Annotated in this window: 54 protein-coding genes and 1 pseudogene; 32 read left to right on the plus strand and 23 right to left on the minus strand. The window is 39.3% G+C overall.

Features of this window, described 5'->3' with window-relative positions; all coding sequences use genetic code 11:
• Positions 1-44 precede the first annotated feature (44 nt).
• Entirely contained in the window at positions 45-182 is a 138-nt protein-coding gene (locus tag H6G59_RS20270; RefSeq protein WP_190717835.1) for a hypothetical protein, read from the minus strand.
• Positions 183-314: 132 nt separating this feature from the next.
• Between H6G59_RS20270 and H6G59_RS20275 the strand changes: the two genes are divergently transcribed.
• From H6G59_RS20275 to H6G59_RS20295, 5 genes are all read left to right on the plus strand, one after another.
• Positions 315-1,298 (plus strand): WD40 repeat domain-containing protein, encoded by a 984-nt coding sequence (locus H6G59_RS20275; RefSeq protein ID WP_190717658.1) that lies wholly within the window; start codon positions 315-317, stop codon positions 1,296-1,298.
• Between the two features lie 142 nt (positions 1,299-1,440).
• Positions 1,441-2,103, plus strand: a complete 663-nt coding sequence (locus H6G59_RS20280) for an ester cyclase (protein ID WP_190717660.1) — start codon at positions 1,441-1,443, stop codon at positions 2,101-2,103.
• Positions 2,104-2,192: 89 nt separating this feature from the next.
• On the plus strand, positions 2,193-3,638 hold the full coding sequence (locus H6G59_RS20285; RefSeq protein ID WP_190717662.1) for a RecQ family ATP-dependent DNA helicase: 1,446 nt from the start codon (positions 2,193-2,195) through the stop codon (positions 3,636-3,638).
• A 66-nt stretch (positions 3,639-3,704) separates the two neighbouring features.
• A complete protein-coding gene (locus H6G59_RS20290) occupies positions 3,705-3,989 on the plus strand; it encodes a type II toxin-antitoxin system TacA family antitoxin (protein ID WP_190717664.1) in 285 nt (94 codons plus the stop codon).
• The gene (locus tag H6G59_RS20295; protein WP_190717666.1) at positions 3,979-4,500 is read left to right on the plus strand and encodes a GNAT family N-acetyltransferase; all 522 of its coding nucleotides are present in this window, start codon (positions 3,979-3,981) and stop codon (positions 4,498-4,500) included. The genes H6G59_RS20290 and H6G59_RS20295 overlap by 11 nt, the downstream gene beginning before the upstream one ends.
• Before the next feature lie 19 nt (positions 4,501-4,519).
• Here H6G59_RS20295 and H6G59_RS20300 read toward each other — a convergent pair whose 3' ends face one another.
• Positions 4,520-5,260 carry a hypothetical protein gene (locus H6G59_RS20300; protein WP_190717668.1) on the minus strand — a complete coding sequence of 247 codons (741 nt, stop codon included), beginning with the start codon at positions 5,258-5,260 and terminating at the stop codon, positions 4,520-4,522.
• Positions 5,261-5,331: 71 nt separating this feature from the next.
• Entirely contained in the window at positions 5,332-6,324 is a 993-nt protein-coding gene (gene pheS / locus H6G59_RS20305) for a phenylalanine--tRNA ligase subunit alpha (RefSeq protein ID WP_190717669.1), read from the minus strand.
• A gap of 319 nt (positions 6,325-6,643) precedes the next feature.
• On the opposite strand from pheS, the gene surE reads away from it, so the two are divergent.
• The 8 genes from surE to H6G59_RS20345 all read left to right on the plus strand — a co-directional run bounded on the left by surE (position 6,644) and on the right by H6G59_RS20345 (position 17,009).
• Positions 6,644-7,441, plus strand: a complete 798-nt coding sequence (surE, locus tag H6G59_RS20310; protein ID WP_190717672.1) for a 5'/3'-nucleotidase SurE — start codon at positions 6,644-6,646, stop codon at positions 7,439-7,441.
• Positions 7,442-7,733: 292 nt separating this feature from the next.
• Positions 7,734-8,627, plus strand: coding sequence for an MBL fold metallo-hydrolase (locus H6G59_RS20315; RefSeq protein ID WP_190717674.1), 894 nt, complete (start codon positions 7,734-7,736; stop codon positions 8,625-8,627).
• 457 nt (positions 8,628-9,084) lie between these two features.
• Positions 9,085-10,152, plus strand: a complete 1,068-nt coding sequence (locus H6G59_RS20320; protein ID WP_190717676.1) for a bifunctional riboflavin kinase/FAD synthetase — start codon at positions 9,085-9,087, stop codon at positions 10,150-10,152.
• Positions 10,153-10,328: 176 nt separating this feature from the next.
• Positions 10,329-11,237, plus strand: a complete 909-nt coding sequence (locus H6G59_RS20325; protein ID WP_190717678.1) for an AAA family ATPase — start codon at positions 10,329-10,331, stop codon at positions 11,235-11,237.
• Positions 11,238-11,383: 146 nt separating this feature from the next.
• Positions 11,384-12,064, plus strand: a complete 681-nt coding sequence (locus H6G59_RS20330; RefSeq protein ID WP_242038934.1) for an ATP-binding protein — start codon at positions 11,384-11,386, stop codon at positions 12,062-12,064.
• A 126-nt stretch (positions 12,065-12,190) separates the two neighbouring features.
• Complete coding sequence (locus tag H6G59_RS20335) at positions 12,191-12,730, plus strand: cytochrome C (protein ID WP_190717680.1); 540 nt, start codon at positions 12,191-12,193, stop codon at positions 12,728-12,730.
• A 396-nt stretch (positions 12,731-13,126) separates the two neighbouring features.
• The gene (secA, locus tag H6G59_RS20340; RefSeq protein ID WP_190717682.1) at positions 13,127-15,916 is read left to right on the plus strand and encodes a preprotein translocase subunit SecA; all 2,790 of its coding nucleotides are present in this window, start codon (positions 13,127-13,129) and stop codon (positions 15,914-15,916) included.
• 220 nt (positions 15,917-16,136) lie between these two features.
• Complete coding sequence (locus H6G59_RS20345; protein WP_190717684.1) at positions 16,137-17,009, plus strand: hypothetical protein; 873 nt, start codon at positions 16,137-16,139, stop codon at positions 17,007-17,009.
• An 18-nt stretch (positions 17,010-17,027) separates the two neighbouring features.
• Here H6G59_RS20345 and H6G59_RS20350 read toward each other — a convergent pair whose 3' ends face one another.
• Both H6G59_RS20350 and H6G59_RS20355 read right to left on the minus strand, forming a co-directional pair.
• Positions 17,028-17,972, minus strand: coding sequence for an alpha/beta hydrolase (locus tag H6G59_RS20350; protein ID WP_190717686.1), 945 nt, complete (start codon positions 17,970-17,972; stop codon positions 17,028-17,030).
• A gap of 30 nt (positions 17,973-18,002) precedes the next feature.
• The gene (locus H6G59_RS20355; RefSeq protein WP_190717687.1) at positions 18,003-18,218 is read right to left on the minus strand and encodes an AbrB/MazE/SpoVT family DNA-binding domain-containing protein; all 216 of its coding nucleotides are present in this window, start codon (positions 18,216-18,218) and stop codon (positions 18,003-18,005) included.
• Positions 18,219-18,306: 88 nt separating this feature from the next.
• On the opposite strand from H6G59_RS20355, the gene H6G59_RS20360 reads away from it, so the two are divergent.
• From H6G59_RS20360 to H6G59_RS20385, 6 genes and pseudogenes are all read left to right on the plus strand, one after another.
• On the plus strand, positions 18,307-18,504 hold the full coding sequence (locus tag H6G59_RS20360) for a hypothetical protein (RefSeq protein WP_190717689.1): 198 nt from the start codon (positions 18,307-18,309) through the stop codon (positions 18,502-18,504).
• A gap of 83 nt (positions 18,505-18,587) precedes the next feature.
• Positions 18,588-18,815, plus strand: coding sequence for a hypothetical protein (locus H6G59_RS20365; protein ID WP_190717691.1), 228 nt, complete (start codon positions 18,588-18,590; stop codon positions 18,813-18,815).
• Positions 18,805-19,197, plus strand: a complete 393-nt coding sequence (locus H6G59_RS20370) for a type II toxin-antitoxin system VapC family toxin (protein ID WP_190717692.1) — start codon at positions 18,805-18,807, stop codon at positions 19,195-19,197. Before H6G59_RS20365 ends, H6G59_RS20370 begins: the two co-directional genes overlap by 11 nt.
• Before the next feature lie 28 nt (positions 19,198-19,225).
• A complete protein-coding gene (locus H6G59_RS20375) occupies positions 19,226-19,543 on the plus strand; it encodes a helix-turn-helix domain-containing protein (protein ID WP_190717695.1) in 318 nt (105 codons plus the stop codon).
• Position 19,544: 1 nt separating this feature from the next.
• Positions 19,545-19,871: pseudogene (locus tag H6G59_RS20380) on the plus strand (low molecular weight protein tyrosine phosphatase family protein).
• A 203-nt stretch (positions 19,872-20,074) separates the two neighbouring features.
• A complete protein-coding gene (locus H6G59_RS20385; RefSeq protein WP_190717697.1) occupies positions 20,075-21,274 on the plus strand; it encodes a response regulator in 1,200 nt (399 codons plus the stop codon).
• 9 nt (positions 21,275-21,283) lie between these two features.
• Here H6G59_RS20385 and H6G59_RS20390 read toward each other — a convergent pair whose 3' ends face one another.
• Together H6G59_RS20390 and H6G59_RS20395 are read right to left on the minus strand one after the other, a co-directional pair.
• Positions 21,284-22,447: a hybrid sensor histidine kinase/response regulator gene (locus H6G59_RS20390; RefSeq protein ID WP_190717699.1), complete on the minus strand. Its 1,164-nt coding sequence runs from the start codon at positions 22,445-22,447 to the stop codon at positions 21,284-21,286.
• 25 nt (positions 22,448-22,472) lie between these two features.
• Complete coding sequence (locus tag H6G59_RS20395) at positions 22,473-23,978, minus strand: response regulator (RefSeq protein ID WP_190717702.1); 1,506 nt, start codon at positions 23,976-23,978, stop codon at positions 22,473-22,475.
• A gap of 347 nt (positions 23,979-24,325) precedes the next feature.
• Between H6G59_RS20395 and H6G59_RS20400 the strand changes: the two genes are divergently transcribed.
• From H6G59_RS20400 to H6G59_RS20420, 5 genes are all read left to right on the plus strand, one after another.
• A complete protein-coding gene (locus H6G59_RS20400; protein ID WP_190717704.1) occupies positions 24,326-24,706 on the plus strand; it encodes a response regulator in 381 nt (126 codons plus the stop codon).
• Positions 24,707-24,797: 91 nt separating this feature from the next.
• Positions 24,798-25,865 carry a putative bifunctional diguanylate cyclase/phosphodiesterase gene (locus tag H6G59_RS20405; protein ID WP_190717706.1) on the plus strand — a complete coding sequence of 356 codons (1,068 nt, stop codon included), beginning with the start codon at positions 24,798-24,800 and terminating at the stop codon, positions 25,863-25,865.
• A gap of 131 nt (positions 25,866-25,996) precedes the next feature.
• The gene (locus tag H6G59_RS20410) at positions 25,997-30,325 is read left to right on the plus strand and encodes a response regulator (protein ID WP_190717708.1); all 4,329 of its coding nucleotides are present in this window, start codon (positions 25,997-25,999) and stop codon (positions 30,323-30,325) included.
• Between the two features lie 44 nt (positions 30,326-30,369).
• Entirely contained in the window at positions 30,370-31,110 is a 741-nt protein-coding gene (locus H6G59_RS20415; protein WP_127054085.1) for an RNA methyltransferase, read from the plus strand.
• 387 nt (positions 31,111-31,497) lie between these two features.
• A complete protein-coding gene (locus H6G59_RS20420; protein WP_199332094.1) occupies positions 31,498-33,093 on the plus strand; it encodes a serine hydrolase in 1,596 nt (531 codons plus the stop codon).
• 93 nt (positions 33,094-33,186) lie between these two features.
• Here H6G59_RS20420 and dprA read toward each other — a convergent pair whose 3' ends face one another.
• Both dprA and H6G59_RS20430 read right to left on the minus strand, forming a co-directional pair.
• The gene (gene dprA, locus H6G59_RS20425; protein WP_190717710.1) at positions 33,187-34,299 is read right to left on the minus strand and encodes a DNA-processing protein DprA; all 1,113 of its coding nucleotides are present in this window, start codon (positions 34,297-34,299) and stop codon (positions 33,187-33,189) included.
• A gap of 93 nt (positions 34,300-34,392) precedes the next feature.
• Positions 34,393-35,049, minus strand: coding sequence for a DUF2301 domain-containing membrane protein (locus H6G59_RS20430; RefSeq protein ID WP_190717712.1), 657 nt, complete (start codon positions 35,047-35,049; stop codon positions 34,393-34,395).
• A 181-nt stretch (positions 35,050-35,230) separates the two neighbouring features.
• On the opposite strand from H6G59_RS20430, the gene H6G59_RS20435 reads away from it, so the two are divergent.
• Complete coding sequence (locus tag H6G59_RS20435; protein ID WP_190717714.1) at positions 35,231-36,604, plus strand: serine/threonine-protein kinase; 1,374 nt, start codon at positions 35,231-35,233, stop codon at positions 36,602-36,604.
• Positions 36,605-36,802: 198 nt separating this feature from the next.
• Here the strand turns inward: H6G59_RS20435 and H6G59_RS20440 are convergent, their stop codons facing one another.
• The 5 genes from H6G59_RS20440 to H6G59_RS20460 all read right to left on the minus strand — a co-directional run bounded on the left by H6G59_RS20440 (position 36,803) and on the right by H6G59_RS20460 (position 42,548).
• A complete protein-coding gene (locus tag H6G59_RS20440) occupies positions 36,803-37,462 on the minus strand; it encodes a Uma2 family endonuclease (protein WP_190717716.1) in 660 nt (219 codons plus the stop codon).
• Between the two features lie 584 nt (positions 37,463-38,046).
• On the minus strand, positions 38,047-39,657 hold the full coding sequence (locus H6G59_RS20445) for a tetratricopeptide repeat-containing S1 family peptidase (RefSeq protein WP_190717718.1): 1,611 nt from the start codon (positions 39,655-39,657) through the stop codon (positions 38,047-38,049).
• 670 nt (positions 39,658-40,327) lie between these two features.
• Positions 40,328-41,074: a S1 family peptidase gene (locus H6G59_RS20450; RefSeq protein ID WP_190717721.1), complete on the minus strand. Its 747-nt coding sequence runs from the start codon at positions 41,072-41,074 to the stop codon at positions 40,328-40,330.
• Positions 41,075-41,174: 100 nt separating this feature from the next.
• Positions 41,175-41,699, minus strand: a complete 525-nt coding sequence (locus H6G59_RS20455) for a COP23 domain-containing protein (protein WP_158624040.1) — start codon at positions 41,697-41,699, stop codon at positions 41,175-41,177.
• A gap of 51 nt (positions 41,700-41,750) precedes the next feature.
• Positions 41,751-42,548 (minus strand): SAM hydrolase/SAM-dependent halogenase family protein, encoded by a 798-nt coding sequence (locus H6G59_RS20460; RefSeq protein ID WP_190717723.1) that lies wholly within the window; start codon positions 42,546-42,548, stop codon positions 41,751-41,753.
• A 125-nt stretch (positions 42,549-42,673) separates the two neighbouring features.
• Between H6G59_RS20460 and pirA the strand changes: the two genes are divergently transcribed.
• From pirA to H6G59_RS20480, 4 genes are all read left to right on the plus strand, one after another.
• Positions 42,674-42,829 (plus strand): arginine synthesis PII-interacting regulator PirA, encoded by a 156-nt coding sequence (gene pirA / locus H6G59_RS20465; protein ID WP_177176225.1) that lies wholly within the window; start codon positions 42,674-42,676, stop codon positions 42,827-42,829.
• Positions 42,830-43,192: 363 nt separating this feature from the next.
• Positions 43,193-44,233, plus strand: coding sequence for a DUF389 domain-containing protein (locus H6G59_RS20470; RefSeq protein ID WP_190717725.1), 1,041 nt, complete (start codon positions 43,193-43,195; stop codon positions 44,231-44,233).
• A gap of 149 nt (positions 44,234-44,382) precedes the next feature.
• Positions 44,383-45,396, plus strand: coding sequence for a mechanosensitive ion channel family protein (locus H6G59_RS20475; RefSeq protein WP_190717727.1), 1,014 nt, complete (start codon positions 44,383-44,385; stop codon positions 45,394-45,396).
• Between the two features lie 201 nt (positions 45,397-45,597).
• Positions 45,598-47,169, plus strand: coding sequence for a Na+/H+ antiporter (locus tag H6G59_RS20480; RefSeq protein ID WP_190717729.1), 1,572 nt, complete (start codon positions 45,598-45,600; stop codon positions 47,167-47,169).
• Between the two features lie 382 nt (positions 47,170-47,551).
• Here the strand turns inward: H6G59_RS20480 and gatC are convergent, their stop codons facing one another.
• The 6 genes from gatC to purL all read right to left on the minus strand — a co-directional run bounded on the left by gatC (position 47,552) and on the right by purL (position 55,068).
• On the minus strand, positions 47,552-47,842 hold the full coding sequence (gene gatC / locus H6G59_RS20485) for an Asp-tRNA(Asn)/Glu-tRNA(Gln) amidotransferase subunit GatC (protein ID WP_190717731.1): 291 nt from the start codon (positions 47,840-47,842) through the stop codon (positions 47,552-47,554).
• 79 nt (positions 47,843-47,921) lie between these two features.
• Entirely contained in the window at positions 47,922-48,443 is a 522-nt protein-coding gene (locus tag H6G59_RS20490; RefSeq protein ID WP_190717733.1) for a photosystem I assembly protein Ycf3, read from the minus strand.
• Positions 48,444-48,698: 255 nt separating this feature from the next.
• On the minus strand, positions 48,699-50,189 hold the full coding sequence (locus H6G59_RS20495) for a UDP-N-acetylmuramoyl-L-alanyl-D-glutamate--2,6-diaminopimelate ligase (RefSeq protein WP_190717735.1): 1,491 nt from the start codon (positions 50,187-50,189) through the stop codon (positions 48,699-48,701).
• Positions 50,190-50,221: 32 nt separating this feature from the next.
• Entirely contained in the window at positions 50,222-50,509 is a 288-nt protein-coding gene (locus tag H6G59_RS20500; RefSeq protein ID WP_190717737.1) for a glutaredoxin family protein, read from the minus strand.
• Positions 50,510-50,890: 381 nt separating this feature from the next.
• Entirely contained in the window at positions 50,891-52,351 is a 1,461-nt protein-coding gene (purF, locus tag H6G59_RS20505; protein ID WP_190717739.1) for an amidophosphoribosyltransferase, read from the minus strand.
• 305 nt (positions 52,352-52,656) lie between these two features.
• A complete protein-coding gene (purL, locus tag H6G59_RS20510; protein WP_190717741.1) occupies positions 52,657-55,068 on the minus strand; it encodes a phosphoribosylformylglycinamidine synthase subunit PurL in 2,412 nt (803 codons plus the stop codon).
• Positions 55,069-55,216: 148 nt separating this feature from the next.
• On the opposite strand from purL, the gene H6G59_RS20515 reads away from it, so the two are divergent.
• On the plus strand, positions 55,217-55,453 hold the full coding sequence (locus H6G59_RS20515; RefSeq protein WP_190717743.1) for a hypothetical protein: 237 nt from the start codon (positions 55,217-55,219) through the stop codon (positions 55,451-55,453).
• An 8-nt stretch (positions 55,454-55,461) separates the two neighbouring features.
• Here H6G59_RS20515 and H6G59_RS20520 read toward each other — a convergent pair whose 3' ends face one another.
• Genes H6G59_RS20520 through H6G59_RS20530 form a run of 3 tightly spaced genes read right to left on the minus strand, consistent with a single transcriptional unit; the run spans position 55,462 to position 56,899 of the window.
• Positions 55,462-55,674, minus strand: a complete 213-nt coding sequence (locus H6G59_RS20520) for a type II toxin-antitoxin system HicB family antitoxin (protein ID WP_168493294.1) — start codon at positions 55,672-55,674, stop codon at positions 55,462-55,464.
• Positions 55,674-55,913 carry a type II toxin-antitoxin system HicA family toxin gene (locus H6G59_RS20525; protein WP_339327987.1) on the minus strand — a complete coding sequence of 80 codons (240 nt, stop codon included), beginning with the start codon at positions 55,911-55,913 and terminating at the stop codon, positions 55,674-55,676. The genes H6G59_RS20520 and H6G59_RS20525 overlap by 1 nt, the downstream gene beginning before the upstream one ends.
• Before the next feature lie 17 nt (positions 55,914-55,930).
• Entirely contained in the window at positions 55,931-56,899 is a 969-nt protein-coding gene (locus tag H6G59_RS20530) for a lipase family protein (RefSeq protein ID WP_190717745.1), read from the minus strand.
• Between the two features lie 96 nt (positions 56,900-56,995).
• Here H6G59_RS20530 and H6G59_RS20535 point away from each other — a divergent pair, with 96 nt between their 5' ends.
• Complete coding sequence (locus H6G59_RS20535; protein WP_190717747.1) at positions 56,996-57,208, plus strand: hypothetical protein; 213 nt, start codon at positions 56,996-56,998, stop codon at positions 57,206-57,208.
• The gene (locus H6G59_RS20540) at positions 57,205-57,609 is read left to right on the plus strand and encodes a putative toxin-antitoxin system toxin component, PIN family (protein WP_190717749.1); all 405 of its coding nucleotides are present in this window, start codon (positions 57,205-57,207) and stop codon (positions 57,607-57,609) included. The genes H6G59_RS20535 and H6G59_RS20540 overlap by 4 nt, the downstream gene beginning before the upstream one ends.
• The last annotated feature ends 62 nt before the right edge of the window (positions 57,610-57,671 follow it).

Here is a 57,671-nt window from a genome sequence, read left to right on the forward strand (position 1 = left end):
TAACAATTATATGATTCGAGTTCTCAGTTCCTGTTTCATTGACTCTACATTAGATTCCTCTCATCCCTTATGTCAAGCCTAATTGAGATGCTCTTACCCTGTTCTAATTCATCCACCAATAGTAAAGCTTCAGGAGTTTTACCCTGTTCTAGAAGTTGTCTCAGTTCTAGTAGTTCTTCCATGTTAGTTGTGTAAATTTTGATTAACAATTAATATTTATTATATTTTCAATTCATTACTAAACGTACCTATGGTGGATTTTTTAAATGCAGAGAGCATAGCATGAATTTATCTGTTGGTGTTTAGAGTTAACGATGAAACGCATCCATGAGATTTGTGGTAAGAGTGCCTTGAAACCTAACTATTTCTCGATCAGTACGGACAACAGAACTTTAATTACCAATGCACATAGTTTGGTTTCTGGCGAAGATCAGTACGAAAATGTGAATTTCTGGGATCTAGCTACAGGTGAGTTGATTAGAGTTTTTGATTTTCGACACGACCATATTAGTTTTGGCTGTAATGAAAGATGGCTTTTAGGAATTGTTTACAATGCGAATGCCATCATTACACTGAATCTAACAACGGAAGAATATAATCTTTTTGTTGATGCTGCACCAAGCTGTCTGTCTGTAAAAGAAAACAATATTTCTCCTCTTGCTATCAGTCCGTATGAACCGATTTTTGTCTGTGGAGATTTTGTCTACAACTCCCCGCAGACAGGGAACATCAAGGTTTATAACTTACTAGCAGAACCTATTAGTCAAGAAATAGGTTCTATTAGGCTCCCAGTTCAAAAATTTAGGTGGAACCCTCAAGAGTATCCTGCCTGCAACTCATCTGTCTTAATTAGTCCAGATAGTAAGGTTATGCTCAGTCAGACAGTGCTTACACATTACGGTTTTCATCATTTATGGGATTTACAGACAGGTGAACTGATTCGGACATTTGATGTCTTAAGTTGTGGATTAGCAGAGTGCCTTGCAGTTAACAAAATGGGACAGATACTTGCTTGTGGTTGGAGATTAGGACAAATTCAGATTTGGGATATACTTACTGGCAATACTATTTGTTCTATAGATGGTCACTTACCTGTGACAATGACCATGAATGGACGGCTTTTAACATACTGTAATATTGAGAGCAAAATTGTTGTTTGGGATATTGAAAGTAATCAGGAACTCTGGACGTTGAACAACAGTTCGACAAAAATTGAGCGAATTACCATAAGTCCAGATGGAAAGTGGGCTGCAAGTTACAATCAAGATCAAACAATCGAGATTTGGTGTTCGGTTTAGAAATCTCCAAGTACCAGCGCAGCAATAAGTATAAATATTACCTCATTTACCTAAAATCTGCTGTATTTTCATTCTAGTATTAATTCTTCTAATACCAAAAAAGTTTATACTGCTAAAAGCTGTTTTTGGTCAATAAACGTCAATGAGTACCGATAAAACCACGGAATTACCGCTTTGGGTACAAGATAGAGAAGTAGTCCTGACTCATGATCAAGGGGTAGAATGGCGAGAAGGACAAAAGCCAGACTATTCTTATACTAATGAATTTCTACACAAAGAAAGTAAATTTAACCATCCCGAAGGTTCTTTAGAAGCGATAGCCCAAAATTTAGTTCGCACCTTTGAAATGGAAGCTTCTCATAAATTGAATCCTCAACAATGGCTTTCTATCGTTGCGGACAAATTTAGAATGAGTAGCAACGGCGGACAACAATACACCGCTAAAGAAGTAGTTGAACAAGGAACATACAACTTATTTATAGTTGACAACGAGCATTATTGTCCAGCGGCTGAAACCTTTGAATCTTCATTTGAACTGTTTCACAAAGCCTTTCCCAACGGCTTTTTATGGGAATTAACAGAAGTCCTATCTGGACCACCTAACGTTACCTTTAAATGGCGACATTGGGGAACATTTACAGGTACATATAAAGATTATGCACCCACAGGGGAAACAATAGAAATAACGGGTATGAGTATAGCCCGTGTAACTGAAGATTTAAAGATTGAATCTTTAGAGCATTATTTTGATAATAATGCATTCTTGCAAAAATTAACTGCTGGTGGTTGTCCCTTCCATTCTTAATATATTGTAGGGGTTTAGCAATGCTAAACCCTCACAAATTGACGGATATATAGATTTTATTTACCATAATTTAAATGGTAAATTTTAATATGAATATTTCTAGCAACACCTCATTAATAGAAGTTCGCACTGCATTAAAACAAATTTGGGGTTATGATGATTTTCGTCCCCCCCAAGGGGAAATTGTCAGAACTTTATTATCCCAAAAAGACGCATTAATTATTATGCCCACAGGTGGGGGAAAATCAATTTGTTTTCAACTTCCCGCATTATTGAAAACCGGATTAACTTTAGTAGTTTCTCCCTTAGTAGCACTAATGGAAAACCAAGTAGAAGAACTGCGACAGAGAAATCAAAAAGCCGCACTTTTACATAGTGAATTACCTACTTCTCAGCGTCGTGCAACTTTACAAGCTTTAGAAAAACAACAATTAAGATTATTATATTTATCACCAGAAACTTTACTCAGTCCCCCGGTTTGGGAAAGATTATCTCATCCCCAATTACAAATTAATGGAATTATCCTGGATGAAGCTCATTGTTTAGTACAATGGGGTGATACATTTCGTCCAGCTTATCGGCGTTTAGGTGCAGTTCGTCCAGCGTTATTAAAATCAAAACCACCAGGAACTAAAATTAGTTTAGCAGCTTTTACCGCAACGGCTGATCCTTCAGCACAAAAGATTATTTCTACAGTTTTACAATTACACCAACCTGATAGTTTTAAACTTAATCCTTACCGTCCAAATTTACATCTTAGTATTCGTATTGCTTGGACACCAAAAGGAAGAAAACAACAATTATTAAAGTTTATTCAAAATCGACCAAATCAAACAGGTTTAATTTATGTCCGCACTCGGAAAGATAGCGAAAATTTAGCAGAGTGGTTAACAGAAATGGGATATAAAACTGCTAGTTATCATGCAGGATTAGGTGCAACAGAAAGACGCGCAGTAGAAACAAGTTGGTTAGGTGGAAAAATACCGTTTGTTGTTTGTACCTGCGCTTTTGGAATGGGGATTAATAAAAGTAATGTGCGCTGGGTAATTCATTTTCATGCACCACATTTGCTATCTGAATATGTGCAAGAAATGGGACGTGCTGGAAGAGATGGAAAACCAGCGGAAGCCTTAACTTTAATCAGTGAACCAACGGGTTTTCTAGATGCTGAAGATAAACAAAGACAGCAATTTTTTCAAGAACAAATGTTGAAGCAACAACAAAAAGCCCAACAGTTAGCGAAAAAATTACCAAAACAGGGAGAAGTAAATGCTGTAACGCGACAATTTCCTGATGCTGCAACGGCGCTTTCTTTACTTCATAGTAGTGGACAATTGCAATGGCTTGATCCTTTTAATTATGTGATTTCTTCAAAATCAGGAAATCAGCCACAAATGCAATTACAAGCTGCTAAACAAATGAATGAATATTTGCATACTAAAAAGTGTCGTTGGCAATTTTTATTAAATGCTTTTGGTTTTGGTAAAGAATCTGCAAATTGGCGTTGTGGACATTGTGATAATTGTCGAATTTGATTTGTGTGTACATCGTACGCCTAAAATGCTATAATCTGAATTTAGGATGTTCGCTAAATCGCCAAGATGTTAGAAACCTCTTCACCCAAAGACAGTAGAGTTGATTTGAGGGTTACACAAGAGCAAAAAGAACTCTTAGAACAAGCAGCAGCCCTTAAAGGAGTTTCCTTGACTGCTTATACCCTTTCTCATCTGCTTCCCATTGCTAGACAGGAAATAGATTCCCACGAAAGACTAGTTTTATCAAGTCGGGATAGGGATTTATTTATGTCTGTAATAGAAAATCCTCCACAACTAAAGGGAAAACTCAAAACTACCCTGAAAAAGTTTCGGGATAAATATGACAAATAGCGAGGAGAGATGGAATTTTCTACCGATTGAGAAGAAATATAAAAAGAATTCTTTTGACTGTGGTTATCAAGTTCTTAATGACTATCTAAAAAAATATGCTGGACAAAACCATCAAAAAGGTATTGCTAAAACCTTTGTGGCGGTGAAAGAATCAGGAAGTATGAAAGTTGATGGTTACTATACACTGAGCGCGAGTATTATTGAGTATGAATTCTTGCCTGAATCTTATCAAAAAAGAATACCTGCTTATCCGATTCCTGCTACTTTAATTGGTAAGTTGGCAGTTGATAATACTGTAAAGGGACAAGGTTTAGGGGGAGAACTTTTAGCAGATGCATTATATCGTATTGTTCGCGCTGCTCAAGAAATTGGTATTTTTGCAGTAAGAGTTGATGCTATAGATTTACAAGCTAAGGAATTTTATCTAAAACATGAGTTTATTCCTTTTTTAGATCGGGAATTATCTTTGTTTTTACCTGTAGAAACAATTTCTAAAGAGTTTGATTTTTAACATTTATATGCAGTAAATATTAGTTCAAAGATTCTAAAAAAGGACGTATTCCTCCACTGTAAAGTAAGTCTTGCATTTTAAAATCACCGGAATATTTTATTTCTGCTGTGGGTTTAAAACCTGCGATTATACAATCGCATTCACTTGATATCTTGTCTACCACAATATAATTCATTAACAATATACAAATAAGAACTTTATTTTGATGAATTTCTTCTGATTGGATATTCCACTTTATGCTATCTATTCTAGTCATCCTATCTTGCCAAAGATAAAATCCACACTCATCTACATCATCTTCACTTAATTTATTTTTGCATATATCTCTTAAGGATATTCGATTTAAGGTTTTAGTTTTTACCTGTATACCAATATGTTTATTATTTTTAACTAAAAAATCTATTCCACCATCTCCACCAGAATGAATTTTATAATCCACCCCTGTAATTAGGTTGTTTAAATAGACTTTGACTGCTTCTTCTCCAAGTTTACCTATCTTGTAGTTCATATAAGAATCTACAGCAGGTTCATGATTATATTTTTCAGCTAACTCACCACAAAATCTATCAATCTTTTCTTCATCAAGTGCTGAAATTATAATTCGTTCGCTTGGGTATGATCTTTCACAGTAAAATGGGTGATAATTGAAATGACTGAGGGTAAGATTATCATATTCTGGGTTGCTTAAGCTGTACTTTAATCTTTGAATAAAGTCTTGTTGCTGCGCCTGTAAAACTTTTTGCCAAGTCAGTTCTTTCATGATTCATGCTGATTTGAAATCGTTGGTTCATTTCAAAGAATTATCAAGGGCGGGGAAACCCCGCCCCTACATTAAAACTGCTGCAAAAAGCGCAAATCGCTATTATACAAACGGCGAATATCGTCAATTTGATGTAAAACCATCGCAAAGCGTTCTACACCAAAACCAGCAGCAAAACCACTATAAATCTCTGGATCATAACCCACAGATTTTAATACATTCGGGTCAACCATTCCGCACCCCATGACTTCTAACCAGCGTCCATTCCACTGCAAATCAACTTCCGCAGAAGGTTCAGTAAAAGGGAAATAACTAGCGCGGAAACGAATTGGTAAATCACCAAAAATCGCTTGTAAAAATACCTTAACTGTGCCTTTGAGGTCTGTAAAACTCAGTCCTTCATCAATGGCTAAGAGTTCAATTTGATGGAAAACTGCGGAGTGGGTAGCATCTACATCATCTCTTCGATAAACTCGTCCTGGGGCGACAATTCTAATCGGTGGTTCTTCCTTTTCCATGTGGCGAATTTGCACCGATGAAGTATGAGTCCGCAGTAAATTCCCATCTGGTAAATAGAAGGTATCCTGCATATCACGGGCTGGGTGGTCAGGTGGGGTGTTGAGAGCTTCAAAATTGTAGTAATCTGTTTCCATCTCCGACCCTTGAGCCACGGTGTAGCCCATACCGACAAAGATATCCAACGCCTGGTCAATGATACCATTGAGGGGATGAATGCGACCTTGGGGGCGGTAAATACCGGGCATAGTCACATCTAAAGTTTCAGACTCTAGCTGTGCTTGAATTTGAGCAGATTCTAAAACGGTGCGTTGCTGGTCAAGAGAGTTTTGGATGGCTTCTTTAACTGTATTAGCGATCGCGCCAATTTTGGGACGTTCCTCCGCACTCATTTGTCCCATGCTGCGTAACAGCGCCCCCAATTGCCCTTTTTTGCCCAAATAGTTAACTCGCAGTTCTTCCAGGCGTTCCAGGGTATCAGCAGATGCGATCGCTGCTTCTCCTTCTTGGCGCAATGCTAAAAGTTGATCCTCTAAATTGCTAGTCATTAGTCATTATCTTGAGTTATTAGTCATCAAAAAAGGGAACAGCGAATAGAGAACAGAGAACAAAATTTCCTATTTCCTGTACCTTCACTTTCATGGCAGATTTCAGGTGGACTATGAAACCCGATTTGAAACTCCCTGTTCCCTGTTACCTCATTAATAGTCTATAGTCCAAAGTTATGGACTGGAGAATAAATAAGCTTTGTAATATGCCATTAATAAACTAGACTATTTCTCTTTTTAGCAGTTTAGAGGTATTTTTTATTCTTCACTTGTGACCGCAGACACTGACAACCGACCCTTAACTGATGAATATCGAAGTATGAAATTACTAATTAGCAACGATGACGGCATTTCTGCCCTGGGTATCCGTACCTTAGCTAACTGCTTGGCAGAAGCGGGTCATGATATTACAGTAGTTTGCCCAGATCGAGAGCGTTCAGCAACAGGACACGGACTAACATTACATCAACCAATTCGCGCCGAAATAGTGGAATCACTTTTTCATCCTGCCATCAAAGCATGGGCTTGTGATGGCACACCATCCGATTGCGTAAAATTGGCATTGTGGGCATTACTAGATTCGCGCCCTGATCTAGTGCTATCAGGCATTAATCAAGGTGCCAATTTAGGAACAGAAATTCTTTACTCTGGAACTGTTTCCGCCGCAATGGAAGGAGTGATAGAAGGAATTTCCAGCATCGCCCTAAGTCTTGCCAGTCATACATACAAAGACTTTCACCCAGCTGCGAACTTTGCCAAACTCCTAGTAGATCAGCTAGTAGCAGAACCTCTCTGTGACTTGATGTTGCTTAACGTCAATATTCCTCCCGTCCCGTCGGCAGAAATTGCTGGTGTCACTTTTACCCGTCAGGGAGTGCGCCGCTACGTTGATGTTTTTGACAAAAGAGTAGATCCACGAGGAAAAACTTACTACTGGTTAACAGGAGAGATTTTAGAGGATGTAGAACCGCCCACAGGGTTGAATTTACCGCTAAACATTCCCATCGATGTGCAGGTGATCCGTGAAAACTACATCAGTATTACCCCATTGCAATACAATCTTACTTATGCCAATGCACTGCAACAATTATCGCAACGGGAATTTAAACTTCCGTAAATTTTTGGTTTTCTGATTCAGACACCAGACGAAATTAAATTCATGACCGCACAATTTAAGCTATAAAAAAGTGAGGAGATATATTGAAATCACTAAATAAGTATAAACTCTAATATCGTGAAAAATGGTATACTTGAATACACCAGTCGTAATTTTCCAAAAAGTCCTTAAACAGGGTATGATGTTTTACCAATAAAGACCTAGTAACAAAGGTAGTAAGACAGCATAAACTAAAAAAAATAAGACCAATCCTTTTTAATCGATCGCCCGCTCAGTCCAGCAACCAACACCCATGTCTAGGATAGAGAACCAGTTTACAGTACAATTTTGGGGCGTCAGGGGCAGCATCCCCTGTCCAGGTATAAAAACCGTCCGTTATGGGGGTAATACCCCTTGCATAGCAATGCAAGTGGGCGGTAAGCGCTTAATTTTTGATTGTGGTACAGGAGTTCATGTTTTGGGGCAATCTTTGTTACCCCAAATGCCCGTAGAAGGTCACATATTCTTTACTCATAGCCACTGGGATCATATGCAGGGGTTTCCTTTCTTTACCCCAGCATTTATCAAAGGTAATAAATTTAATATCTACGGAGCGATCGCACCAGATGGCTCGACAATTGAGCAAAGGCTCAATGATCAGATGCTTCATCCCAACTTCCCCGTACCCTTGCAGATTATGCAAGCACACTTGAATTTCTACAACATTAAAGCGGGACAACCAATCGAAATCGAGGACATTTTCATAGAAACTGCACCTTTAAACCATCCAGGTGAAGCCGTAGGATATAGAGTTAACTGGCGAGGTGGTTCTGCTGTTTACATCACAGATACTGAACATTTTCAAAATAAATTGGATGAAAATGTCCTGTGGCTGTCCCGTGATGCCGACATCGTCATTTACGATTCCACCTACACAGATGATGAATACTATTCTCCAAAATCACCAAAAATTGGTTGGGGACATTCCACCTGGCAAGAAGCTGTAAAAATAGCACAAGCAGCCAACGTCAAAACCCTGGTGATTTATCACCATGACCCCGCCCACAACGATGATTTTTTAGATAATGTCGGCAAAGAAGCAGTTGAGAAATTTCCTGGTGCAATCATGGCACGGGAAGGATTAGTGCTTCAGGTTCCAGTCTTAGATCCTTTCACAGAATCTTTTTCTGTCAGCAAGTTAGTGTAATTTCTAATTGATAATGCGTAATAGTGCCGACCGTTTCGTTAGGGATAAGTAATTATCACCCCATGTTTAAAGCCAGGGGCTTGTAACCTTGAATTACGTTGGCGTAGCCTGCTATAAGCACTATTACGAATTACGTTGGCGGTAGCCTGCCGTAGGCACTATTACGAATTAGTAATTATTTGGTCAGTGTAAAGATTCTCAATTTGAGGGATTTATAGATTTTAGATTAGATTGGTGATCAGGAGCTTTCAGCGTCAGAGCATACCTATTGCTTAGATGGCGACAACTGGTAAATTAACTTTATAGTTTCACCAACAGCCCAAAAAAAGCCGCTAGATGCCTCTCTAAGGGCTGAGGGTAGGTAAACAACTCCCCCTAGCAAAAAAGGGGCTATGGTTCCCCTCACAGGGTTGCCCAGCGCTGATAGCTAAGATAAACCTAAAATCCCAGAATCCACGTGCTAAATTTGTCTCAAAATGGGTGTTCTGTGTGGGTTGCTTCCTCGACCAAATTGGCTCTAACACCAACTGCTGTTGCCCTTGGAAAATTTGATGGTGTTCATCTTGGTCATCAAAAGGTAATTCAACCAGTTTTGCAGTCAGTTGGGAATGAAGAGGGGTGGGGAGATGGGGAGAAATTACCAGAAAACTCACCCCAAAAACCTACATACTCAACAGTTGTCACCTTTCATCCCCATCCACATGAGTTTTTTACAGGCCAACCCCGTGCTTTGTTAACACCGCTGGATGAAAAAGTTCAACAGTTGCGATCGCTTGGGGTAGAACAACTGGTATTATTGCCCTTCGATAAAGAACTATCAGCCCTATCACCTGAAGAATTCGTAGAAAAAATCCTTGTCCAACAACTGCAATGTCAACGAATCAGCGTTGGTCAGGATTTCTGTTTTGGTCAAAAGCGCACGGGTACTGCCCAGGATTTGCAAATACTCGCAGCCAAGTACAAAATACCCGTAACCATCGTTCCCATCCAAACTGATACCAACGATTTACCCGCAAATGGTAAAAGCGTTAATAATACTTCGAGTGAAGACCATCGGATTAGCACTTCATTGATTCGCCAAACTTTGCAAGAAGGCGATATTCAACGGGCAACTCGCTTATTAGGCAGACCCTACACCCTGACGGGATTAGTTATCCCAGGTCAACATTTGGGTAAAACCATCGGCTTTCCTACCGCTAACCTCCAACTACCAAAAGACAAATTTTTACCCCGTCAAGGAGTTTATGCAGTTCGGGTTATCATCCTCAGCGAAACGTCAGATACACCTCCGACTCAGAACTTAGGTGTAATGAATATCGGCAATCGCCCCACTGTCAACGGTACTGATTCCTCGGTAGAAGTACATTTGTTAGATTTGTCTACTGATTTATACGGTAAAAACCTAGTTGTGCAACTAGTAAAATTTTTGCGTCCTGAACAAAAATTCCCTTCTCTAGAAGCCCTAAAAAGCCAAATTCAACTTGACTGCACCGTAGCCAGAGAAATTTTGAGTAGAGAATGCTGAATTGGGAATGTTAATAGGGAACACTGTATATAGAAGAAGGTGACAGGTGACAGGTTACAGGTGACAGTGAAGAGGAAATAGGTAAGAAGTAATATGTTATTCTCCCAACCTCCCAACCTCCCAACCTCCCAACCTCCCAACCTCCCAACCTCCCCAGTCCCTAATACCTAGTGAGCATGAGAGAAAAAATTGACGCTTTAACACAAAATCTGGCTCGTACCATTGTTGGCAAAAATGAAGCAATACGCTTAGTGCTAGTTGCTTTGCTGGGTGGTGGTCATGCCCTTCTAGAAGATGTCCCTGGAGTTGGTAAAACCCTGCTTGCCAAATCTCTAGCGCGATCGCTTGATGGTAAATTTCAAAGGATACAATGTACCCCCGATTTACTACCAACGGACATCACCGGCACTAACATTTGGAACCCAAAAAGCGGCGAATTTACTTTTCTCCCTGGGCCAGTATTTGCCAATGTCCTGCTATCTGATGAAATCAACCGTGCCACCCCGCGTACTCAGTCAGCTTTACTAGAAGTAATGGAAGAGTATCAAGTCACAGTTGATGGTGTCTCTCGTCCCGTTCCTCAGCCTTTCTTTGTCATTGCTACCCAGAACCCCATCGAGTACCAAGGCACATTTCCCCTGCCAGAAGCACAAATGGATCGGTTTATGCTGTCCTTGAGTTTAGGCTATCCCTCAGAGTCAGAAGAACTGCAAATGCTGCAAACTATCCAGCAGCGTCTTCAAGTTGATGATGTGCAGCCTTGTATTACCTTGGCAGAAGTAGCTCAATTACGCCAACTTTGTTCTCAGGTACAAGTTGAACCCTCCTTGCAACAATACATCCTGGAATTAGTGCGGACAACCCGACAGGATGAAGAAATCACTCTCGGCGTTAGTCCTCGTGGTAGTGTGGCATTACAAAAAGCTACCCAAGCACTAGCTTTTATCTCCGGCAGAGATTACGCTCTTCCTGATGATGTCAAGTTTCTTGCGCCTTATGTTTTGTGTCATCGCCTCATTCCTAGAGGTGGACGCAATGCTAAAACTGTGGTGGATAGGTTATTGCGATCTGTGGCGATTCCGTAATTTTAAAAAGGTTAATAAATGTATCCAAAACTGCTGGCTTGTCTTGCTGAGGTGATTTTCCTTGATAAACAAGTCAGCGATGGGTAGCATCTAATAAATTCGTTTTGGTACATTGATTGTAGAATATAAAAAAAGAAATTTGAATTATGCAGAAAATTATTATCAAAAACTTTGGTGCAATTCAAAATGCAGAAATTGAAGTCAAGAAAATATTAGTTTTGATTGGTGAGCAAGCTAGTGGTAAAAGCACTAAGGAACATCTATCAAATACTTTCCCTAAGTTTCCTGATCTTCTACAAATAGAATTGAGAGAAGAGTTTTCAGTCACAGACTATAAAGGACAATCTTTCATTATCATCAGTATTCAATTGGACGATAATACCTTTACTATTAAACTCAATGATATTGAAACTATTGTAGAAGAATTTGATAGCAATAAATTATTTAATGTCAGCAATGATACGAGGATTGGCTTTATTCCTATTGATGGAAAACAAGGACTTTTGGGATTTGGTGATTCTCATTGCGATTTTGTCTTTTTTGATGAAACAGATTTTTGTTTTGTAGAGTTTAAATTGAATGCAACTAGTGAGAGAAAGGTAAACAAGAATAGGGTAGACGCTATTGGGCAATTAAAAAATACTATTAATTTATTTGATGATAAGTTAGAAAAAAATTACGCAGGGTTAAATTTAGAAGCTTATGTTTGTACTCCTGAATTTTACAAATACCCAAGATTCAATTCAAGTTGGCAAGAATTGGCAGAAGAGTTTTTAGAGGAAAATGGTATTCCACTTTTTGAAAGAAATTATAAAACCTGCCAATAACACATCATGCAACAAATTTTTATAAAACCTGTCTAAACATCAGGTGGTCACAGATTTCTCAATGAAGAGCTTTTTAGTTTAATAGATACAAGAAAATACAATATTTACGCTAAAGTAACTAAATTGATGTTAAATACAATTAAGCGCAAATCATCCCATCCAAGACTGAAACGCCAACTGCTGATTGTGATGCTAGTCATTTTTGGTTGGAGTATAGCCATAGGATTTATACTAGGTTTAGCCACCAGCACCCACGCAGCTAACCCTCCATCATCCCTTGGCACTGTTGACGTAGTGCCGGCACAATACCAACTAGGGCAAGAATTATATCTAGAAAACTGTGCTACCTGTCACATCGGCATACCACCAGCGGTTTTTCCCACCCAAACATGGAAAAATATCCTCCAAGATTCCCAGCACTATGGTGTACAGATTAAGCCTTTAGTAGATCCACCGCGCATTTTAGTGTGGAAGTACCTTTCTACTTTCTCTCGTCTTCACCTCCAAGATGACTCAACACCCTATCGCCTCAATGAGTCCCGTTATTTCAAAGCTTTACATCCTGGTGTTAAATTACAACAACCTGTAAACATGAACGGTTGCGTCAGTTGTCATCTTGGTGCTGTTAAGTATGACTTCCGCAGCCTGACACCAGAGTGGAAGTAGGGATTAGAGACACGGGGACGCGGAGATGGGGAGATGGGGAGAGGCGGAGATGGGGAGAGGCGGAGAAATAATTACCTACTGCCTTCTGCCTTCTGCCTACTGCCTTCTGCCTTCTGCCTTCTGCCTTCTGCCTCCTGCCTCCTGCCTCCTGCCTCCTGCCTTCTGCCTCCAATGCCCCTTCTAGCGGCAAAATGATACTATGAAGACAATTTAAAATAAGATATAAGTTAAAACCAATCATTGATTCAGGTGATTGGTTTGTTTTTATTCTGTTTTTGAGTTAATTCTGGTTTCTCAGCCATCCACAAGCAAAACGGCTGGGTTAGGTTAAATGTCTATAATCAAATAACCAAAGCTTTAATCTCCATCCCCCTTGATTTAGTTCTATAAACTGCCATGCTAAAACTTTTGTTGGGCGATCCCAACGCTCGTAAGCTTAAAAAATACCAACCTTACATTACAGAAATTAACCTTTTAGAGGAAGAAATTAAGGCGCTCTCTGATGAAGAGTTAAAAGGTAAAACCGCTGAGTTTAAACAGCGTCTGGCTAAAGGCGAAACACTAGATGATATCTTACCTGAAGCTTTTGCCCTTGTCCGGGAGTCGGGACGACGAGTGCTGGGGTTACGGCACTTTGACGTGCAACTATTAGGCGGAATCATTCTCCACACTGGGCAAATCGCCGAAATGAAAACCGGTGAGGGTAAAACTCTGGTTGCTACCTTACCGAGTTATTTAAATGCTCTAACTGGTCAAGGTGTACACGTTATTACCGTTAATGATTACCTGGCACGTCGGGACGCGGAATGGATGGGTCAGGTACACCGGTTTTTGGGGTTAAGTGTGGGGCTAATTCAGTCCACCATGACCCCTAGTGAACGCCAAAAAAACTATGCTTGTGATATTACTTATGTCACCAACAGCGAGATAGGCTTTGACTATCTGCGGGATAATATGGCGACATCGATGGCCGATGTGGTACAACGCCCGTTTAATTATTGCGTCATTGATGAAGTAGACTCGATTTTAGTTGATGAGGCGCGGACACCGCTGATTATTTCTGGACAGGTGGAAAGACCGACAGAAAAGTACTTGAAAGCAGCAGAAATCGCTTTTACACTCAAAAAAGATGAGCATTACGAAGTCAATGAAAAGGATCGTAACGTTCTGTTGAGTGATGAAGGCTTTGCCGAAGCAGAAAATCTTTTGGGTGTGACAGATTTGTTTGACCCAGAAGACCCTTGGGCGCATTTTGTGTTTAATGCGATTAAGGCTAAGGAGTTGTTCCTCAAGGATGTGAATTATATTGTCCGTAATGACGAAGTTGTTATTGTCGATGAATTTACAGGTCGGGTGCTAACGGGACGACGCTGGAGTGATGGTTTGCACCAAGCGGTTGAAGCGAAAGAACGCGTAGAAATTCAGCCAGAAACCCAAACTTTAGCCACAATTACCTATCAAAACCTGTTTTTGCTGTATCCCAAGTTGGGGGGGATGACGGGAACGGCAAAAACGGAAGAAGTCGAGTTTGAAAAGATTTACAAACGGGAAGTAACTATTATTCCCACCAATCGAGTGAGAAGACGGGAAGACCTGTCTGATATGGTATTTAAGACTGAAGCAGGTAAATGGGGTGCGATCGCTAGAGAATGCGCCGAAATGCACCAAAATGGTAGACCTGTGTTAGTGGGAACCACCAGCGTTGAAAAATCTGAACTTCTCAGCCGACTCCTGAAGGAAATGAATATTCCCCATGAGTTACTCAACGCTAGACCAGAAAACGTGGAACGGGAAGCAGAAATTGTCGCCCAAGCCGGACGCAGGGGTGCTGTAACTATTGCCACAAACATGGCAGGAAGAGGTACGGATATTATTCTCGGTGGTAACTCCGAGTATATGGCGCGGTTGAAGTTGCGAGAATACTTTATGCCCCGCATCGTCAGCCCAGAAGATGAAGATAGTTTTGGGATGCAAAGGGCTTCTGGGCTACCTATGGGTCATGGTAGTGGACAAGGTTTTGCGCCTGGTAAAAAAGTGAAAACTTGGCGGGCTTCCCCGGAAATTTTCCCTACCCAGTTGACAAAGGAGACAGAACAGCTTTTAAAAGAAGCGGTGGAAGTGGCTGTAAAATCTTACGGTGAGCGCAGTTTACCGGAATTGGAAGCAGAAGAAAAGGTAGCTGTAGCGGCGGAAAAAGCACCTACTGATGACCTGGTAATTCAGAAATTGCGGTCAGCTTACCAAAGCATTAAGAAGGAGTATGAAGTATTCACTAGCAGCGAACATGATGATGTGGTGAATAGAGGCGGTCTGCACGTGATTGGTACAGAACGCCATGAATCGCGCCGCATTGATAACCAATTGCGTGGACGGGCGGGAAGACAAGGCGACCCCGGAACGACAAGATTCTTCCTCAGCTTAGAGGATAACTTATTACGGATCTTTGGGGGCGATCGCGTTGCCGGCTTGATGAATGCTTTCCAAGTAGAGGAAGATATGCCTATTGAGTCGGGGATGTTAACCCGCAGTTTGGAAGGCGCACAGAAGAAAGTTGAGACTTATTACTACGACATCCGTAAGCAGGTGTTTGAGTATGACGAGGTGATGAATAACCAGCGTCGTGCTATCTATGCGGAACGTCGGCGAGTGTTGGAAGGTCAAGATTTGAAGGAACAGGTCATTAAATACGCTGAAAAAACGATGGATGACATCGTTGATTATTACATCAACCCTGACTTACCTTCGGAAGAATGGGAGTTGGATAAGTTGGTGGATAAGGTGAAGGAGTTTGTTTACCTGTTGGCTGATATGCAGTCAAGTCAGTTGGAGGATATGGGGGTTTTAGAAATTAAAGCTTTCCTCCATGAACAAGCGCGTATTGCCTATGATATGAAGGAAGCGCAAATTGACCAAATTCAACCGGGTTTGATGCGTCAAGCGGAACGGTTCTTTATTTTGCAACGCATAGATACTTTGTGGCGTGAACATCTGCAACAAATGGATGCTTTGCGTGAGTCGGTTGGTTTGCGTGGTTATGGTCAGAAAGACCCGCTGATTGAGTATAAGAGTGAGGGTTATGAGTTGTTCTTGGATATGATGGTGAATATCCGCCGTGATGTGGTTTATTCGCTGTTTATGTTCCAGCCTCAGCCTCAGCCAACGGTGCAGACTTCGGAAATGGTTTAAGAGTTTTTTCACGCAGAGACGCAGAGGCGCAGAGAGTTTCTTTCTGCGTCTTTTGTTTTAGGAGGAATGAACCACGAAGGGACGAAGGACACGAAGGAAGAGGAGGAAGAAGAGAGTTTTTGTGTAAAGGAATTCAGGCAACCTGTTATTTTTTAGACATTGGCTATAATATGAAAAATAAGCTATTAGGCATTAGTCACTAACTTAAAAAATTAATAATATGGTTAATCGGCAGTATTATTCAGCACGTACAGGTAAAAATGTAGATGCGATTCGTTTCGATTTACCGATGCTTCGTCGTTTATTTCGAGACATATTTTTGGCATTTACATCCAACGATTATTTTCAAGAGGCTTTTGGCTATTACTGCGTAAATGCGGGAGAAGTACCAGGTCAATTAGGTACTGATATTGAAGCTCAAATGTTTAAGAGTTTGCGAAAGTCTAATTTATGGCCAATCCAAGATAAATGCTTAGACTATACTGAAGATGATTTATTTGATGTAATAGAATTATTACACGATTGGATATCCAAGCCTATAGATGGATTTCATCATACGTGGAATGATTGTGGTTGGCACTACAATATATTTGATAAACAAGCAGGACAAAAAGAATTTCGAGATCAGATCAATTATATTCTTTGCGACTATCAAGATGGTTATGAGCTTTCTGATAAGGGTGAAATTTTAAAACAAGCAGAAGAAGGACTAGATTTACTTTTTGAAGCAGATTTACCTACCTATGATCCAGAAAATGTTGAAAAAAGAGTAGAAGCAGCAATCAGCAAATTTAGGAGCTATCGTTCAACTCTTAATGATAAACATGATGCTATTAGAGAATTAACAAATGTTTTAGAATTTATTAGACCTAAACTTAAAGAAATAATTGCTCGAAAAGACGAAGACGATTTATTTAATATAGCTAATAATTTTGGTATTCGGCATCACAATGACAAACAAAAAACTGATTATGATAAAGAAGTGTGGTATAATTGGATGTTTTCTTACTATTTAGCAACTATTCATGGATGTATAAGGTTAATGAAGAAACCAGACACCAAAAACAATAATAACTCTAATTCAGACTATTAATAGCATGGTAGCAAACTTTCATTTTAATTTTGGAGTAACACACCTTTCTAAAAGTTTGTTTGTCTCTCCAAGTAAATTATAACTAATAATACGTGCTGTTATTGCCCCATCTAAATTATCAGCAAAATATGAAGAATGGGCATCTTCAGCAGCAATAACCATTGCCATATCTGATTGACCCATATTTCTTAATGTTAGTTCAGTTCCATTTGCATCTTGCCAAACATACTGGTCAAAAAATAGTAAATCAGAACTTATTTCATTTTCTATAGCAGCTTTTAAAGGATAAGCAATTAAATCAGATGAATGGATAATATTTACCCATTTGAGTTGATAACTATTACCAGAATTTTTACTACTAGATTTATCTATAATAGAATTAACAATAGAAAAATCAATATCTAGCATTTCTTTGAGGAATAACAAAGGAGAACCTAACGTAGTAATGCTGACTAAATCTAGTCTGTGTAGTTTATCTCGAAACTGTAAAACGGAGTCATCATTAGAAATAATATCTGAAAAAAGAATATCCCAAAGAATTAAACTACCTAAAGAATGAGCAATGAAATGAATTTGAGTTTCTTTAGGGTGGTCTTGGATAAATTGGTTAAATTCCTCAAATATCCGTTTACGAATAAGTTGACCACGTTTAGGATTTTGATAAATTAAGAAATCTCCTAGAAAATTACTAATTAATTCCTTTCTTCTACATCTATATCTGTAAATATCATCTTGCCAAGATTTATATTCTGGATGTTGCTTACAAGCTCTTGAATAATCTTTATCTATATAATCAATAAGTTGATGTTTCTTATGGTTGAATAAATTTCCCCAATAGCTTGAATAAAAATATAGTGAAGTCTCAACTTTTGTTTTACGAACTTCCTTTTTGATATTTTTTATCAGTGCTTCAGCATAGGTAGACTTTTTTGTACTGACACCGTGAATAAAGAAGACGAGCATAGTAAAAGCAGCTTATTAAATATTATTCAATCATAATAAAACATCATTGCCATTTTCTGCCATTTCTATAAATGCTTGTTCCCAACCTCTTCTTACTTGTTTAACTGGGCGAATAATGAAATGATTTCCTTGAACTTCTATTTCTACTTCTGAAGTAATACCGATTTGTTCTAACAGAGTTTTAGGAATAAAAACACCTTGCAAATCTCCGATTTTGACAATTTGGGTTTTAACAGTTTTGCCCATTGTATGTGATTGAGTAAATATATTCACAATCTTAACACAAAAATCTTATAATCATGTTATTCTATAAAAGTGTATGGAGAAAAAATCCATGACTACTTTAGTGAAAGAATTATTAAGCACATTTGATAGTTTACCAGAATCAGAAAGACTAGAAATAGCTGTGGAAATTTTGAAACGAGTTACAAATTTAGACTTTCCACCTTTATCTGATGACGATTTAGTGTGGAATGCTGAAGAAATTTTTTTAGAATTAGATCAACAAGAAACAGACTATGAGTACCCCTAGACGTGGAGAAGTTTGGCTTGTTGACGTTGGTTAGACAGCAAAAGTCAGACCAACAATATTTCAAAATTCAAGGAAGAAATATTATGAATACATCTATTTCTGACCAAATTATTGAACAATTAAAAATCATGCCTCAAGACTTGCAATATCAAGTCCTGGAATTTGCCCGCAATTTGACAAAATCAAAAATCAAAGGTGTTCCCGGTAAAGAATTACTAAGGTTTGCAGGTTCAATACCCAAAGAAGACTTACAGCTAATGAGTGAAGCAATAGAACAAGATTGTGAAAAGGTTGACTTTGATGAATGGTAGATACTTGCTCGATACTAATATCATTATTGCTTTCTTCGCTGATGAAATAGCAGTCAAAAACAACCTTTCACAAGCAACTGAAGTTTTCATTCCCAGTATTGCAGTAGGGGAATTGTTTTATGGTGCTAGAAAATCGGGACGTTCAAAAGAGAATATAGAACGTATTGAAGAATTTATTGCTAAAAATACTGTGCTTGAATGTAATACAGAAACATCTCGAATATACGGTGAAATAAAAAATCAGCTACGTTTAAAAGGTCGTCCCTTACCTGAAAATGATATTTGGATTGCTGCAATAAGTCTTCAATATAATCTAATTTTAGTTACGCGCGATGCTCATTTTCAGGAAGTTGAAAATTTACAAACTGTTTCTTGGATATAGCACGCAGATTGGTAATAAAAAAATAATCATGACAGAAAATATTGAAATAACAAGCAGTAGCGGTAACGTATTTGCTGATTTAGGTTTACCCAACCCAGACGAAATGCTAGTAAAAGCAGAACTAGCACGAAAAATCAGTAACGCTATCACCGCACGTCATATTACCCAAGCTGAAGCGGCTGAATTATTAGGAATTGATCAACCAAAAGTTTCTGCTTTAATGAGAGGAAGACTTACAGGTTTTTCTCTAGAAAGAATGTTTAGATTTCTCAATATATTGGGAATTGATGTAGAAATTACAGTAAAACCTAAATCTAGAGATGATGCACGAATAATGGTAGTTTAAGATGAAAAAGCTATTATTCCTCTGTAGCCAAAATAGACTACGCAGCCCTACCGCTGAAGCTGTATTCTGTGAATATCCAGGACTAGAAGTAGAATCCGCTGGTTTAGACAGAACCGCCGAAAACCCAGTCTCTACAGAAGCTATAGAATGGGCTGATATCATCTTTGTGATGGAAAAATCCCATAAAAGCAAACTATCTAAGAACTTCTAACCGTTCCTAAAAGGTAAAAGGGTGATCTGTTTAGATATCCCTGATGAATATGAATATATACAAGCAGATTTAATTGAGTTATTAAAGCGTAAGGTTTTGCCACTATTGGGAACATAATAGCTTTTTTCCTCCCTACCCTTTAACTTGAATATATATTAAGTATTGTTTCCACAACTTCTGCACAATGTTGGTCTAAATTAAAACTATGAGAGTACTGCGACTATTGCTGTAGGTAAATGATTTTCGTTTAATCGACCATCGCTATCCGTAGTCATCATCACTCTGATTATACCAAATTAACTTTTTAATCCAGAGGAGACATGAGTAATCTAAAACTTATAGAATCTACTAGCCTTTTTCAAGAATTCCAAATTTGTACACAACTGCAATATAACGGACAGTTAAATATTAGGAATTCAGAAGGAAAAACATGGATTTTCTATTATCGTCTAGGACAGCTAGTTTGGGCAACGGGAGGAACTCATCCATCTCGACGGTTGCGGAGAAATTTAGCTAAATATTGTCCCTATCTTGATATTAGTAAGTTAAACTTAAGTCCTGAAAACACATCAATAGAACATTGGGATTATCACTTTCTAGAAAATCTGCGTCAAGGGAATAAAATCACAAATGAACAAATTAACGCTATTGTAGAAAGTACAATATCTGAACTTTTATTTGATTTAGCCCAGCAGGCAAATTCTACTTCTTTAACTTGCGAAAAAAACCAAAATATCATTTTAGAAGCACCAATTATTTCCACAACTGCAAAGATGTTTCTCAGGCAAATGCAAGACTTTTGGGATAGTTGGTCAAACGCTGGATTAGCAAGTTTTTCTCCTGACTTAGCACCAGTTTTGGTCAAACCAGAGGAACTTAAAAGACAAGTAAGTCCATTAGTATACAAAAATTTTGAGACTTTTCTTAACGGCAAACATACGCTGTGGGATTTATCTGTAAAAATGAAACAGAGCGTTATCAAAATTGCTCATTCCTTGCTTCCTTATATTAATCAAGGAATAACAGCACTGGTAGAAGTCCCCGACTTGCCGTTACTAGTAATGAAAGTTAAAAACAAATACAACAGTAACAAAAAATCAAATAATCCGAATGCTCCATTAATAGCTTGTATTGATGATAGCCCCCAAGTTTGTCAAATGTTAGAGAGAATTGTTATCTCCAATGGAATGAGGTTTATCAAAATTGAAGATCCTTTGCAAGCTCTACCAATTTTAATTCAGAGTAAGCCAGACTTCATTTTTTTAGATTTGATTATGCCAGGGATAAATGGTTATGAACTCTGTGCAACTTTACGACGAACTTCTTTGTTTGCTAAGACACCTATAGTCATCTTGACAGGCAGTGATGGTGTTTTTGATAGAGTTCGGTCTAAAGTTTTTGGTGCTACAGATTTTATGAACAAACCAGTATCTACAGATAAATTGGTGGGGATAGTAGATAAATATTTAGGTACTGCACCAACCATAGATAATCTGTCTGATTTGGCATTTTGTTCTTAAATTCAATATCTAAATATCGGAAATTGCTTTCCCTGGATAACGGGGTAGGTATACAGTAATCTTTGTACCTATTTGTTCTTTACTTTCCAGTAAAATCCTTCCTTGATGAACTTCCACACATTTTTTCACTACCGCAAGTCCTAAACCAGTTCCTTTTATATCACCAACATTACTAGAGCGGTAGAATGCTTCAAACAAGTATGGTTGATTTTCTAAGGGAATTCCCATTCCTTGATCTCGGACTTGGAATATAGTCATGTGGTTTTGACATTCTAAATCAAGGTAAACCGGCTCTCCAGGATGAGAATATTTAATAGCATTAGAGAGTAAGTTATTCAGTATTCGTTGGAGTATTGTTAAATCCATTTCTGCCTGGGTTGAGTCTCCCAAGCAAGTGAAACATATTTGATTTTGATCACCTAGACTATATTTTAGGGTGTCAATGAGTTCGTGACAAAATTCCTGCAAGTTAACTGATACAGTTTTATACTGCATTTTTCCCACTTCTATACTGCCGATGAGCAGGATGTCATCCAATAAAGAAAGCAGGTTATCAACAGCAGTATTAATCTTGTTAATGTAACGGTTGATTGTCTCAGGAGCAGGAGTTTCTCCACCACATTCCAGCAAGCCGGCAAAACCTTGAATGCTGGTAAGTGGATTGCGAAAATCATGGGAAATCATGGACACAAACTCTGACTTGAGACGGTTGAGTTCTTGCTCCTGTTCTAAAGCTTTTAGTGCTTTTGCTTTTGCTTGTTGGAGTTCTATTTGCATTCGTCGCAAACTTAATTGATTCTCAATGCGAGCCAGCACTTCCTCTACTTGGAAAGGTTTGGTAATATAGTCTACTGCTCCGACACGAAAAGCTTTGACTTTATCTATGGTTTCGCTGAGGGCGCTGAGGAAAATTACGGGAATTTCTTGAGTATGCTGATCTCGTTTTAACTGCTCACAAACCTGATAGCCATTGATATTGGGCATATTAATGTCTAAGAGGATAATATCTGGATGCTCCATCGCTACAGCCTTGAGTGCGATCGCACCGTTATTGGCACAACGTACCTCATACCCCTGTTCTTCCAGCATACTAGAAAGTAAATGTAAATTGTTGGGCGTATCGTCAACAATCAGAATGTTACCTTTACCTGGATCAGTGTGAAAGTTGTTCATAATTAACAGCTACAAGTCAATCTGTCTAAATCTGATTTCTGATGGTGCGGATGCGCTGGAGACGATTGACAATTCTGATTAAGAGTTCCTGAGCGACAATGGGCTTTGTCAAATAGTCATCAGCACCTTTAATAAAAGCTTGTTGCAAAGTCTCCGCATCAGTACAGCCAGTCAGAAACAGTATAGGCAGCCAATTCCAGTCATGATTTTGACGTATAGACTCACATAAATGCAACCCTTCAGTTCCACTAGGCATATTGATATCAAGAATCACAAAATCTGGGCGAGTCAAATTCAATATTTTCCAGAAATCATCGGGATTATCTAAGCAAGTCAGTTTCACTCCCAAAGGTTCCAGTAATGTTTTGAGTATGCGTAAAATTTGTGGATCATCATCAACTACCAAAATTCTGGCATTGATTGGCTCAAATAGCTGATAATTATGGGCTATAGTCTGGATATCAATTACTTCTTCAATAGTTCCTTCCAGTTCCTGACGTAAGGTAATCACCAAAGGCTCTAATTTCCGAGCCAATTTCTGTAGGTAAATAATAGTAAAGTGCGATCGCATCTGGAATTCAGATTCAAATAGAACTTCGATTTGCCGCGCTATAGTACTGCCTCTGTCAAAGCCAAACATACCCAGAGACCCTGCCAGCTTATGAGCATTTTGAATAAGTTGTAAACACAACGTTTCATCAAATATCCCTAATTCCAGAGAGGGAATCGCTGCTTCGACAATACTTAAGCGCTCAAAAGTTAAGTTTTTTGTACTCTGCCATATTTCTGCAACAGCGTTATCTAAAGTTTCCTGCTTCACTGAACTGACAACCGTTTGATTATGACTAGACGAAATAAAACTAGGATTAATCCTATATCCTTGTCCATAAACCGTTTCCAGCAAATCAACCGCACCAACGGCTTTTAACTGACGACGAATATTTTTAATGTGAGATCTAACCGTAGATTCATGAGGTGGTTCAGCATCAAACGGCCACAAATGATCAACAATATCTCTGCAACTGTAAACCCGTTTTTGATTGCGGAGAAACAACTCCACCAAGAGGTACTCTTTGCGACTGAATGGCAGCACCTGTCCCCGATAAGTCACCTCATGCATATTTGAGTCCAGATGTAGCTCACCACAAATGAGAATAGGATTTACAGAAATACTACCACGACGGATTAATGCCCGAATTCTGGCTGCAAGTTCTTGGATATTAAAAGGCTTAACAACATAATCATCTGCTCCACTATCTAGCCCTACCAGCTTATCAGTCGTGGTATCACGAGCCGTCAACAGCATCACCAACACTGGATTTTTTTGATCTCGCAGGCGACGGCAAAAGCTGATCCCATCCAGTTTAGGGAGCATCACATCCAACAAAACCAGATCATACTGAAAGCCTTCTACCAACTCCCAACCAGACTCACCATCTTTGGCTACATCGACAACATAGTTCTGCTCCCGTAGCAGTCTTGTCAAAACTCCTACTATACTTTCATCATCGTCTACCAGCAGAATCCTCATAAGCTTTGATACTAGTATCCCAAGACGGAATTAAAAATTAAACATTAAAAATGAATACAGCATGAACTTTTCAGAGATTGGATGGGAATAGGTGATTTATTTCCGTCCTGCGGTACTAGTACCGCTTTCTCGGAATTAAAAATTAACAATTAAAAATTAAAAAAGTAGATTAAACAGGCTTTTTCAGTATTTTTAATGATTGCTTAACTTACGCCGTGTTGTACTAGTGCAATTCATCGAGAAGAAAGCAAGATTTACTAATGGGATAAAATCTATCCATAACTACTAACTTACTGCCATATAGTTGAGTTTTGTACTCTAGTTGACGACAGAACTCATAAAAGCCCATGAAAACAAAAAAAGTTTTGGTGATAGATGATGAAGATGATATTCGGGAAGTGGCTAAAATTAGCCTAGAAATCATGGCAGGATTAGAGGTAATTTTGGCTCGAACTAGCAGGGAAGGACTGCAAAAAGCCGAGACTGAGCAGCCTGATGCAATTTTGCTAGATGTGATGCTGCCAGACATGGATGGATTAATGACATTTCAAAAACTTCAATCTAACCCAGCCACAAAGCATATTCCCGTCATTCTGCTAACTGCCAAAGTACAAGCATCAGATCAACGCCGCTTTGCTGATTTAGCTGTCAAAGCCATGATTGCCAAACCCTTTAAACCTGCTCAATTAGCTGAACAGCTGTTGGTGGCTCTAGGTTGGAAAAAATGAAGTTGGCGTTGCTACTCCACATATTTTCCATAATTGCTCCCTATTCTTCTCAACTATCAGCCTATTACTTTGTCAACACAAAGCATCAAATATGACTACTAATCAGCTATTAAAGTTCCAACCTGTTGAAATTAATACGCCAAACTTGAACGATGAGATGTTCTTGGATATCAGTCATGAGTTGCGTACCCCTTTGACTGTAATCCAGGTCGCACTAGAGCTTTTAAGCTGTGGTAAATTGGGTACTCTCTCCGAACAGGAACAGCGGCTGGTGGAGATTGCTGCTAACAATGCCGAACGGCTTATGAAATTGACGAATGCAATTGAGCGACAACCAGAAGCTCAAACCACATTCCTATCTGCGGAAGAACTAGCTCAACTGCGATTAGAGCGAGATATGAAATCGGCCATAGTTCACAACGAGTTTAAGCTTTGTTATCAACCTATTGTTTGCATGAAAAATGGCGAAATTTTAGGTTTTGAAGCCTTAATCCGCTGGCAACATCCTACTCTGGGATTAGTATCTCCTGACCAATTTATCCCTTTAGCAGAGAGAAGCGGCTTGATTATCGAAATTGACGCATGGGTTTTGCAAGAAGCTTGCCGTCAACTGGGCAGCTGGCAACAGCAATTTCCTAATCATTTTGACTCTCTGAGTGTCAGCGTCAATATTTCTAGTCAACAGTTAGCATCTCCTCATGTAGTTGCACAAGTCCAGCAGATTTTACAAGACACAGGTTTGCCGTCTCAAAACTTAATCTTAGAGATTACTGAGACGGCGATGGTAGAGAATGCAGTCACTGCCAAGCAAACACTAGAAAACCTGCGAAAGTTGGGAGTGCGGATATATATCGATGATTTTGGCACTGGTTACTCTTCTCTGAGCCGACTTTATGAATTACCACTGGATGTCTTAAAGATTGATCGTTCTTTTGTCCAAAAACTGGATTTATCAAGTGGAAAGCACGTAGTTCGGGCAATTATCAACCTAGCCCATGACTTAGGAATTCAAGTGATTGCCGAGGGCGTGGAAAAAGTCGAACAAATTTTAAAACTTCAGTTGCTTGGTTGTACTAAGGGACAAGGATATTTCTTTTCCCAACCTCTAGAAAATCATGCGGCCACAGATTTACTTTTTAGATTAGCAGTTAACATCTAATTACTAATTCGTAATTCGTAATTCGTAATTATATCTCCTGTCACCTGCTATAACTCCTGAATTATTAAATTAAACATAGTCAAGCAAGATGAATAAACAGAAAATCGTCTTTATCCAGAATAAAAAGAAGTATGAGCCAGCAAAAATCGCAATTTTTAGCAAATATATTAGTAGTTGATGATAATCCCATAAATTTAATTCTACTATCTAAAGTACTGTCTAATTATGGTTATAAAGTGCGCTCTGCACCCGATGCAGAAATGGCACTAAGGTCAGTTCATGCCAAGTTACCAGATCTGATTTTGTTGGATATTATGATGTCCGATATGAATGGCTATGAACTTTGCCAAAGGCTGAAGGAAAATGAATATAGCCGTGATGTACCTATTATTTTTATCAGTGCTTTAGATGAACCTTTAGATAAAGTAAAATCATTCACAGTAGGTGGTGCTGATTACATTAGCAAACCCTTTCAAACCGAGGAAGTAATAGCCAGAGTTGAAAATCAACTGCGAATTAGATATTTACAAAATCAATTAGTTGCTCAAAATGAAGAGTTGCTGAAAAAAACTCAGGCACTAGCTGATTTTAGTTCTAGTTTAAAGCAGTTACATCGGATCAATATGACCGATTTTCATAATGTTGAAGAACTTTTTTTAGACTATTTAACCACAGGTTGTCAAGTCCTCCGGTTTTCAGCAGGGGCAGTAGGTCAGATTTATAATCAAACTTATTCATTTCTGGCTGTCAAATCTAACATTGATACATTAGTTCCCGGTTTAAAAATTGAACTTTCAGATGCTTATTGTGGCCAGGTAGTTGAGCAAAATGAAACTGTTACTTTCCACAATGTTGGGCAAATAGAGGAGATGCGTTCTCATCCAGTCTACCAAAGCCTGAAAATAGAGTCTTACATTGGCACTCCCATTTGGGTTGATGGCAAGATTTATGGTACGCTTTGCTTTTTTTCCACTGATATTAGAAGTGAGAAATTTGCCAGTCATGAAAAAGAAATCATTGAATTAATGGCTCAAAGTATTGGCAAGTTTATTAGTGCTAATCAAACAGAGATAAAACGCCTACAGGCAGAAGAAGAATTAAAGAAAAGTGAGGAACGCTGGCAATTAGCAATTCAAGCCAGTAAGGATGGAATTTATGATTTCAATTTACAAACATCGGAAATCTTTTACTCTGCTCGCTGGAAAGAAATACTCGGTTATGAAGAACAGGAAATTGCCAATGATATTAAAGAATGGCTCAAACGCATTCATCCAGATGATTTAGAATTTGTAATTCATGCAAATTATACTCACATGAATCGGGAAGTTCCCTTTCTCATCCAAGAGTATCGGATGCTGTGTAAAGATGGCAGCTATAAGTGGATTTTAGAGCGCGGTCAAGCACTGTGGGATGAAAATAACAAGCCAATTAGATTTATCTGTTGCCATACAGATATTAGTGAAAAGGCGCGGCTTGAAGCTGAACGCAAACGACAAGAAGAAGAAATTAGACAAACTCAAGCATTCCTAGATTCAATTATCGAAAATATTCCCGATATGATCTTTGTAAAAGATGCCAAAGATCTAAAGTTTGTCCGCTTGAACAAAGCAGGGTCGGAGTTACTTGGATATACGAGAGAAGAGTTGCTTGGCAAAAAAGATGCTGACTTTTTTACTCCCCAAGAAGCAGATTTTTTTACTAGTAGAGATCGAGAAGTTTTAGCCAACCGAACTTTATTAGAAATAATAGAAGAAACCGTTCAAACCAAAGAGAAGGGAGTCAGAATCCTACATACTAAAAAAATCCCGATTTTAGATGCCAATGAAACTCCACAATATTTATTGGGTATTTCCGAAGATATCACCGAACGCAAACGTCAGGAAACTGCCTTACAGTTAATTTTTGCAGGTACAGCCTCAAAAACGGGCAGTGAATTCTTTCGTTCATTGGTTCGTTATCTAGCAGAAGTTTTACAAGTTCGCTATGCTTTTGTGACCCGATTTGTAGATTCTGCAAAAACTAGAGCTTGTACATTAGCATTCTGGCAAGGAGAAGACTTTGGGGAAGACTTTGAGTATGATTTGGCCGGAACTCCCTGTCAACAAATATTATCAAAATCAATAGTCTACTATCCCCATAGTATCCAGTCTTGGTTTCCTAACCATGAACATCTTGGTAAGTTGAAGGTAGAAAGCTATTGGGCGATTCCACTGAATGATTCAACCGGAAATATTCTGGGACATTTAAAGGTTTTAGATACCAAGCCAATGACGAAAAACCAAACCGAAGAACTCATTTTAGAAATTTTTGCCGCCAGGGCTGGGGCAGAGTTAGAAAGGCAATTGTTTGAGGATGCTTTGAAGAAAAATATAGAACAGCAACGGGCAACATTGCGAGTAGTTGAACGTATGCGGCAAACTTTAGATATTGAACAAATTTTTCGCGCCACGACACAAGAATTAAGACAATTATTAAAGTGCGATCGCGTAGCTATTTACCGCTTCAATCCAGACTGGAGTGGAGAATTTGTGGCTGAATCTGTAGGTAGTGGATGGATTGCTCTGTGGCAAGAACAAAATAATTATTCCAACTTGGCGGAAAATGTGACTCTAGATGAGCGATGTACTGTCAGAAATTTCGATAGAGCAGCCAAAGATAATACTGATAACTATAACTTATTAGAAGATACTTATCTCCAAGAAACCAAAGGTGGTCGTTACAATCAAGGCATAAATTATCGAGTTGTAGAAGACATATATAAAGCTGGATTTGAAGATTGTTATTTGCAACTTTTGCAGAAATTTCAAGCTAGATCTTATACTACTGTACCAATTTTTCAGTCTGGCAAATTATGGGGATTGTTGGCAGTTTATCAAAACTCTAGTCCCCGTCAATGGAAACAAACCGAAATTGATCTTGTTGTCAATATTAGTACCCAGTTAGGAATCGCCCTCTATCAAGCTGAATTATTTACTCAGATTCAACAACAATCAGTAGAGCTAGAAAAAGCCAAAGATGCAGCAGAATTAGCTAATCGCGCTAAAAGCGAATTTCTTTCCAACATGAGTCATGAACTGCGGACTCCACTGAATGCTATTTTGGGCTTTTCTCAAGTTATGAGCCGTGATGTCACCCTGGATAAAAAAAATCAGGGGTATCTGGAAATTATCAACCGCAGTGGGCAACACTTGCTAGAACTGATTAATGACGTGCTGGAAATGTCCAAGATTGAAGCAGGCAGAATTACACTTAATCCCACCAGTTTTGATTTATATTACTTGCTGGACAGTCTGGAAGATTTATTACGTCTGAAATCTACAGCCAAGAAGTTGACACTCATTTTTGATCGGGCTGTGGACGTTCCTCAATACATCACAACTGATGAAGTTAAACTCCGCCAGATTTTACTAAACTTGTTGGGAAATGCCATTAAATTTACGCAACAAGGGCTAGTGACACTACGAATTAGAGCAGGGGGTAGGGCAGACAAGGTTTCTGCTATCTTGCTTTTTGAGATTGAAGATACGGGAGTCGGCATTGCACCAGAGGATATCAAGCGGCTATTTACTCCGTTTGTGCAAACCAGAATTGCTCAGTCTGATGAAGGAACAGGATTGGGATTAGCCATTAGCCAAAAATTTGTCAAGCTGATGAACGGTGAGATTACGGTTGAGAGTGTGGTGAGTCAAGGGAGTATATTTCGCTTTACTGTTAAGGTTGATTGTGCTGAAGAAGTAGCTGTTCCTGCCCAACTACCAAACCGTCGTGTGATGCACTTAGCTCCGAATCAACCGGTTTACCGTTTACTTGTGGTGGAAAACCAATGGGAGAGTCAAAAACTTTTAGTCGAGTTGCTTAGTCCACTGGGGTTTGAGGTGTATGAAGCGGCTAATGGTTTGGAAGGGGTTCAATTATGGGAGCGTTACCAACCCCATCTGATATTTATGGATATGCAGATGCCTGTGATGGATGGTTATGAAGCAACTCGGCGGATTCGGGCTGCACAGAGGCAAAATTCAGAGTCTGTGCAGAATCATTGCAAAATCATTGCTTTGACTGCCAGCGCCTTTGAAGAACAGCGAACTGCCATTCTATCTATAGGTTGTGATGATTTTATTCACAAGCCTTTTCAAGAAGAATTTCTATTAAATAAACTGGCTGAACATTTGGGAGTTCGTTATATTTACGCCGAAAAAACGGAAGATCTAGGCGAAAAAAATCCAGATTCTTCATTATTTACCCTTTCTTCTTCATCTTTACAGATGATGCCTGATGAATGGATTGTGCAGCTACAGAGGGCTGCGAGTAAATGTAGCAAACGTCAGACTGTTGACTTGATAGCTCAAATTCCCGATGTCCAAGCAGATCTGGCTAAGGCTTTAGCTGATTTAGTCCAGGACTTTCACTTTGAGAAGATTGTGCAGTTATGTATTGAGTATTTGTCAGGACAGCTAAAATAGTACCCAGGATGATCGGTGGTACTGTCAATGGTAGGAGGCAAAGTATGGGTGGGGCTGGAATCAGAATTGTGTTAGTAGAGCCAGCAGGCCCCTTAAATTTAGGCTCAATTGCCAGAGTTATGAAAAATTTTGGCTTATGTAATTTAGTATTGGTAAATCCACAGTGCGATCGCTATGATGATGATGCCTTAAAGATGGCTGTTCATGCTCAGGAGATTTTAGAATCTGCGGTTATAGTAGAAACATTACCACAAGCATTGCAGGGATGCGTCCGCGCGATCGCTACTATGGGTCGTGATTACAGTGGAGAAATCCCCCTAGAAAGCCCTCGCACTGCCCTACCTTGGTTATTAGCAGAACCAGAACAGCCTGTAGCTTTAATTTTTGGCAGAGAAGACCGAGGATTAAGCAATGAGGAATTAAATTATGCCCAAAAGTTAATTTTCATCCCCACCAGTCCCAATTATCCATCCCTAAATTTAGCTACCGCTGTGGCTATTTGTTGTTACGAATTGTCTCAATTAGCAGAAGTAGTCGTCACTCAGAAGCTACCTCCTACAGAAATCGCCCCCTTGGATGTCGTGGAACCTTACTACCAAGAATTAGAATCCCTACTATTATCTATAGGTTATCTTTATCCTCATACTGCCGCTAGTCGAATGGAAAAATTTCGTTATCTATATAATCGCGCTCACATAAAAACTGCTGAAGTCGCTATGCTGCGCGGGATTTTGCGACAAGTAGAATGGGCAATCAACAATCGGATTCAACAAGAAAACTTGTAATTAATAGCTTATAGAAGTTACGCATTGACAATCAAGGTTAAATATGTATTGTCTAAAAACCATATCTTCCGTAGGGGTAAAGCGCATTGCTAAACCCCTACAATACTGGTCTATTTACAATCAAAATAATTGTGGATATAGCCGTGGACAGGGTGGTTAGGACATCAATTGATCATGGAACTCTCACTACAAGAGGGTTTTACTCCTGACTCCTGCTATAAAAGCCGGAAACGACCTACTTTCGTGAAAGCATACTATGATTAATTTGTACAGTGCGTAAGTCCTAGCTTAATATCTACGCAATTATTACCCAAAAGGATTAATATGACTTACACTAAACAAAAAAAAGCTACTTAGTTCCACAACGTGATCTGAGTATCAAGGTGCATGAATAGTCAATTTTGGGTCGAACGTTTAAAAAAAACCAAGTCTAGTGGGTCACAAGGAGTAGCTGTGTCAGAATCAAGTGACAAACTAATAGCTGTCTCACGACGGCAACCTAGAGAGCGTCGTCGCCGTCCACGCCCAGTCCAAAAGGCAGTACCAAAACCAGTCAAGAACCAGCAACAAGCTACGACTAGAGGCGAATCTGTGGCGATAACACGCCTAAATAATAATATCAGTCCGCCCACACTTCCAGCTGAAGGGCGAAGACCACCCTCTAAAGTAGTAATGCCAGCAGCTGTGAAACCCATCCCCAAGGGTAAGATGGAACAACCGGGTACTGTGAAGTTTAAAACAGTACGTGTCCAAAAACAAGGCAAGCCGAAAATAGACCGGCGCAGCTCGCGGAAGACACGGTTAAAGCCAATGGCCAGAACGATATTGTATTCGTTGCGGTTGTTGATTGTCGGAGTTGGACTCGGTGCGATTGTCGGCACGCTGTTGTCAGTTTTAGATCCTGCTAATCGCATCACTTCAGCGCCTGCTTCCCCATCTCAGGCTAATGGCCAATCTCAGACACAATCTAATTCTCCAGTCACAACTCCTAGCTTATATCTATCCCAGGAAATAATCCCTTTGAAAACCGCTGTGCAGAATCTGGCCACAGCCGAGCCAAATCTGACTCCTGGGGTGTTTATGGTAGATTTGGATACGGGCGCTTATGTGGATATTAATAGCAATGCGAGTTTTTCAGCAGCCAGCACGATTAAAGTCCCAATTTTAATTGCTCTTTTCCAGGATGTGGACGCGGGAAAAATCCGCCTGGATGAAATGCTGACTCTGCAACAAGAGATGATTGCAGGTGGTTCTGGAACTTTAAAGTCCAACCGTGTTGGTACTCAATACAGTGCGCTGGAAATCGCTACCAAAATGATTACTATCAGCGATAATACAGCGACAAATATGCTCATTTCCCGACTGGGAGGTAAGGAAGTACTGAATGAACGTTTTCGCACTTGGGGATTAGCGACGACAATGATTCGTAATTCACTCCCGGATTTGCAAGGAACAAATACCACCAGTCCTAGAGAATTGGGGAATTTGATTTCTATGATCAATCAGGGAAATATTGTGAGTATGCGATCGCGTGATCTAATGTTAAATATTATGAGCCGCACAGAGAGAGATCATCTCTTACCCTCTGGTTTGGGACAAGGCTCAAGAGCTTACCACAAAACAGGCGATATTGCCACAATGTTGGCAGATGCAGGTTTAATTGATATTCCCTCTGGTAAGCGCTACATCGCTGCTGTCATGGTACAACGCCCAAATAACGATCCTCGCGCGGAAAAACTCATTAGTTCCATCTCTGCTGCTGCTTACCAACACTTTAGTCAAAGTGCTGTCACTCCCCGCACTCCCACAAATAATCTACCTATCACTAATTTTCAGCCACCTGTACAACCAGTCCAACCAGTTCAACCTTTTATTCAACCCCCAGTAATGAATCCTGTTGTCCCTAACGGGATGGTTAATAATGTTCCTATGGGTACTTATCAAGCCCCTGTGATGACTCCACAATATTATCCACCACAATGAATTCGTAATTCGTGATTCGTAATTCGTAATTCGTGATTCGTAATTCGTAATAATGCCTACGGCAGGCTACCGCCAACGTAATTCGTAATTACCTTAGAGTTTTTGATATCGCATTCCTGGTAATTGCGAGACTAAACCCATGAGTTCTAATTGTAATAAAGAACTGGAAACTAAAGCAGCATTCATCCCTGTTTTTTGAATAATAAAATCAAAAGATAAAGCATCAATAGCTAAAGTATCTATTACCTGTTGCAATTCTGGTGATAAATTCGGTAAAGGAGTCGATTTAACTATGGGTGTTTCTACATCTATTTGGGGAATTGCTCCCAGCATGATTAATAATTCACTCAGTTCCTGATTTATTAAACCCGCACCTTGACTAATTAATTTTAAACAACCTTGTGATGGTTGATCATCAACTCTTCCCGGTAAAGCATAAACATCTCGACAAAATTCATTCGCATAAGTTGCTGTAATTAATGCACCTGATTTTATCGGTGCTTCCATGACTAACACCGCACGACTTAAACCGGCAATAATCCGATTTCGACGGGGAAAATGGGTACGGTTAGGTGCAGTTTTCGCGGGATATTCACTAATTACTATTCCAGATGTCAAAATCTGTTTATATAAATCTCGATTTTTCTGAGGATAAATAACATCTACACCTGTTCCCACAACTGCTATTGTTCTTCCTCCCGCTTTCATTGCTGCTGAATGACTTTCGGTGTCTATTCCTTCGGCCATTCCCGAAACAACAGTAAAACCGTTTTTTGCTAAAGCGGTACTAATTTGACGAGTCCATTTAATTCCATATTCTGTAGGTTGACGTGTTCCCACAATTCCCACTAAGGGTTTTTGTCCTGAATTTTCCTGTAAATCAACTTCACCCCGATAGTACAACAGTGGTGGTGGACTGGGAATTTCTCGCAGCAATTGAGGATATTCTGCGTCTGCTGGTGTCCAGAAATGGGGGTTTGCTTGTTGGTGTTGGATAAGTAGTTGTTCTGGATTTAAACGGGTTCTCTGTTGGACGACTTTTTCTAATGTTTGAAATCCAAAACCTTCAACTTTTCGCAATTCCCCAGGACTAGCTTTCCAAGCAGTTTCTAAATTACCAAAATGCTCTTGTAATCTTTGCAGTAATATAGGACCAATACCAGAAATTTGCGACCAAGCTAACCAATATTTTCGTTCTTCTGTCAATTTTTCTGTCTCACTATTAGTATTTTGATGATTTCCTGATTAGCTTTGTTGTTTATTTGTTAACCAACCACAGAGTACACAGAAAGAAGAAAATTAAACTTTTGCTTTACGTTGATTTTCTAAATAATCAAATACAGATTTATCCCCAATATCATCAGGAATATTTTGGACTGTTTTCCGTAATGCAAAAACTAGAAATAAAATCGCCCAAATTCCTAATAAAACCTGTTCTGCTTGAGTTGATAATATTCCTGTTAAATGTCCTAACAAAAGTAAGGGAACAAGGGGAGTTAGGATTTTAGTTTCTAAACGATGAAAGCAAAAACCTTCTTTGAAGAAAATACCTGTTAATGCTGCAAAGGTAAAACCAATCCCGAATATAGTTAAGGGTTGATTATAAATAGTTATTGCCAAAGGCTGATTATCAAAATGTCCAAAAATAAAAGCAGAAATGCTCCCAATTATCCAGAAAAGCTGTAAGATTTGGTGCAGCAATTTCATATATATGTGAATAGTTAATAAACTGACACCAAGTGCAAGACTAAAACAGGTGTAAAGTGGGGTAATGGCTTGGATAGCACCAGGTTGAGGAGAGAATAAGGCTAACCCGCTACCAATGGCAAAACTAACAGCAGCGACCATTAAACCTGTACGATAGATGATCACACCTGTGCGATCGCTCTTCGTAATTGTAAAATCGCCAAACTGACCTTGATATACTTCTGGTGTAGATATTGTTTGTGTAGTCATAATTCAATAAATAATGGATCAGATTTTTAACAGGCTTCTATAACTATTTTATCTCATACCCTGACTCTTAGCCCTTTTTAAAGGGGGTTGGGGGAGATCGAATTTTCCAGTATTCAGTAAAATTACGATCACTAATGATTTAAAATAGGTATATGATATTCTGGGTAGAGGGGTGAATCTGATGATCGATAGAATCATTACAGGACGTTACAAAATCATCAAAAACATAGGAAAGGGTTCATTTGGAACGACTTATTTAGCCATAGATACACAAATACCAGAACCTAACGAATGTATAGTTAAGCATTTTACACCATCAAGCAAAGACCCGGAAGTATTAAAAAAAGCTAAGGAATTATTTGAACGCGAAGCTAAAACCCTCAACCAACTTGGTAAACATCCACAAATACCAATGCTTTTAGCACATATCCAAGAAAATCAAGATTTTTTTATAGTTCAAGAATATATAGCAGGACATGATTTAACACAAGAATTACCTAATGGTGTTCCCATCAGTGAAAAGTTTGTAATTCAATTATTAAAAAATATTCTTGAAGTTTTAATAGTTATTCATGAGCAAGAAGTAATTCACCGTGACTTAAATCCAGGAAATATCAGAAGACGCATAAAAAACAAAGAAATAGTAATCATTGATTTTGGTGCAGTCAAAGAAATCAGCACTCAATATTTAGGAAATCAACAACCACAAAATGCTACAAGCATTGGTACTCCTGGATATAGACCCAAAGAACAAACTGATGGAAATCCAGTATTTAGCAGTGATATTTATGCTGTAGGGATGATTGGTATTCAAGCAATTACAGGAATACATCCTATAAATTTATCTGTAGATAGTCGCACGGGGAAAGTGATTTGGCGTAATGATATTAAAGTTAGCAATAAATTTGCAGATGTGTTAGATAAAATGGTGAGTTATCATCATCAAGACCGTTATCTCACCGCTAAATCAGCTTTAACAGCATTGGAAAGCATCTCACATACAAAATGGAAATTACCTAAAATTAATCCTCTTTTTTGGAAAGTTACATTTACAGGATTAGTAATGACAATTGCTGTTGTTTTATTTCTTAACCGTCGTCTTCCTGAATGTGGAGGAAAATTAGCAATTTATCAAAATACTGAATATAATTTGAATATTAAATATCCCGAATGTTGGCAAAGAGACGAATCAGCAGAACCATTTTCAGGGAAAATATTGACATTAATTCAACCTCAAGAAAATGCCAAGTTGATTATTAGCATTTCTCCATATTCAGGAACATTAGATAATTATCAAAAACTGCATATCCAGGATATAGAAAATCATTTAGAAGCAGCAGATATAATTGAACAAGGTACACATATTGTCGATAATAAACCAGGGAGAACAATAATTGCTACTGGTAAAAATGGTGATGAAAATATCAAAAATTTTTATGTCATGACTTTGCGAGGAAATAAAGCTTATTTAATTACTTATTCCGCAGCAATAGCTGATTATGATAAGTTTTTACCAACAGCAGAAAAGATGATTCAATCATTAGAACTTCAGTAGGTTGGGTTAAGAGGATGTCTGAGAAGTATCAGAATTGATCAAGATCCCCCCTCACCCCCCTTTCCAAGGGGGGATAAATTACTCAAAGTCCTCCTTTTTAAGGAGGATTTAGGAGGATCTACAAGTGTTAGATACCACACGAAAAAGTTTTCAGATATCCTCTAAGGAACAAAACCCAACATCCATTTTCAATGGTAGCTAAATTGTATCTGGGTCAATATTTAATTCCCGCAATTTTGCTGCTAAACTTTCTGCGGTTTCTTCTGGTGTGGGAACTAATTTCCCTGCTGGTGTAAAATAGCGTAATAATCCTTCATGAATTCCCAAATATAATCCTAGTTGTTGACTCCATAAATATCCTTTTTCATTTGCTTCTAGGGGTTGATATTTACCATCTAATAAATGAAAACCTGCAAATTCTAATGTATAGGGGTCAAACCAAAAATAATCCGGTGTCCGAAAAGTATCTTGATAAAGTTGTTTTTTATATTCTCTATCTGTTTTTGCTGTTGTTGGTGAGAGAATTTCTAAAATTACATGAGGATATTTACCATCTTCTTCCCACACTACCCAACTTTTACGGGTTTTGCGTTCTGTTCCTAAGACTACAAAAAAATCAGGACCTCGGAAATATTCTGATTTTTTTTGGTTAGGACTATAGTAAATACTCAGATTTCCCGCAGCATAGAAATCATTTCTATCTTTCCATAACCATTCTAAACATTTTAACAGTAATATTATTTGTCGTAGATGTAGTTCTGTTTCCACGGGAGGTTCATCACTATATAAATCACTGGGAGGAAAAATTATATCTTCAGAGATGTTTTGTTCAGATGCTAATTCTTGAGTAATCATCATGATATGATACCAAGTCGTTATTTGTTTATCTTAACATTTTAATTGTCTGAATCAGGATTTACAGGATTTAAGGATTTACAGGATTTTTATTGTCTGAATCAGGATATCCAGGATTTTAGGATTTACAGGATATGATTTTTAAATTTCTTGTTTTCCTTTGCGTCTTTTTTTGTCTGATAGCGTAGCGCAAGCCATATCAGGATTTAAGGATTTACAGGATTTTTATTGCTTGAATATTCCTCAAAAACCCCTTGACATTTTTCTAGTTTAGGTTATCATTAAATTTATAGTGGGAATCTGTGTCGGCATATAGGGTCAGATTTAAAACTCACAGAGTCATAAAAAACAATCAATATCAAAAATCCTGGTAAAAAGATATCCAAATTCTGTTTTCATTCTCCTGAAGATTAATAAATAAAGTGAGAAATCCGGGTAAAATCCTGTAAATCCTAAAATCCTGTAAATCCTGATTCTGACAGAATGTAATATTAGGTTTCACGCAAAGACGCAAAGGAAAACTAGAAATTTAACAATCACATCCTGTAAATCCTCAAATCCTGGACATCCTGATTCAGACAAAAATACTATTGTTGTAATTGTCTAATTCTATTCAAAGCATCTTGATAATCTTCATTCTTACCTTGTTGTTGAGACAATTTAGCTGATTGCTGAAAGTCAGATATTGCTTGAAATGTATTCCCTAATTGAGAATAGGCATTTCCCCTATTGTAGTAGGCATTGGCATAGTTAGGATTAATTTTAATAGCTTGGTTGTAATCTGCTATTGCACCTTGATTATCTCCTAACTGACGACGGACAGTTCCCCTATTGTAGTAGGCTAAGGCAAAGTTAGGATTAAGTTTAATAGCTTGGTTGAAATCTGCTATTGCACCTTGCTTATCTCCTAAATCAGAACGGACAGTTCCTCGGTTGATGTAGGCATCGGCATAGTTAGGATTAATTTTAATAGCTTGGTTGTAATCTGTTATTGCACCTTGCTTATCTCCTAAATCATCACGGAAAACTCCCCGGTTGCTGTAGGCTTTGGCATAGTTAGGATTAATTTTAATAGCTTGGTTGAAATCTGCTATTGCACCTTGCTTATCTCCTAAATCATCACGGGCAAGTCCCCGGTTGTAGTGGGCTATAGCATCGTTAGGATTAATGTTAATAGCTTGGCTATAATCTGCTATTGCACCTTGATTATCTCCTAAAGCAGAACGGACAACTCCCCGGTTGTAGTAGGCTTGGGCATCATTAGGATTAATGTTAATAGCTTGGTTGTAATCTGCTATTGCACCTTGCTTATCTCCTAAGTCAGAACGGGCATTTCCTCGGTTGTAGTAGGCTTCGGCATAGTTAGGATTAATTTTGATGGCTTCATTATAAGCAACTATAGCTCCTTGCTTATCCCCTTTTTTTTGCTTATCCAAACCTAACGCAAAATAATCATCAGCAGAACCTAAAACCAAATCCAAATCATCATCAGCACCCCCACCTCTAGGTTTAGCAGTTACACCGGTTGAAAGCCTGATAAAAGTATTAATAGGAATACCAGCATATCTATTTAAATTCCTATTTTCAAACTCATCACCCCGGCCATGAATACCTATCAACTCTCCTTGCTGGTTTAACACTGGTCCCCCACTCATACCCCTGAGAGTCTGGTTAGTATAAACCAAGTTATAACCACCATCCACAGTCACCTGTTTAGCATTAGCGGAAACTTCCCCATTAAAACAGTCATAAAGCGGAATAGGAATACTACCAGTTTGGGGACGAAAACCACCCACATAAACATTATCCCGACGTTGCACCACATCAGAATTACCAAACTTAGCAACTTGATAACTTCTATTACTGCTAAACTGCACCATCGTTAAATCTACCGCAGTTCCCAGAGGCTTGATATTCTGCACATTAATGGGATAACGTTGTCCATCTGGGGTGAAAATGGTATATCTTAAATTCTGATCTCGGAAATTATGAAAAGCAGTGAGAACAGTATAAGTATTGCCATCTTTTTTGATTAAAGTTCCCGAACCATTGTATTTACCATTATCAATTAAAACGGTGATTTTTTCGGCTATTACATCTATTTCTTTACTGCATGATAAACCCTGTCCTGTAGCTGGTTGAGTCAGGGTGAGGGAGGTGAGGATAAATAAGGTGGGAAGAGTATATTTATAGTGCATATTATTATTTTTATTTTATCAGAATCAGGTGGTTATCGAGCGTTCACGAAGTGTGTCGAAGACAAGTCGAGATGATGTCCAGGATTAAAGGATTTATGGCTTTAGCTTGCGTGACGACGTAGGAGTCATACGCCACGCTACGCGAACAGGATGTGATTGTTAGATTTATGGTTTTCCTTTGGGTGTTTTTTGTCAGAATCAGGATGTCCAGGATTTCAGGATGTTCAGGATTTTAGGTTACAGATTTTTGACTTAATTTATTATTCTTTAAAAGGAGGAAAAAAAGAATGTGACTATCTTTAAACCCGGATTTTTGATATTGATAGTTGTTTATGACTGTGTGAGTTTTAAATCTGACTCTATATGCCGACACAGATTCCCACCATAATTTAATGATAACCTAAACTAGAAAAATGTCAAGGGGTTTTTAATAACATTTAGATAAAAAAATTCCTAAAAATCCTCAAATCCTGAATATCCTGATTCTGAGAAATAAAGACCCAAAGTCAAACCATAAATTCAACAATTACATCCTGTAAATTCTCAAATCCTGGATGTCCTGATTCTGAGAAATAAATTCTGACTTTTGACTTTTGACTTCCTGAAGGGTGTCCTGGATATCCTGACTCTGACAAATAAAATCATCAATATCATTTTACATTATGGTGAGTCAGAGACTCAAGTTTACATTCCCAGTCTCAGACTGGGAACGAGAATTTTTAATGTTTAGTTTTTCTATGGGTACAGCCCAACTTAAACGGATGATTTGTTGATGTAATGTTTCTGTTGTTGGTGTACCATCAATATATGTTGAGGGAGTATCCCAAATTGGATAAGCGTGCATTCCATTGACACCGACTAACTCACCTTGTTTATTTAATAATGCTCCCCCACTCATGCCTTTTTCTAGTTGGTTTGTATATCCTATTTGATATCCTCTTTCTAAGGCTTTTTCTAACACCAAAGCTATTTTCCCAGTCGTTAATACTAGTTTTGGAACTGCGCTTTCTTCGTTAGCTGGGAAACCCGCAACAAATACTTCATCCCCTGTTTTCGGTTGTTTACCAATAGTTGCTACCGAATACCCTTTGCTAGTAGAAAATTCCAAGATTGCTAAATCATATTTTGCCAAGTTCGCTTTTTTCGATACTTTGGCTTTATAAACTTTCCCATCTGGAGTTACTATTTTATAAGGTGGTTCGTCTGCTTCTAAAACATGAGCATTGGTTAAAACAGTATAAATATTACCTTTTTTGTTCAGCAAAATTCCTGAACCTAAAAACTGCGTTGATAGCACTTTTACAGTAATAGCTGCTGCTTGCTGTTTTAACTGGGTTTGGAAAAGTTCAGTTATGGGTTGATCAATACTCGCATTTTCAGCATAAACACACAGGTTAGCGGTTGACGCTGGAAGCATGATAGATAAACCACTAATACAAATGATTAATTTGATGATGGTATGTAGAGACGTTCCATGGGTAGGGATTCTCGTCTCTACATTATTGGTAATCAGATATTTATTTTTGCTCACCTGCTAAATTATTCAAATAAATATCAAAATCAAACATAATATCTTCAGGATCACCATTTTGAGTCTCAATATTACCAGCGGCTAAAGCATTCTGATTAAATAGTCTATTAGCTATGGCTTTCCTATTTGCACCTTTTTTGAGGGTAAATAATAAATTACTGTTGTTGCAGACTGTATTAGAATCACTTCCAGAGCAAATTACAGGTAGCTTGTTAACTATGCCAGAGGATATTTTTCTCAGTGTACCATTATCATAATTTCTCTGAAATCTTGATGATACTTCGTAACACCGATTTTTGGGATTATGAGGTGCGGGAAAGTCTGTAGATGTCCATTTCATCACTCTGTATCTTCTCCCATCTTCTGTCCGGGCAAAGGTGAAATATTCACCGCCACTTCTGTCACAATAGAATGTAGTGCCTCCAGCATAACTGGGTTGAGAGATGGTTGCGGTAGTAGCTACTGCCATCAAAGATGCGAAAATAAAGGTTGTTGATAATTTGTATTTCATTAGGGGTTTAAATTGTACTGTATCAATATCCTCTAACATTCATAGTATAAATTAGCAAGATTGCAAAAACAAGACGTGTAGGGTATCTTGCCAGTTAATCTGCAATTGCATATGTGCATTACCGCTATTGATCGCAATTTCTACCCAACCGTGACTACCAACTAAAGCTAAGGCTTCCCCAACTTGTACATCACTGTAGGTTTCACATCCTGGTATTGTTAAATCTGCTACATTTACCCTCCAGGTTTTCCCTTGTACATAACTTTCGGGAATGTTGCTGACTAAGTTACCAAAGTGGTCTATATATTGAATACAGCCTGCTACACCTGTAGTTGTCTCGTAGCATTCGCCAATATCTAATTTTACCAAGGTTGCAGGATTGATTTCCTTTCCTAATTCTTGCAAAGATACACCACTTGCTAGATGCGCTGCTACTGGTGCAAAGATATCTCTACCATGAAAGGTGCTGCTGGGTTGGGATGTGCGCCAATAGTTAAGATTTGTAAGCTCTACTGCTGTAATAACCTGATTTTTGCTGGTTATGCCACTAAAAATGCCGTTATCGGGGCCAACAAGAAAACCTTGAGCTAATTTTAGTGCGATCGCTCTCCTTTGACTACCCACCCCCGGATCTACCACTGCTAAATGTACTGTATCAACGAGGAAATAGGGATAAGCATTCATCAAGCAAAACCTTGCTGCGGCGACGTTTTGGGGAGGAATTTGGTGCGTCAAGTCTACTAACTTCAAATCTGGATTAATTTGAGCAATAACACCCTTCATTACCCCAACATACACATCGTTATTGCCGAAATCGCTCAATAAAGTCAGGATTTTTGATTGGCTCATTTGCTGATGAAACAAGGCTTGACTATTAATATATATTTTAATATAATTTTCTGTAACAACAGCTACAAAATATATGTTATGTTATAACTGCATGACATAAAAATAAACATAAAGGAGTTATGGCTATGAGTAGCAATAGACTAGAAGCAGTTCAAAAAGCGGAAGAAGCACACAGACAGAACATTCAAAAAAGTCTAGAACATCGCTTGGAAGTAGCTAGAGCTAAGTCTGACGAAAAGCTAGTTCGACAGTTGGAAGCAGAGATGGCTTCTTATCGCTAGGATTAAGTTTTCAAAGTTCATAGTTGTGTTGTGTGTAAACCTGCGTGAGCGGGTTTTTTGTTGAGCTTTTTTTTGAGTAGATTCGGTGCAAAAAAACAAAGTACGTAAATTCTGCTTCACAGGGTTTAAGTAAAGAGCTTCTATCAGGGGTCTAAATCTTTGTTACAAAACTTAATTATATATTCCTAACGAAACGGTCGGCACTATTACGTTGGCGTAGCCTGCTGTAAGCACTATTACGTTGGCGGTAGCCTGCCGTAGGCACTATTACGAATTATTTTATCTGGAGATAGATATTTTTGCTAAACCTTTTGTTTAAAATCCTTAATTTAGAATTGAATTATTTGATTTGGGGAGCGGGCTTTGATAAACAATATTCGGAATCGTTTTAGTGAGTTCAAGCGTAAAAAGGTTGAACCATCACAACTAAAACAGTTGGTCTATGAGTTGTTGGAAGAGTCTACTGCCGACGCAACATATTTGGTGTTGATTATTGGTTCATGTGCGATCGCTACATTTGGGTTACTCACCAACAGCACTGCTGTAATTATTGGAGCGATGATTATTGCACCCCTGATGTTACCAATTCGAGGTTTAGCCTTCGGTGCATTGATCGGAAATATCAACCTATTTCGTCAAGGCGTAATAGCAGTATTATTAGGCACATTATTAGCACTTTTAATTTCTTACAGTATAGCTGCCCTAGTTAATTTACCTAGTTTTGGTAGTGAAGTGTTATCTCGCTCCAAACCTAACCTACTCGATTTGGGTATTGCTGTTGCCGCAGGTGGTATCAGTGGTTACGCCAAGGTAAATACAAAAATCTCTGCTAGTCTGGCAGGAACAGCAATAGCTGTGGCGTTGATGCCGCCAATCTGCGTCATTGGCTTAGGTCTAGCAAAATCTGACTGGTCGCTGAGTTTAGGAGCAACATTGCTCTACCTAACCAACCTTTTGGGTATTAGCCTTGCTTGTATGCTGACATTCTTATTGACTGGCTATTCTCCTTTGCATCGCGCCCGAAAAGCACTCCTATGGGCATTGGCATTGACGGGTATTTTACTGATACCTTTAACGGTGGGCTTTACCCAACTAGTTAGACAAGCACAACTTGAAAACAATCTGCAAAAGGCTCTACTAAACCGAACCATAACTTTTCAACGCTTAGAACTACTGAAAACTGATACTAATTGGCTGAATAATCCGCCCCAAGTTCGCCTGAGTGTTCGCGCCCAGTCACCTGTAACATCAAAGCAAGTAAGTCTTTTAGAAGCGTTTCTCGAAAAAGAAATGGGTCAAGCATTCACACTAATTTTTGAAGTAAGTGAGGTGAAAGAAATCAGGCGAGAAATATCAGATTCTAGTGGCAAAACTCTAATGGACAAGGAACAAATTAAAAATTGAAATTACGTGGGCGTAGCGCGAGAGTCGGCACTATTATCAATTAATAATTATTTTCATACTATTAATAGAGAGTAAAAAGTAACTATAGATGGAATTAAATAACAGGACTTTTGCTTATCATCAGCATTGCTGATCATTAAGTAAATATCATGAATGCAGATATATCCGCACTTTGGGACAGAATCCAGGGAATGATTAACGGATTCATTGTCCTACTGCCGAATATCGTGCTGGCATTGATTGTCTTTGCCATCTTTTTCCTTATTGCTAGAGCAATTAAGAGACTAGTTAAACGATTAACACGCGATCGCCACCAGGCTCGGAATCTAGGAATAGTACTGGGACGCTTGGCGCAAGGTACAACACTGTTAGTAGGACTATTTGTGGCTTTGTCGATTGTCATACCGACATTTCGAGCCGGGGATTTGGTACAATTACTGGGGATTAGCGGCGTGGCCATCGGCTTTGCTTTTCGTGACATCCTGCAAAACTTCTTGGCTGGTATTCTCATCCTCTTGACAGAGCCATTCCGAATCAATGACCAAATAGTTTTTAAAGGCTTTGAGGGAACTGTAGAAAATATTGAGACACGAGCGACAACAATTAAAACTTACGACGGTCGTCGCATTGTGATTCCTAACTCAGAATTGTTCACTAATTCAGTGACTGTGAACACTGCCTTTGAAAGTCGCCGACTACAGTATGATGTCGGTATTGGTTACGGCGATAACATAGACCTAGCTAAGGAGTTAATGCTTGAAGCATTGCATAGTGTGCCAGAAATACTGAAAGACCCTGCTCCTGATGTGCTGCTCATGGAACTAGCCGAAAGTACTGTTAACATCCGCGTTCGTTGGTGGATCAACCCGCCACGACGTGCAGATGATCTCGTCTCACGGGACAAGGTGCTATCTACAATAAAGAAAACCCTAGTCGAAAACGGCATCGATTTACCCTTTCCCACACAGCAAATTTTGTTTCACGACCAAACAGAACAGACAGATGGAAACCGCTTTCGTCAGCGTGAAGGTTGGCCGGCAGGCAGAGGCCAAGTACCAAAACCCCGCTGTATCAGCGATTCACTTCGGCTGCTTGCTCAAATGCAGACACAAAAAGATGATAATGGCAAGGTAGATTCTCCAAAAGCTAACGACGAAAACTAAACTACTTGCCGCTAAACCTGTTGAATTCAGTTATAACAGCGTGTAACTTCTAGTTGTTCTGGCTGGGTAAAAGATATAGAGAAAAGCTCTAACAGCAGCTGGTGGCTGTGGTTGTCATTTTACTCCGGGTAAAATGTTGGCGGTTTGATAGTTTCTCTATTTTCATTGATAGTAAATCTTCTATTTAAGTGAAATACTCTTATGGCATTGGAGTCTGCAACAGGTGAAGTCCTAATTACAGAACAACTCAAGCAATTTCTACTAGTACTCTCTGTGTCTTTGAGTGTAGCAACACTACCGCAAATTTTTAGTTGGTTTCGCCGCATCCCTTACACACTCTTACTGGTGATTGTGGGATTAGGGTTAGCATTCGTAAATGTGCGATTGGTGAATCTCTCTCCTGAATTAATTCTGGTGATTTTCCTCCCACCATTACTGTTTGAAGCTGCTTGGAATTTGAAGTGGTCAGACTTAAAGCGAGATTTGCTACCTATTTGTCTGTATGCAGTGCTTGGGGTGGTAATTTCTATTGCCGGAGTGGCACTCGGCCTTCATCAATTTGCTGGACTTGAACTGAGTGTTGCTCTATTAATTGGAGCTAGTCTATCAGCAACTGATCCAGTTTCGGTAACGGCTCTGTTTCGGGAACTAGGCGCAAGCAAGCGTCTAACAACGCTGATGGAAGGGGAAAGTTTATTTAATGATGGTATGGCCGTTGTGGCTTTTGGTTTACTAGTTGCTCTGCCGTTAGGTACTGCCACATTGGACTTCCAGTCTGCGTTATGGGAATTTTTTCAGGTAGTAGGTATTGGTATCGGCGTTGGCGGACTAATTGGGTTTGGCATTTCCTACCTAACACAACGTTTCGACTTGCCACTAGTAGAACAATCTCTCACCCTTGTTTCTGCCTACAGCACTTACTTAATTACAGAACATTTAGGTGGTTCTGGAGTGATTGGAGTAGTCACCACAGCTTTGATTTTAGGCAACTTTGGCTCGCGCATTGGCATGAATCCGCGCACACGGATCATTGTCACTGAATTTTGGGAATTTCTAGCTTTTTTTGTCAATTCGATTGTTTTTCTCTTAATTGGCGATCAAATTCACTTTGCTGTTTTAGGAGATAATTTAAAAATTATTGCAGTCACAATTGCCGTCATTATTGTGGCCAGGGCAGTATCTATTTATAGCTTAAGCAGTCTCAGCAACTGGCTAGGCAAATCCGAAATTTCTTTATCTGAACAAACTGTGTTGTCGTGGGGTGGTCTGCGTGGGTCTGTCTCCATTGCCCTGGCTTTGAGCGTACCAGCCACACTCCCGCAAAGAGAAGAAATTATTGCCACAGTATTTGGAGTAGTTTTATTTACACTGTTAGTACAAGGCTTAACCACCCAACCATTGTTAGAAAAACTAAAACTTTTAGGTTCGCAACCGTTACGTCAAGAATACATGGAAGCAATTGCTCGTCAAGTTGCTCTCCAACGGGCGCTGGAATATTTAGAAACAACACAAAAGCGTCCTGGAATTCAGCCAGAGTTTTATCACTACCAGAAGACGCTGCTTTTAGGAGAAATTACTCTTTTGCAAGAAAAAATTGACAAGTTACTTGATGAATACCCAAACTTACAAGAATTTACAACCGCAGAACTGCGAGGAGAACTGCTGGCAATTGAAGCAGATACCTATGCGGAGTTTGTCCGGGCAGGTAGGTTAAATAAAGAACTTTCACCTTTTTTGCAAACAATGCATAACAGCGCGAATGAAGAGGATTGATTTTGTGAATGTGTGACACCACTGGGTGAGGAGTGGGGAATCAAAGGAAAAAGGAAAAAGAGAAGCAATACTTGTCGGTTAAGCTCAAAAAAATGAAATCACGTAGGTTGGGTTGTTCGCTGTCTTTGTTGCGGAGCAATGGAACGTATACAAGCATTTGTTGGGTTTCACTATCGTTCAACCCAACCTACAAAAATTCTTAACCGAACAGTATTGAAAAGAGAAGGACATTTTTAGTTATAGCCGTGGACAGGGTGGTTAGGACATCAATTGATAATGAAACTCCCACTACAAAAGGGTTTTACTCCTGAACCGGAGGTCTGCGTAGCGTCTCCTGACTCCTGCTATATTTCTTTCCTCTTCCCCTTCTTTGGTAAGCGATTTACTCAGCATTCAGAATTTTAGGGACTTTGAAAAAATCGCCTTCCTGTTGAGGTGCGCTGCTGAGGATGGCTTCTCTATCAGGATAGGGCTGTAACTTATCTTCTCTTGTCACATTGCTGACATCAATAGCTCTGGTTGTTGGCAGTACATCTGTGACATCAAGTTCACTTAGTTGTTCGACGTACTCCAAAATACTGCCCAATTGGGTGGTGAATTTCTCTTCTTCGTCAGGTGTCAATTCTAAACGAGCGAGATTAGCGACTTTGCGAACTTGTTGACGATCAATCATAGTTTAGTAATTAGTGATTAGTAATTAGTGATTAGTCATTAGTCATTAGTAAATTACTGAAGACCAATGACTAATGTGGTTAAAAGAATACGTCAATTTGCGATCGCCCAGTGGTTTTTAACCAGTTTTGAGCTTCAATGTAATTATTGGGAGCCATGCGAATTGCTCTAATCCAATAATCTGCGGCTTGGTCAAAAAGTGCTTCTCCAGCGTCGTTATCACCCTCTTCTTTAGCCTTTTCGCCTTGAAAATGATAAATCACGGCGATGTTATTCAAAGCTTGGGGTAGACGAGGATTTAACTCAACAGCCTGGTGATAGTATTCTAAAGCTTTGTTGTGGTCGCCATTACTAGCGTAAATCAGCCCCATATTGTAGAGAATATAACTCTGATCATTGGAGTCTTCCTCTAGAGAGAGAGCTTCTTCATAGTAATCCAGTGCTTCAGCATATTCGCCTTCTGCCTGGGCTGACATTCCATCTCGGTAATAGACAAATGCTTCTTTAGCTTTTCTGTTAGCTGGTAGCAGTTTGAGGATCAAATCTGCCATGACGGTAAAGGATTTGTCAACAAAGTTATCGTTTTTCTGTGTTCTTGGCATATTTGCCTCTGTGTTGGCTCAAATGAAGCAGACTTTTTCAGGAGTACCGAGTACCGAGTACCGAGTACTAAGTAACCCCATAACTAATTTTCAGGAGTACCGAGTACCGAGTACTGAGTATCGAGTACCGATAGCTTTAGACATGGGGTATCCCCGCGTCTCTGTGTCCCCGTGTCCCCGTGTCTTCTTCAAAATCAGCAACTGCTCCATAGTTAATTTAACTGATTTATGGGCAGTTCTCATCTTTCACAGGTTTTATGATTGATTCTTGATTCTTTGCTGTAAAGCGTCTCGTGCTTGTTCGCGGTCGTCAAAATGGATTTTTTCAGTACCGAGAATTTGATAATCTTCGTGACCTTTCCCAGCCAACAACACCCCATCACCGGGTTGAGCTTGTAAGATAGCGGTATGAATTGCTGTAGAGCGATCGCATATTACCATCGGTTGAACAGAATCAGGAATACCAGCCAGCACATCTTGGAGAATTTTTTCTGGGTCTTCAGTCCGGGGATTATCTGAAGTCACCACAGCCACATCAGCTAATTGGGCAGCTATTTTTCCCATTTTAGGACGTTTAGTGCGATCGCGATCGCCCCCACAACCAAACACACAAATCATTTTACCAGGAATAAACGGACGAGCCGCTTTCAGCAAATTTTCCAAACTATCAGGAGTATGAGCATAATCTACAATCACACTCACATCTTGCTCATCATTAATTTGTACCCGTTCCATACGTCCAGGAACACCAGGAAAATCAGGAATCGCATTGGCTACCAATTGCAAATCTAACCCCAAATGTAAAACCGCACCAACAGCAGCCAAAAGATTTTCTAAATTATACTGACCAACTAAAGGCGAAGCAAAAGCCACATCACCCTTTGGTGTATGTAAAATTCCATTGACACCATTTGGCTGATAACTTAAATCACTCATCCAAAAATCAGCGTTATTGTCGTTAACACTGTAACTCCAAACTCGTTCTCGTTTCAATCCTGCAATTAAACGCTTACCATAGGCATCATCAGCGTTAATAACTGCCCTTCCTTGGAGATAATCAGGACTAAATAACAACGCCTTCGCTGCAAAATAATCCTCCATATCTGTGTGATAGTCAAGATGGTCTTGGGTGAGATTGCTAAAAACCCCCACCTCAAAAGCACAACCCAAAACCCTACCCTGTGCTAAAGCGTGGGAACTGACTTCCATTACCCCAAACTCACAACCAGCATTCACCGCTGCGGCTAATTGTTGTTGTAATTCCACCGCAAAAGGAGTAGTGTGAACAGCAGTTTGTTCAAAACCCGGCCAACGAGTGTAGAGAGTTCCCAGCAAAGCCGTAGGTAAACTAGCTTTCGTAATAAAATATTCAATCAAGTGAGTAGTAGTAGTCTTGCCATTTGTACCAGTTACACCCACCAATTTCAGTTTTTGTCCAGGATAACCGTAAAAAGCTGCCGCAATTTGAGCGCAAGCTTGATTCATATTATTGGCGCTAATCACCACAGAATCTGGTGTAGGCGGATTTTTTGCCACCGCTTGGGGAGAAACAACCGCTGCAACCGCACCAGAAGCCAAAGCACTCGACCAAAACTCCCCACCATCTACTCTAGTTCCTGGCATCCCAATAAACAAATCTCCCACACCACAAGCATGAGAGTTAGTTTTAATGCCCTTAACTTCCACATCGACTAAACTAGGATTTTCCAGACCTTCTACTGTCGCTAGTAATTCCCTTAAGTTCATTTGCTGCACCTCGCCACAAGCTTTACTTGCGCCTATTCTGCATTATTTTTTTCTGAATTGGACATATATTTACACAGGATTTGTTCCAATTGCTTGACACTAGCACGAGGAGAAGGACGGGGTACAGGATGTTCAACCTCTGCTTCATCTTGAATTACATACAGTACAGGTATTTCATACTGATATTTACCGAACCAATCTTCACGAGTTGTAATATCCCGAATTTCCAACTCGAAACTAGGATTTTGGATTTTTTCAAGCTTTTCTTGCAAGCCTTCGCACAAATGACAACCGGGTTTACTGTATAAAATTAATCGCATAGGCTAGTAATTAAATTTAACGAAGAGACGCGGGGACGCGGAGATGGGGTGATGGGGGGATCTGACAAGGGTAGGTTTTTAATATTATCTGTTAAGGCAGGACTAGGAAGACAAGGAGGGAAAGTAGACAAGGAAGATTTTCTCCGCACAATGGTCTTTTTGTTACTAAGAGAATATGATTTTGTACGTGTTTCCTCCCTTGTCCACTGTCCTTCCTTGTCCCCCAAGTCTTGCCCTCACGACAATGTAAAATACCTACCCTTGTGAGGATGGGGGGATGGGGTGAAATAATGATCTACTACCCCCTGCCTCCTGCCTCCTGCCCCCTGCCTCCTGCCCCCTGCCTCCTGCTTTTGTGATTTACTGAGTTTTGAAGAACAACTAAACGCCGATTTTTTCCAACATCAATTTAGAACGTTTCACCTGTTCTGGAATAGCCACCGGATAATCACCAGTAAAACAAGCAGAACAGAAATTATTAGTATCTTCTTTGGTTTCTTCCAACATTCCTTCCCAACTCAGATAAGCAAGGCTATCAACTTCTAATTGTTTCGCAATTTCTGCCACTGATTTAGTCGCAGCAATTAATTGATCCTGAGTATCGGTATCAATCCCATAGAAACAAGGATGAGTTACAGGAGGTGAAGAAATTCTCATGTGTACTTCCACCGCACCGGCTTCACGCAGGGTTTTGACGAGTTTACGGCTGGTAGTACCCCGCACAATGGAATCATCGACAATGATCACTCTTTTATCAGCTAACACATCTTTGAGAGGGTTGAGTTTCATCCGCAAACCTAATTCACGCATGGCTTGTGTCGGCTGAATAAAGGTGCGTCCAACGTAGCGATTTTTAATTAGTCCTTCACCGTAGGGAATACCCGAAGCTTGGGAAAAGCCAATTGCAGCAGGTATACCAGAATCAGGAACTCCAAAAACTATATCGGCATTTACAGGGGATTCTTTGGCTATTCTCCGTCCTAATCGCATCCGATAACTATATAAAGTTTCGTTGTGCATGAGGCTATCAGGACGGGCAAAATAGATCATTTCAAAGATACAGAGTTTGCGTTCTGGCTGTTGACTCCAATGGAAGGACGCTAAACCGGCTTCGGTGATCCAAACTAACTCTCCTGGTTCGACATCTCGCAGGTATTCTGCACCAATAATATCTAACCCGCAAGTTTCGGAAGCGAGTACGTAACGCACAGGATCACTATCTAAAGTGCCTATGACTAAGGGACGAATCCCATGAGGATCACGCACACCCATCACACCTGTAGGTGTGCCAATAACTAGGCTAAATGCACCTTCACAACGTTTAAAGGCGCGGATAGAACCTTCTAACCAATCTGCACCGGCGTTGACTTCTTGTGCGATCGCATAAGCAATCATTTCTGAGTCGGTTGTGGTGACTAAGTTAACATTACTCTTGACTAATTCTTCTCGCAGTTCTACTGTATTGACTAAGTTACCATTATGTGCTAATGCTACTGAACCTAAGCGAGTCTCTACCACAGCGGGTTGGGCGTTAACTTTGCGACTAGAACCCGTGGTTGAATAACGTGTGTGACCTACAGCTAGATTACCGGGTAACTCATCTAAAATGTTTTCATTAAAGACTTGAGATACCAAACCCATATCTTTGTGTTGGTGTACTACCTGACCCTCAAAGGTAGCAATACCAGCAGATTCTTGACCCCGATGCTGAAGGGCATACAATCCAAAGTAGGTCAATTTAGCAACGTCTTGTTCTGGGGCGTAGATGCCAAAAACACCGCAAGCTTCTTCTGGCTTGTCAGGACGGTATTCATCCGAGGTAACGGAATTAATGGGAATCATGCTGGTTTTGCTCCTGGTGGGGTGTCGAGTCAATGGGAACTGGGAACTGAAAACTGGTGATTGGTGATTGGTGTTGGCGGTAGCCTGCCGTTAGGCATATGGGAATTGGGAATTGGGAATTGGGTAATTTTATTTCTTCTTTCTCCTGAACTCCTGACTCCTGTACGGGTGAACGGCCGTTCGCCCCTCCTGACTCCTGCTTCTTAACAAATCTTTAACCATCCATTAAAACAGTACCGTAAATTGGTTAAGGATCAAGTATGAATTGTAAATATTAATGTTCAATCCTTGATTTTTGATGTCGATTAGGTATTGGTGTAGATAGCGAGACGTTTAGAGATAGCTAAAGAATAGCGATCGCTCATATCTTCGAGACTAACTTTGAGCAAGCTGTGATTATCTGCGGTTACAATCTCCAAATTCCCTGAATTAGCGACTGTTCCCAGTTTTTGCCAATTTCCTGTCAGATGTTCCTGTAAATAGGATTCCCAAATTTCTTGGTTTTCTCCACTTACAGAAACTAAAATTCTCGCCCCACCTTCACCAAACAGAAGTTCATCAAATCGTAAATGATGCTGGTTTTGTTTTTGGGCGGTAATTGGGAAATTAATTTCAGCCCCCAAATTTCCAGAAAGACAAGATTCCGCTAAAGCCACAGCCACACCACCTTCAGCCGAATCATGGGCAGAATTTACCCAACCAGCACGAATACCATCACGACAAGCTTTTTGTACAGTGCGTTCTAAATCAAAATCAACTCTAGGGGGTTTACCTGCGATCGTATTATGAATCGTTGCTAAATATTCAGAAGCACCCAATTCAATTGTAGCCCCACTGCTTTCTAAGGGGGGTTGGGGGGATCTCAATTGAATTGCTAAACCCAGAAGATAAATTACATCCCCGACATTTTTCCAACCTTGACCACAAATTTTCGTTAAATCAGGAATCAACCCCACCATACCCACAACCGGAGTCGGATAAATTGGTTGGGGATTACCTTCCGCATCAAAAGTTTCGTTGTAGAGAGAGACATTCCCACCAGTTACCGGCGTTCCCAACTCTTTACAACCTTCACTCAAACCCCGACAAGCCGACGCTAATTGCCAATAACCAATCGGTTTTTCTGGGCTACCAAAATTGAGGTTATCGGTCACAGCCAAGGGTTCAGCACCCACACAGCTAAGATTGCGGGCAGCTTCAGCCACTACTGCCTTTGCCCCTTCATAGGGATCAAGATAAACATAACGAGAATTACAATCTACCGTAGCCGCAACACCGGATTTTAGATTTTCGATTTTGGATGTCAGATTGGGGGTTTCTTCTAAAGGCCGGAGACGCACCACAGCCGCATCTGCACCACCGGGTAACAATACCGTATTATTCTGAACTTGATGGTCATATTGACGATAAACCCAGCTTTTAGAAGCAATGGTGGGAGTATCTAGCAAAGTCAATAAAATCTGATTCCAACTTTGCAAACTTCCCTCAATTTCAATACCCGCAGCATTGCAAACAGGTAAACTAGTACTTGTCCATTGCCAAGCTTTTTGTGCATATTCGGGCGGTTCTGTCAATAATTCTCTTTCATACAAAGGCGTATTTTCCGCCAAAGCTTCAGCAGGAATTTCCGCAGCAATTTTCCCCTGAAACCAAATCCTGACAATGGGTTCTTCAATTACTGTCCCTGCCACAACGGCTTGCAGTCCCCAACGATGGAAAATATCAATTAATTCCTGTTCTCGTCCCTTTTCGGCTACAAACAACATTCGTTCTTGAGATTCCGAAAGCAGGTATTCATAGGGAATCATTCCCAATTCCCGCACCGGAATTTTATCTAAATCGAAGTCAATACCAACTCCACCTTTAGCAGCCATTTCTGAAGTTGAACAGGTGATACCAGCCGCACCCATATCTTGGGCAGCAACCACAGCCCCAGTTTTAAATGCCTCTAAACAAGCTTCAATTAAGGACTTTTCTAAAAATGGATCTCCTACTTGCACAGCAGGACGGTTATCCATTGATTCATCAGTTAATTCGGCACTGGCGAAACTTGCCCCGCCCATACCATCCCGTCCGGTGGTTGAACCCACATACAGCACGGGATTTCCGAAGCCTGAAGCCCCTGATTTGACAATTTCCGGCGTTTCCATCAATCCCAAGGCCATGACGTTGACAAGGGGATTTCCAGAATAAGCGGGGTCAAAATAAACTTCACCACCAACAGTGGGAACCCCAACGCAGTTACCATAATGGGAAATTCCCGCAACTACACCTGTAAACAATCTTTGGGTTTTTGGATCATTCAAATCACCAAAGCGCAAAGAATTTAATAAAGCTATGGGACGCGCCCCCATTGTAAAGATATCTCTTAATATACCACCTACTCCGGTTGCAGCACCTTGGAATGGTTCAACGGCGGAAGGGTGGTTATGGGATTCTATTTTAAACGCTAATTGTAGTCCGTCGCCGATATCCACAACTCCAGCATTTTCACCGGGGCCAACGAGAATGCGGGGGCCTGTGGTGGGAAACTGTTTGAGTAATGGGCGGGAATTTTTATAACAGCAATGTTCTGACCACATTACGCCAAACATACCTAGTTCGGCTTTGTTGGGATGACGACCTAAGCGGCGGACAATTTCGGTATATTCTTCTGGTTTTATGCCTTCTGAGGCTATTTCTTGGGGAGAAAAGGGATTTTCGGAAATGGTGGTCATGGAAGCTTATGCACCAAGAGGACAGAGAAATATTCTATCTGTTTACGGCAATTAAGATCATGGATTTCTTTTTAATCTTGTCAATAAATTATCAATTATAAAGTTATTCATAATGTTATAATGTGACCAGTTTTTACCCTGTATTTTTATGACATTGACAGAAATTTTGCCATCACTGCGAAAATTATCTGATCAAGAAAAAATCAAAGCTATTCAATTTTTAGCCGCAGAATTAGCTAAAAACGCAGAAAATTTAGCTTTTCTTGAAGATGGTAAAACTTATGAAATTTGGTCACCTTATGATGCTTTTTCAGCAGAAAAAACTTTAACTGATATGTTGCAACAGCATTTACAAAAAGAAATAAATGACCAGGTTATAAATTAGATTTCTACTTAAATTAAAACTTCAACTTCTTGAGCGATACTTGTAGGTTGAGGAATTGGTAAACCTGACTCTATTAAACCTTCTATATGAAATTCTATGGACTCTACAATTAGTTGTTGGACTTCTGCTAATGTTTCAGCCACAGCTATACAACCGGGTAAGTCGGGAACATAAGCACCATAGCTAGTATTTCCTTTTTCAATTACTACTGTATAACGCATTATTCTTCCTCCAATTGTGCTTGTTTCCATATACTTTTTAGTGTACCAATTGGTACGTCAATATTAGGTTTACCGGAAACTGTAACTGTACCAAGTTTATGAGGATGTTTAAACTGTCGGTGACTTCCTCTAGTTCTTGCTAAATACCAACCATCAGCTTCTAGTCGCTGAATCACTACTCTTACTTTCATATTAACATCTATCTGTACAGGTGAAATTTCTGTTATAGATTTTCTCATCTTTTATAATTTCTATTTTACTCCTCATCATCATCCAAATTTGAAATATAAGGTGGAAGTTTACCAAAACTAATTCTTTTTACATATTTAATGGCGCGATGTTCCTCTAATGAGGTTTGAATTAAGGTGTTTATTAACAACCGAAATTTATTAACATCTGCTTGAGATGGTGATTTTAATTGTGAAGCTAATAAACTGGAAATTTGCAGTATCAACTTAATATTAGGTAAGTTAGTTTCGGTTTGTTCAATGATTTCATACTTTTTATTAAGACAATATTCATTACCTATATGAGAATAATCAGCCAGTGTTTTTAATAGTTCTGGTTTCCAATTAATAATTACTTGTTTTATTCCTGGGATTCTATTTAATAAAACAGCGATGATTTGCGGTAAGTTAGGAATGAAATCACCGATATTTCTAAATCTATATATGAGAGTATCAAGAATTAATTCTATTGTGCTAACTGGTGGTGTGCCAAATGTATAAGTTTCTAAGGTATAAGGTGCAATAGGTTTTAATTCGGTTTCACTAATTCGTTTAGTAATTAATGTAGCCGCAGCACCGCCTAAACTATGTCCAGTGACGAAAATATTTTTGTTGGCATTTTCTTGTCTTTGAATAAAGTCTTGTAATTGTTGCCAGAAACTTTTAACATAAAGATTAAAACCGGAATGAATTGCTTCTGAATTTGGGAATGCAAGTAAGTTAAAGAAGTAATCATCTAATCTTTCTGTACCTCTAATAGCCATGACAATATCATTGTCTGTGGATAGGAGTAAACCACAACAAACTAATTCATCGGTATCACTCAAAGGACGTGATGCTGAGATAAATTCTATGGTTTGATATGGTGGAAAAAATGATGGAGAACCTGTTTTTAGGATATTGCTAACTATATCATTTCCTTGTTTATAGGCGACGTAAGCGAGTTGAGAAATACAAGCCATTTCTAGGGTGCGTTGTCTGTCGGTAGATGTTTTCATGTTGGTTAAAGAATTAGATTTTTGATTTTATTTCTGCAAAATAGATATGGTAGCCTGATTTACTGTATAATTAACTATGTAGCTCGCTGATAAAATATGCAAGATACCCTAACCATTGCCATTACACCAGAACTAAAAGCAGCACTTTTAGAAATTACCCAAACTGAAGGTATATCTGCTGATAGTTTAGTCGGTAAAGCTATTGAAGACTATATTTTTACTCACAAATTCCGTGCATTGCGTTCGTATTTGATGAAAAAGAATGAAACAGTTTACACAGATGAGGAAATTTTTGAGATAATTTCATGAAGCTAGTTATAGATACCAATGTTTTGATTGCTGCTTTTATTGCTAAAGGGATGTGTAGTACAGTTGTTGAACACTGTCTAATTGTGCATTCTCCCATTACTTCAGATTTTATTCTCAATGAATTACATGAAAAACTGACAGTAAAGTTTAAATACTCTCCTAAAGATGCGGGAGAGGTGATAAATTTATTGCGTTCTAGAATGCAGGTTGTAATACCTACACCGTTAAATGTGCCTGTCTGTCGTGATACAGATGATGATATGATTTTAGCAACTGCAATTACTGGAGAGGCAGTTTGCATTATTACAGGTGATAAAGACTTACTAATATTGAAAATGTTTGAATCAATTAAAATTATTGATCCAAAGGAATTTGCTGCTTCTGAAGAAATGCTGAGGTAAAGTTCTCTATCCATTTTAAATATTTCTTTTAAGTATATTTACGTAAAAGCTAAACTCGGAAC

Origin of the sequence: Anabaena lutea FACHB-196 (genome assembly GCF_014698305.1) — a bacterium.
In the GTDB taxonomy this organism is placed as follows: Bacteria; Cyanobacteriota; Cyanobacteriia; order Cyanobacteriales; family Nostocaceae; genus Anabaena; species Anabaena lutea.

What these genes read in the sequence shown, in the direction of transcription:
- H6G59_RS20270 (WP_190717835.1), bottom strand. Translation starts at nt 182, where the DNA reads ATGGAAGAACTACTAGAACTGAGACAACTTCTAGAACAGGGTAAAACT.
- H6G59_RS20275 (WP_190717658.1), top strand. Translation starts at nt 315, where the DNA reads ATGAAACGCATCCATGAGATTTGTGGTAAGAGTGCCTTGAAACCTAAC.
- H6G59_RS20280 (WP_190717660.1), top strand. Translation starts at nt 1,441, where the DNA reads ATGAGTACCGATAAAACCACGGAATTACCGCTTTGGGTACAAGATAGA.
- H6G59_RS20285 (WP_190717662.1), top strand. Translation starts at nt 2,193, where the DNA reads ATGAATATTTCTAGCAACACCTCATTAATAGAAGTTCGCACTGCATTA.
- H6G59_RS20290 (WP_190717664.1), top strand. Translation starts at nt 3,705, where the DNA reads ATGTTAGAAACCTCTTCACCCAAAGACAGTAGAGTTGATTTGAGGGTT.
- H6G59_RS20295 (WP_190717666.1), top strand. Translation starts at nt 3,979, where the DNA reads ATGACAAATAGCGAGGAGAGATGGAATTTTCTACCGATTGAGAAGAAA.
- H6G59_RS20300 (WP_190717668.1), bottom strand. Translation starts at nt 5,260, where the DNA reads ATGAAAGAACTGACTTGGCAAAAAGTTTTACAGGCGCAGCAACAAGAC.
- pheS (WP_190717669.1), bottom strand. Translation starts at nt 6,324, where the DNA reads ATGACTAGCAATTTAGAGGATCAACTTTTAGCATTGCGCCAAGAAGGA.
- surE (WP_190717672.1), top strand. Translation starts at nt 6,644, where the DNA reads ATGAAATTACTAATTAGCAACGATGACGGCATTTCTGCCCTGGGTATC.
- H6G59_RS20315 (WP_190717674.1), top strand. Translation starts at nt 7,734, where the DNA reads ATGTCTAGGATAGAGAACCAGTTTACAGTACAATTTTGGGGCGTCAGG.
- H6G59_RS20325 (WP_190717678.1), top strand. Translation starts at nt 10,329, where the DNA reads ATGAGAGAAAAAATTGACGCTTTAACACAAAATCTGGCTCGTACCATT.
- H6G59_RS20330 (WP_242038934.1), top strand. Translation starts at nt 11,384, where the DNA reads ATGCAGAAAATTATTATCAAAAACTTTGGTGCAATTCAAAATGCAGAA.
- H6G59_RS20335 (WP_190717680.1), top strand. Translation starts at nt 12,191, where the DNA reads ATGTTAAATACAATTAAGCGCAAATCATCCCATCCAAGACTGAAACGC.
- secA (WP_190717682.1), top strand. Translation starts at nt 13,127, where the DNA reads ATGCTAAAACTTTTGTTGGGCGATCCCAACGCTCGTAAGCTTAAAAAA.
- H6G59_RS20345 (WP_190717684.1), top strand. Translation starts at nt 16,137, where the DNA reads ATGGTTAATCGGCAGTATTATTCAGCACGTACAGGTAAAAATGTAGAT.
- H6G59_RS20350 (WP_190717686.1), bottom strand. Translation starts at nt 17,972, where the DNA reads ATGCTCGTCTTCTTTATTCACGGTGTCAGTACAAAAAAGTCTACCTAT.
- H6G59_RS20355 (WP_190717687.1), bottom strand. Translation starts at nt 18,218, where the DNA reads ATGGGCAAAACTGTTAAAACCCAAATTGTCAAAATCGGAGATTTGCAA.
- H6G59_RS20360 (WP_190717689.1), top strand. Translation starts at nt 18,307, where the DNA reads ATGACTACTTTAGTGAAAGAATTATTAAGCACATTTGATAGTTTACCA.
- H6G59_RS20365 (WP_190717691.1), top strand. Translation starts at nt 18,588, where the DNA reads ATGAATACATCTATTTCTGACCAAATTATTGAACAATTAAAAATCATG.
- H6G59_RS20370 (WP_190717692.1), top strand. Translation starts at nt 18,805, where the DNA reads ATGAATGGTAGATACTTGCTCGATACTAATATCATTATTGCTTTCTTC.
- H6G59_RS20375 (WP_190717695.1), top strand. Translation starts at nt 19,226, where the DNA reads ATGACAGAAAATATTGAAATAACAAGCAGTAGCGGTAACGTATTTGCT.
- H6G59_RS20385 (WP_190717697.1), top strand. Translation starts at nt 20,075, where the DNA reads ATGAGTAATCTAAAACTTATAGAATCTACTAGCCTTTTTCAAGAATTC.
- H6G59_RS20390 (WP_190717699.1), bottom strand. Translation starts at nt 22,447, where the DNA reads ATGAACAACTTTCACACTGATCCAGGTAAAGGTAACATTCTGATTGTT.
- H6G59_RS20395 (WP_190717702.1), bottom strand. Translation starts at nt 23,978, where the DNA reads ATGAGGATTCTGCTGGTAGACGATGATGAAAGTATAGTAGGAGTTTTG.
- H6G59_RS20400 (WP_190717704.1), top strand. Translation starts at nt 24,326, where the DNA reads ATGAAAACAAAAAAAGTTTTGGTGATAGATGATGAAGATGATATTCGG.
- H6G59_RS20405 (WP_190717706.1), top strand. Translation starts at nt 24,798, where the DNA reads ATGACTACTAATCAGCTATTAAAGTTCCAACCTGTTGAAATTAATACG.
- H6G59_RS20410 (WP_190717708.1), top strand. Translation starts at nt 25,997, where the DNA reads ATGAGCCAGCAAAAATCGCAATTTTTAGCAAATATATTAGTAGTTGAT.
- H6G59_RS20415 (WP_127054085.1), top strand. Translation starts at nt 30,370, where the DNA reads ATGGGTGGGGCTGGAATCAGAATTGTGTTAGTAGAGCCAGCAGGCCCC.
- H6G59_RS20420 (WP_199332094.1), top strand. Translation starts at nt 31,498, where the DNA reads ATGAATAGTCAATTTTGGGTCGAACGTTTAAAAAAAACCAAGTCTAGT.
- H6G59_RS20430 (WP_190717712.1), bottom strand. Translation starts at nt 35,049, where the DNA reads ATGACTACACAAACAATATCTACACCAGAAGTATATCAAGGTCAGTTT.
- H6G59_RS20435 (WP_190717714.1), top strand. Translation starts at nt 35,231, where the DNA reads ATGATCGATAGAATCATTACAGGACGTTACAAAATCATCAAAAACATA.
- H6G59_RS20440 (WP_190717716.1), bottom strand. Translation starts at nt 37,462, where the DNA reads ATGATGATTACTCAAGAATTAGCATCTGAACAAAACATCTCTGAAGAT.
- H6G59_RS20445 (WP_190717718.1), bottom strand. Translation starts at nt 39,657, where the DNA reads ATGCACTATAAATATACTCTTCCCACCTTATTTATCCTCACCTCCCTC.
- H6G59_RS20450 (WP_190717721.1), bottom strand. Translation starts at nt 41,074, where the DNA reads ATGCTTCCAGCGTCAACCGCTAACCTGTGTGTTTATGCTGAAAATGCG.
- H6G59_RS20455 (WP_158624040.1), bottom strand. Translation starts at nt 41,699, where the DNA reads ATGAAATACAAATTATCAACAACCTTTATTTTCGCATCTTTGATGGCA.
- H6G59_RS20460 (WP_190717723.1), bottom strand. Translation starts at nt 42,548, where the DNA reads ATGAGCCAATCAAAAATCCTGACTTTATTGAGCGATTTCGGCAATAAC.
- pirA (WP_177176225.1), top strand. Translation starts at nt 42,674, where the DNA reads ATGAGTAGCAATAGACTAGAAGCAGTTCAAAAAGCGGAAGAAGCACAC.
- H6G59_RS20475 (WP_190717727.1), top strand. Translation starts at nt 44,383, where the DNA reads ATGAATGCAGATATATCCGCACTTTGGGACAGAATCCAGGGAATGATT.
- H6G59_RS20480 (WP_190717729.1), top strand. Translation starts at nt 45,598, where the DNA reads ATGGCATTGGAGTCTGCAACAGGTGAAGTCCTAATTACAGAACAACTC.
- gatC (WP_190717731.1), bottom strand. Translation starts at nt 47,842, where the DNA reads ATGATTGATCGTCAACAAGTTCGCAAAGTCGCTAATCTCGCTCGTTTA.
- H6G59_RS20490 (WP_190717733.1), bottom strand. Translation starts at nt 48,443, where the DNA reads ATGCCAAGAACACAGAAAAACGATAACTTTGTTGACAAATCCTTTACC.
- H6G59_RS20495 (WP_190717735.1), bottom strand. Translation starts at nt 50,189, where the DNA reads ATGAACTTAAGGGAATTACTAGCGACAGTAGAAGGTCTGGAAAATCCT.
- H6G59_RS20500 (WP_190717737.1), bottom strand. Translation starts at nt 50,509, where the DNA reads ATGCGATTAATTTTATACAGTAAACCCGGTTGTCATTTGTGCGAAGGC.
- purF (WP_190717739.1), bottom strand. Translation starts at nt 52,351, where the DNA reads ATGATTCCCATTAATTCCGTTACCTCGGATGAATACCGTCCTGACAAG.
- purL (WP_190717741.1), bottom strand. Translation starts at nt 55,068, where the DNA reads ATGACCACCATTTCCGAAAATCCCTTTTCTCCCCAAGAAATAGCCTCA.
- H6G59_RS20515 (WP_190717743.1), top strand. Translation starts at nt 55,217, where the DNA reads ATGACATTGACAGAAATTTTGCCATCACTGCGAAAATTATCTGATCAA.
- H6G59_RS20520 (WP_168493294.1), bottom strand. Translation starts at nt 55,674, where the DNA reads ATGCGTTATACAGTAGTAATTGAAAAAGGAAATACTAGCTATGGTGCT.
- H6G59_RS20525 (WP_339327987.1), bottom strand. Translation starts at nt 55,913, where the DNA reads ATGAGAAAATCTATAACAGAAATTTCACCTGTACAGATAGATGTTAAT.
- H6G59_RS20530 (WP_190717745.1), bottom strand. Translation starts at nt 56,899, where the DNA reads ATGAAAACATCTACCGACAGACAACGCACCCTAGAAATGGCTTGTATT.
- H6G59_RS20535 (WP_190717747.1), top strand. Translation starts at nt 56,996, where the DNA reads ATGCAAGATACCCTAACCATTGCCATTACACCAGAACTAAAAGCAGCA.
- H6G59_RS20540 (WP_190717749.1), top strand. Translation starts at nt 57,205, where the DNA reads ATGAAGCTAGTTATAGATACCAATGTTTTGATTGCTGCTTTTATTGCT.